This window comes from Lactobacillus sp. RTP31084st1_F9_RTP31084_210423 (genome assembly GCF_040919545.1).
GTDB lineage: Bacteria > Bacillota > Bacilli > Lactobacillales > Lactobacillaceae > Lactobacillus > Lactobacillus paragasseri.
This window is the reverse complement of the sequence record NZ_JBCOVH010000003.1, coordinates 130,674-188,344: the sequence shown is the minus strand read 5'-3', so window position 1 is coordinate 188,344 and position 57,671 is coordinate 130,674. Positions and strand designations below refer to the sequence as shown.

The window sequence follows — 57,671 nt, the reverse complement described above, 5'->3', positions numbered from 1 at the left end:
GCCAGCATTGCAAAGGATCGTCTTGTAGCCATGATTAAATAATTGATCTTCAATTTTAGAAACTAATTCACCAAAAAATGGATTAGATACATCTGGAAAAATTAAACCAATAAGTTTGGTTTTCTTTCCCTGAAGAGAGCGGGCAACAGAATTTGGTTGATAGTTCAGCTCTCTCATTGCCTCGTGAACTTTTTTTCTTGTTTTTTGACTAATATAGCCATAATTGTTAATTACTCGTGAAACGGTAGTTACAGAACAGCCTGCTTTAGCAGCTACGTCGGTTAATTTAACCATTGTCATCTTCCTATAATATAGAATTCATGCTCCATAATCGTCCTGTGTACTTGGTATCTTTGTCAAAGGTAATTTTTTGATTTGAGCTTGGTGCAAAGAATCGTAAAGTTGCAACATGGCGACCATCATTGATGAAAATTTCGCATAATGAGCCATCTACGAAAATATCTAGATCTAAGTCTTGGTTGGCATTAAGTTCAATTGTTCTAGTTGCACCGTAATCTGGGTTAACAGCAGGACCACTTGAAGCACGATCAATCGTTAATTTAGCATCTTGAGCTGTATTGAAGTCAACTACTAAACTTGCAGATAAATCCTCATTAGAAGCTAGATGTAATTTTCCAGCTTGACCAGCAGCTAAGTGAAGTTTTAATTCATATTGTTTACCGGCCTTTTGACTAATTATTTTTTCATCATTGAGCTGTTTTTCATTATGACGTAAATTTTTGATTGCGTCTACAGGATGTTGATATAACACGCCATCTTTAATTTCTAAACGTTTAACTTGGCTGTAGCAATTAGCCCAATTTTCTTTATCAGTTGGATAAGTACAGTCGGGTAAACCTACCCAAGAAATGGCATAAGCATTTCCATCTGGAGCATTAAAGGCTTGTGTGGCATATACATCAAAGCCATCATCTAAATTAGCTGGATGGTCTTGAAGCGGAGTAAATTGGGCTTTACTTAAGTTAATATCTTTGCCAATCCAGTACATATTTGGATAAATATTTTGATAGTCGGCAATTGATTTATCTAAACCTTGAGGACAAAAAATTAAAACAGGATAGTTGTCAACGAAAACTAAGTTAGGGCATTCAATCATGTAGCCCATTTCGTCTTTACCTAAGTCTAAATAACCATTTTCATGCCAAGTTTCAAGATCATCTGATTCATAAATATCAATATGACCGCTCTTAGTTTTAGCATCTTGAGCACCAAGTAAAACATAATACTTACCATTATGTTTAAATAATTGTGGATCGCGGAAATGTTCGCTAACATGATCTGGTGGTAAGATTGCTGCCTTATCAGGTTTAGTAATGTGATTATTTTCATCCATTTCGGCAATTACTTGATAAGGAATTCTAGTCCAGTCTTCATCGCGGTGATTACCCGTATACATTAATAGAAGTTTCCCGTTATGTTCCATTGCTGAACCGGAATATGCTCCAGCATTGTCTAAGTCGCTATCGGGATCAATTGCGGGTCCTAAATAATGCCAATGAACTAGATCAGGAGAAGCAAAGTGAATCCACGATTTAACTCCGTGAACTGGACCAAAAGGATATGACTGGCAGAATAAATGATATTCGCCATTATAGTAAGAAAAACCATTAGGATCATTTAGTAATCCTGAAAGTGGATGGATATGATAGTGCATCTGATACGGGGAAGTTGCTGCTTGAGCTTGGAGATCTAATAAGGTCTGTGCATCCCAATCTTTGTATTTACGATAACGTTGTTCTCTTGTCCATTCCATAACTATTCACCTCATTGAATATGTAAACGCATTCTTATATAGAGATAGTAACTAAAAATATTATGTATGTCAAACGAATAGCAGCACTTTCATTGATAACATACCTTGAAAATGGCAAGAAAGTATCAAAATGCTGATATTTTTGTGATAAGCGCTTGACATAAAACTAGAATGCGCTATCATAATATATGTAAAATATTTAAAACGCTTACACAATTTTGAGGAGGAGACAGACATGGATCACAAAAAAGTTGCTGAAACAGTCATTGAAGCTGTTGGTCGCGACAACTTAGTAGCCGCTGCTCACTGTGCTACGCGTCTACGTTTAGTCTTAAAAGACGATAGTAAAGTAAATATGAAGATGCTTGATAGCGATCCAGATATCAAGGGAACTTTCAAAACTAATGGTCAATTTCAAATTATTATAGGACCTGGGGATGTTAACAACGTCTACGATGAATTAATTAAAATGACAGGTCTATCAGAACTTTCAACTGACGACTTAAAGAAAGTTGCTCAAAAGGATCAAAAGTTTAATCCAGTAATGGCCTTTATTAAACTTTTGTCTGACATCTTTGTTCCTATTATTCCAGCTTTAGTAGCTGGTGGTTTGTTAATGGCTTTGAACAACTTCTTAACTTCTCCAGGTTTATTCGGAGCAAAATCAGTTGTTCAAATGGCGCCTAACGTTAAGGGACTATCTGAGATCATTCAGGTAATGTCGGCTGCTCCATTTATTTTCATGCCTATCTTAGTTGGTATGTCTGCAGCTAAACGTTTTGGAGCTAACCAATTCTTAGGTGCAACTATTGGTATGATTATGACCACGCCTGCTTTAGGTGGGGCTGGTAAATATTGGGACATCTTTGGTTTACATGTTTCTCAAACTAACTACCAATACCAAGTTATCCCAGTTTTAGTAGCTGTTTGGCTTTTAGCTTTCTTAGAAAAGAGATTCCACAAGTGGTTACCATCAGCAGTTGACTTCACATTCACACCACTTCTTTCAATCATGATTACTGGTTTCTTAACTTTCACAATTATTGGACCAGTCTTTAAAGGTGTGTCAGATGCAATTACTGCTGCAATTGTTTGGTTATATAACACAACTGGTGCCTTTGGTATGGGTATCTTTGGTTTATCTTACTCAGCAATTGTTACTACCGGTCTTCACCAAAGTTTTCCAGCAGTTGAAACTCAACTTTTAGCTGAATATGCACGTGGCCGTGGTTCTGGTGACTTTATCTTTGTTACCGCATGTATGGCCAATGTTGCTCAAGGTGCTGCTACTTTTGCGGTTTACTTCTTGACTAAGAATGAAAAAGTTAAGGGCTTAGCAAGTTCATCTGGTGTTTCTGCATTACTTGGTATTACTGAACCAGCATTGTTTGGTGTTAACTTGAAGTACAAGTTCCCATTCTTCTGTGCTTTAATTGGTGCAGGTGTAGGTGCCGCTTTTGCTGGCTTAATGCATGTTACTGCTGCTGCTCTTGGTTCAGCTGGTTTCCTTGGCTTCTTATCAATGGTGCCAAAGAGCATTCCAATGTGGGCACTTTCAGTAGCAATTAGTTTCATTGTTGCTTTTGCTTTAACTTTTGTATATGGTAAGCGTCACTTGAAAGAAGATGTAGTTGAAGAATCAGGTACTGTTGAATCAGCAGGTGACCAAGTTGCACAACAAGAAAAGGCTGATCAAATTATCAAAGAAGATAAAGAATTACATGATGAAGTAATCGCTGCTCCTGTTTCAGGTAAGGCAGAAAGCTTAAAGGATGTTAAAGATCCAGTCTTCTCAACTGAAGCAATGGGTAAGGGTGCTGCAATGGTGCCAAGTGAAGGAACTATCTATTCTCCAGTCACTGGTGAAATCACCGTTGCTTACGAAACTAAGCATGCTTACGGAATTAAGTCTGATGAAGGTGCAGAAGTCTTGATTCACATTGGTATTGACACTGTCAACATGAAGGGTGAAGGCTTTACTAGTGATGTAAAACAAGGCCAACATGTTGAAAAAGGTGAAAAGTTAGGAACTGTTGATTTAGATGCTGTGAAGAAAGCAGGATACGACACAACTGTTATGACTGTTATTACTAACACAGCTAGTTATGCAAATGTTCAACGTATTGATGGCGTAGACAAGAAACATGGCGACGATTTAATCGCAGTTACTAAGAGATAATTATTGATGATTAAATCAAAATAAGCTCATTTCCGTGTGGGGATGAGCTTATTTTTTGTTCTAAATTTAGAACTGAAATTATATAATTACATATCATTAACTTAGAAAAGAGATGGAAATAATGCAGATTGGGAAAGAATTGAAAAAAATACGATTAGAATTAGGACTAAGCCAAACAGAGATGGTAGGGGACATTTTAACAAAATCATACTATTCAAAAATTGAACGAGGATTACATGAAATTAACGCAAAAGATCTAATTGAAATACTTGAACGAAATAAAATTAATATTTCCGATTTCTTTAAAGGTATAGAAAGTAAGGAGAAAAGCCAAAAGTATTTAGAGCAGTTAAGAAATGCATATTATGAACAAAATCTTTCAAAAATTGTAGAAATAAGAAAAATTTGTGCTGAAGATTATCAATATAGAAATGCTTATGCTCATGCTCTTCTTTTAGAGAACTTTTTTAAAAAGAATAAATTATCATGCAAAGAAGAAGCAATGATTAAGAAACTAATACTTAATATAGATGAGTGGGGAGAAGATAACTTGCGCTTGTTTGCTATGGCTATATCTCTGTTTAATGAATCAGAGATTAAGTATGAACTAAATATGATTTTAAGAAAGTATAAGGAAATAGATAAAGCCAGCAGGAAAATTCAAGAAATACTTGGAGGAATAATGGTTAATTATTTAAACATAATGTTCTTAAAACATGATAGAAATTTTGAGATGATAAGCAAATTGAGAAATTTCTTGTATAAGTTACCGGTTGAGCCAAGAACTATATTTTTTAAAGTGATGGCAGATTATTATGGCTATCTTTTTAATGAAGAAAAATTAGAAGCAAAAAAGATTTTAGACTTTTTTGAAAGACATGGGATGGAGTCGATTACAGCCTATATAGCATTTTAATTGTGTCATGATAGACACTTCACTGATGGAATTTTAACAGTTTTGTATTATATACATGTATTCAAAGCCTAGAAATTAATAATATTTTATCTATTAGTGGAACGAATAAAAATGAATGTTAATAAACTCATATTAGAAATAAGCTATTTATTTTGTTGTATAGGTCCGATTGTTATACTTATTATTAAAAATATAAATGATCTAATGGCTGTAACATTTGGAATAGTATCAATTATTTTTTTTATGTATATGTTTTGGTATATTTTTATATTTCACAAGAATAAGTTTTGATTAGTAAATTTCTAATAATTATTCTTTTCTCAATCTTACATGCATTTTCCCATAATATATACTCATGAATATAAATCAAAATAAGCTCATTTCCGTGTGGGGATGAGCTTATTTTTGTATATGAGATAAAATATAAATATGAAATATTAGAAAGGGTGAGAGTTAGTGAATGATCTTCAAGTAATTCAAGCAGATATCACCAAATTAAAAGTTGATGCAATCGTCAATGCAGCTAATCGAACGCTTTTAGGTGGCGGTGGAGTAGACGGTGCGATTCACCGTGCGGCTGGTCCAGAATTACTGGCAGAATGTAGAACACTTCATGGTTGTGAAACTGGAGAAGCCAAAATTACTAAGGGTTATAACTTACCTGCTAAATATGTTATCCACACAGTTGGTCCTGTGTATAATCCTAATTTTGCTCAAAAAGATGCTGAATTATTAGCAGCTTGCTATCGAAATAGTTTGAACTTAGCTAAGCAATATAATCTTCATTCAATCGCTTTTTCTTGTATTTCAACCGGTGTTTATGGTTATCCAAAAGTAGAGGCTGCAAAAATTGCGGTCGAAACTACCAAGAATTGGCTTAAACAACAAAATTTTAATATTAAGATCTATTTTTGTGTATTTGATTCAGAAAATAAAGCCATATATAATAAACTAACGTCTTAACTAAAGTGAGGAGTTTTAGATGAGCTTAAAATATGCAAGACGAAGTCAGGTGATCTGTTTTACCATCTTAGCTGCGATCAAAGCTTGTAACATTTTATTTGTAGCTTATATGATTAAAATTATGCTAAATGTGGCATCATCACATTCAAAAGATGTAATGCATTTAGTGCGTTTAGCAGCTTTGACTGCCTTAGGACAGCTCTGCTTTATGCTGAGTAATTTTATCTATGAGCGGGTAAAAATGGGCATAATTCGTGATGTTAACATGGTTTTTAAACGGGCTAATTTGCAATATTTAGTTGATCAAGGTGATCCTGATATTAAAAATGGTTTGTCGCTTATGACTAACGACTTAAAGCAAATTGAAACTAATCGAATTACAGCGCAACTTGATATGATTTATCAAGGCTTAACTTTCATTGGCTCATTAGCTTTTGCCTTGTATAATTCATGGCAAATGACGATTATTTTTGTGGTAGCAATGGCAGCTCCAGCAGTTGTGCAAATTTTTACTAGTAAAATTATTACTAAAAAGTCAAAAATTTGGGCCAAAACCAATGCAAGCTATACGCAAAATGTTTCTGATTCTTTAAATGGTGCCCAGTCAGCTAAGCTATATAATGTTAGAAATAACATTGTAGTGAGAGCAACGCATTCAGCTCAAAATATGGAAAATGCCTTGCGTAATATGAACTTAACGCAAGCTTGGGCACTAGAATTAATTTATTCTGCTGCAGAATTATTCTGCTTTATTATTCCATGTACAATTGGTGGCATCATGATGATGCAGGGAAGCCTAAGCGTGGGTACGCTATTTATGATGGTTGACTTAGCAATGAACTTCATTACGCCTGTTGTAACTTTATTTAATGAATTTAATCAAGTTAAATCTACTGTGCCAATGTGGAAGAAGACGCAAAAGGCTCTTAACTATGAAGCAATTGAAAACTCAGAAAAACCAGAGAAGTTTGAAGGACTAGATGTTGAACATCTTGCCTATCAAACTAAATCTGATAAGCATACGATTTTTACTGATGTTAATTTACAAGTAAAGCCTGGTGAAAAAATCTTACTTATGGCTCCAAGTGGTTGGGGAAAGACTACTTTATTACGATTAATGTTAGGGTTAAAGCGCCCAGTAGAAGGTAAAATTTTAATCAATGGAGAAAATGTAACTGGGGATTGGGCTAAGGCTCATAATTACTTTTCTTACGTTAACCAGAAACCATTCATGTTCGATGATACCTTACGCTTTAATATTACTTTAGGTAGAAAAGTTAGTGATGAGAAGCTAAAGAAGGTTATTCATTTAGCAGGATTAGATGAATTAGTAAAAAAAGAAGGTCTAGATCATAAAGTTGGCGAAGCCGGAAACGGCTTGTCTGGTGGTCAAATTCAACGAATTGAAATTGCGCGGGCACTCTTATCAGGCCGGCCAATTTTACTAGCAGATGAAGCAACAAGTGCACTAGATCCTAATTTATCTTTTGCAATCCATAAAACGTTATTAAAAAATCCTCATGTAGCAGTAATTGAAGTTGCTCATAAGATTTCACCTGAAGAAAAGGCAATGTTTAATAAGATAGTTCGGTTGAATTTATGTGAGGGTAAAAAAGATTAGTAAATAAAATAAGAGCTAGAGAATCATGTTTTTCTCTAGCTCTTATTTTATTATTGCAATTTATCAAAAAAGTTAGTAAAGATCTTTTCTTGCTTTGGATCATCTAATAATTTATCAGGCCGCCATTGAATTCCTAGCATTGTTTGGTCAGTTGATTCAATGGCTTCAATAATGCCATCAGGCGCAGTTGCTACAATATTAAAGTTATTAGCAATTGTCTTAATTGCTTGATGGTGATTACTGTTCACGTAAGGATGTGTACCAACAGCCTTAGCAAGTTCGCTTTCTTCAGTTACATTGACATGATGACTTTCTAAAGATAAATCATTCTTTTGGATATGCTGAATACCTGCTCCAGAATTTTGAACATAAATATCTTGGAAAAGCGTTCCGTTAAAGGCTACGTTTAACATTTGCATCCCGCGCCCAATTCCTAGAATTGGGAGGTTTGAATCATGGGTATTTTTAATCAAATTTAATTCAAACTGATCTCGGTGTGGATCCGTTTCTCTGAGTTCGGGAAGTGGCTCTTCATTATAAAAAATTGGTGTAATATCAGGACCATCGCTAAGAATTAAAGCATCAAAATTAACGTTAGGTAATGGCATTGTTTTTAAACTCACTGGAGCAAAAACAAGCGGAAGATAGCCTAGCTTTACAACAGTATCAATAATGCTACGATCAACGACTAATTGATTGTTTTTGATGCTTGCAGTAATACCAATAGTTTTCATTACAATTACTCCTTTAACAAGTTAGGCATTTTGATGGTGAGCGGAAAGTTGCATGATTAAATAATTAATCAATAGCGTAATTCCAGTTGCTGCAAATACCCATTCATAAGTAAACATACCAGAAATTGTTGAACCGAGTAAAGACCCTAAGACAGCCCCGACGGCTTGGAAAGATTGATTATAAGAGAATACTCTACCAAATGCTTCTGGTGGAACATTTAAAGTTAGAACTGTTTGAGCAGCAGGAAGTAATCCAGCACTAACAATACCTAAAAGAAATCGCCAGAAAGCTAGTGACCAGGCATTAGGAATGAAAGTCATCGGGATAAACAAGATTGTTGCAATCAGTAATCCCCAACGCAGAACTTTCTCAGCTCCAATATGATCCATTAAATGACCAATATGAGAAGCCGAAAGCATTGTACCAAGCCCTGGTGTAGCTGCAACAATACCGGCAATCAAGGCAATATTGTTACTGTGGGGCATTAAAGATTTTACGTACAAAGAAACGATGGGATCAATTGACATAGTTGATGACTGAACAATCATCGTGGTTACAAACATAATGATGATTAACTTAACATTAGGTAAACCATGCATTATTTCTCCCATTGGCTTCATCTTTTCACGAGAAACTGGAGTAAAGTCCTCTTTTACTAATAACCACGTTCCTAAAAATGTTAAAAACATTAGTCCGCCAGTAATAAAGAAAGGAATCCTGTAACCTAAGGCACTAGACAAAGCTCCACCAATTAGTGGGCCAACTAAATTACCAGCCGTTCCCGCAGTCATCATTTGGCTCATTACCCAACCACTACGGTGATGCGGCGTTTCACTTGCCATTAAAGCAGTGGCATTGTTGATATAGCCAGAAAATAGTCCCTGTAAGAATCGCATACAAATAATAAAGAAAGCACTTTGAGCAAGACCAGTAATAAATATGGTTAAGCTCATAACGCCAGCAGCACGCATGCACATTAATTTTCTACCTTTGCGGTCAGCTAAGTTTCCCCAATAAGGTGAAATAATGGCTTGGGCAATAAAAGTCATGGCAAAAGCTAGACCAGAATATAAATTCAATTGTAGTTTATTATAGTGACCCAGTTCAGCCATAAATAAGGAAATAAAGGGCATCGTCATTGAGTACCCTAAACCAGTAATAAAACAGCCTAGCCAAAGTGTATAGAATGTTTTATGCCATCCATTTGGCAAATTATAAGCGTGTGATTTGCTCACATAGTCATCCCAATCCTGAACTTACTTCTTACTTTTCAATAGTAATATTATAGCATAGTGCCTTAAAGACAAATGTCACGATCTGCTTAAGTTGGTTAATTTTCTTAAAAAGTTAATGCGGAACATGGTGTAACATGCTAATATTGATTAGCACAATAAGGTAAAGGTTGAGAGTAATGAGCAAAATACAAGATTCTAAAGATAAAAAAAATCAAAATGTCTTAACAAGAGAAGAATATCGTCAACGTTTAGCAAGTCACGGTAAGGTAAATGTTTGGGATTTATTCTTAAATCGTCCGTATGTTTCAGTAACCTTAATCGTCTTGGCAATTATCTTTATTATGACTAAGTGGTGGCTTGGTCTTGCAATTTTAATCGTTGTGGCAATTGCAGGTGTATTTATTATTGTCAAAAGTAAAAATCCTGACCGTACTCTTAGTTTAGAGTTTAAATTAGGTGGAAATAAGACGCTTCATTTACTCAAGGCACTGCAGCTGGGAGCATCGATGATTATGTTTTTATCTACTTATATGCGGCAAGTTGTAACTATTAATTTTCAAACTACCGGCTCGCAAGATATGCTAAAAATGTTGCAAGGCGCAGCTGCTAGTACCAATAATGTTTATGCTGCTCAAGGAGCAAATGCAGTTGGGTTACTTGATAACTTATTGGGTGGCAGTTTATGGGGAACATATCGTTATGCTGCAAATAGTGGTCAATTTATGAATGACTCTGCAGGTAGATGGATTATGATTTGGACCTTTCTTTTAATGGTCGCACCTGCAATTTGTGTTTTAGCTCAATTCTTTAGAGAACCCTATTCACGTCGTGCCATGCTGGTTGGATCTGGTATTTCAACAGTTTTGTTCATTTTGACTCCAACTTTAATTCATCAATGGGCTAATCAATTTGCGATTAATCACCAAATTAATACGGCTCAAATTGGACAAATGTTTAGTGTTGGTTATATGGCCTACTTTGGAATGGGATGTAGTATTTTGGTATTTGTAATTGCAATTATCCGTAGTATTAAACGAGATAATTTTTAATGAATGAAAATAAAATTGCTACTATAATTTAGGTAGCAATTTTTTATTTGGAGAAAAAAGATGAGTTTTGAGAAGAAAAAAGTAGCAGTGAATGATCAAACCTTTTTGACATTAGTTAATAAAGGATTAAGTGAAGAGGATGTAATAAAACAGGCGCAAGAAATAAAAAAACTCCAGCCCGAAATGATGGAATGGAGAATTGATTATTTTAAGGATGTAGTCTTAATGAACAGACTGCTGGAAGTAGCCGATAAGATTAAGACGATTATGGATAAAACGCCGATTTTAATTACTTTCCGCAGTAAAAAATTCGGCGGAAAAACTGAACTGGATAGTGAAGATGCATATCTAAATTTAGTAAAAATTGCTATTGATTTTAAACTAGGAAATGCAATTGATATCGAGCATGATCATGTTTCTGATCGAATAGCAGGTTTGATTCAAGATGCTAAGGCTAAGGAGCTAGGAGTTGTACTTTCTTAAGCAAACAAAAAACTCTTTCGGAAAAGTGACCGAAAGAGTAAAGTTAAGGAAAGCTACAAAATGTTATATGAAAGCGCTTTAATCGCCTTCATAGATTATTATAGTAGAGTAGAGACTGAAGTGCAAATGTTTTTTAGGGAGAGGAGCAAAAACTTGAATAATGATCCACTTATATTTGAATTTGCAATAGCTAAAGATAAGCCGTCCAGTTTTAATGCTGAAAGAGATAATACTTGCCCTTTTTGCGATGTTGATAACTTAACCGATATCTATCAAATAAATGGACCAATGATTTGGCTAGCTAACCGATTCCCAACATTGAAAGATACAAAACAGACAGTACTGATTGAATCTGATGACCATGATGGGGATGTAAGCAACTATTCAAAAGAATATAACCGAGAATTGATGAAATTTGCCTTGAAGTGTTTCAATAAAATGCGGCAAAGTGGCAAATTTGAGTCAGTCCTTTGGTATAAAAATTTTGGTCCCAAGTCTAATGGATCCTTATCGCATCCACATATGCAAATTGTAGGATTAGATAAAGAAGACGGCTATAAGTATATTCATGCCAATAATTTTACTGGAATTAAGGTCTTTGAAACAAATAATATGGATGTTAATTTTGCAACTCACCCTATACAAGGATTTCAGGAAATAAATATCAATTTATTAAAAAACAGTGGCTTAAACTTTTGGGCAGATTGGATTCAAAACGGCGTGCAATATATTTTAGAAGAAATGTATGGCGGTCGATGCGATTCTTATAATCTATTCTTCTATCCCAATGAAGACGGAATCTGTTGCAAGATCATTCCACGATTTTATGCCCCACCATATTTTGTAGGTTATAAATTATCTGAATGTAATGATAATCAGACATTAAGAAGAGAAGCCAATAGGCTATTAAACTTTGTGCAAAAGTCTTGAAATAATATTTCAGTACCTTAAAATGTTGTATTAGAAAAAGAGGTACACTATGGATTTATCAACAAAAGTTTTAAATAATTATCCTAACTTTAAAGGGGCATCTAAGAGGATTGCTGATTATTTACTGGCCCATCCTAAAACATTTTTACAAGAAGATGCCCAAGGACTAGGAAGGATGACTAAAACCAGCGCTGCTTCAATGATTAGGTTTTGTCAGCAACTTGGTTTTAAAGGGCTTAAGGATTTTCAAATTCAATTAGCTCAAGATACGCCGCAGGACAACGAAGAAACTATTGATCCAATTGTGGATCATCATGATAATCCACATATTGTATTACAGAAACTTTTATCAAGTATTGAGAAAAATACAGAGCAGACAGCTCATTTAATTGATGGGCTTGCCTTGAATCAAGCGATCAATTTTTTAAAGAATGCTGATCGAATTTATTTAGCTGGAGTAGGGGCTTCAAGTTTACCAGCCCAAGATCTTTATTATAAATTTATTCGTAGTGATAAGAATGTGGTCTTTAATCAGGATATTCATATTGCCTTAGAGCGAATTTGCTATTCGCATTCTACGGATGCTTTAGTAATCTTTTCTTATAGTGGATTAACGCAGGAAATATTGTTAATGGCGGATCAAGCTCGTAAAAATCATACTCCAATTATTGTCGTTACACGTTCACGTCAGTCTCCTTTAGTCGAGCTCGCAGATGTTGTATTAGGTGTATCAACTGATGAAAAGCTACTCAGAGTAGGGGCTATTAATTCACTTTTTTCTGAGATGTTTGTTTCAAGTGTTTTATTTTTAGCAACAATTAACCAGGAACTACCAAGATTAGAAGAAAGATTTAGAGAAACGGAATTAATAACTAACCAATTAAAACAATTAAATGAATAATATGGTATTCCATTATTATATTAAATAATTATTGTAAATAGTTAATAAAGAGCTGCTTTAAGCAGCTTTTTTCTTTGAATATTTGCAGCTATCTTGCGGCATGATAATAAAAAGTTTTAAAATGATTTTATAAATAAAACTACTGACATAATATATAAGATAACGTAAGTTAAGTTTTGTCTAATTCTATAGGGAAGGCGATAGCTTTATGTTAAAGGATGGAATTACTGAAATTATCCAACAGTATGATATCGATGCAAGTGTAATTGTTAAATATGGCGACCAAGTAATGTATCAACATCAAGCTGAGAAGGTTTTCCCAGCAGGAAGTTTGATTGACCTCGCGATTGCTGCATATATTGAGGACCAGTGGAAAAACAATCCTGAAATTGTGAATGAAGAAATGGAAGTCACTGATCTATCACGGGTACGAGGTGCCGGAATTATTGGGGATCTGCGTCGCACTAATTGGAGTGTTCGAGATTTAGTTTACTTAACTAGTGCGATAACAGATAATGTGGCTACTAATTTATTAATTGAAAAATTTGATATTTATGAAATTGATGAGTGGCTAAAGAAAAACTATCCTGGTTTAAGATTAGGAAGAGAATTAATGCGTTATTCAGCTAGTGGGCAAGATAATGAATGTACAGCCACTAGTGTTGATAAACTAATTACTCATTTGATGACCACTCAAAATCCATTCTGTGCATTGATTCGTAACGCCTTAAGCAATCATACTATTCCAACTGATTTAACTTTTTATGGTGATAATATTCTTACCTACAATAAATTGGGTCGAGATAGGCGGGCGCGTCATGAAGTTTGTGCGTTTATGACTAAGAAAGCACCAGTATTTTGTACTGTATTAAGTAGTTATAAGGGAAGAGATATAGAAGATCGTTTATTCTTCCAAGAATTAAGTAAGTTGATCTTTTCACATGTAAAAACTGCTAAGATTGAAAAATAGGAATACGGGGAGAATTAGGATTCCTATTTTTATGCTCTAAAGAATACAATAGCAACAAGAACATAACGATGGAGGATAGATTTTTGAAGAATATTTTTCAAGAAATAAATAAGTATACTAATAATTTCAGAAAATATTGGCTTCAATATATAGCTTTATTTATTGGAATTGATCTTTTTACGCAGGTGCTTATTATTCCGCTTTTTAGGTATCTTACTACAGCTATTTTAAAAGCTAGCGCAATTCCGTTTATTTCATATCAAAATATTATTACGATTATCAGTACACACACTTTGATGTTTCTCTGTTTAATTCTTGAATTGATTGTTTTACTTCTAGTAATTTATGGTGAATTTTCACTGATATTATTAGGAATTAGAGAAATTTCTCAGGGAAGATTTTCATTGAGGGTCTTATTTAAAGAACTATGGCAATCATATCGATCAGTTCGAATTAGTTCAGTTTTGCTACTAGCAGTGTATTTCTTGTTAATTGTTCCGTTTGCTGATCTAGTTTATCGAACACCATTACTAGCTAAGGTTCAAATTCCAGAATTTATTTTAGATTTTATGATACGGAATATTTGGCTTGCTAGTGGATTAATAATCTTTTACTTGTTGGCTTTCATTTTGGGTATTCGTCTTATTTTGACGCTTCCAATTATGATCTATCAAAGAAAAAAGACTTTTCTTGCTATGAAGGAAAGTTGGAAATTAACGAGTCATAAGTATTGGTGGAAGATCCTGAGTCGCCTGTTAGTATTAGGGCTTAGTGTAAGTATAATTTTATTGATTTTTAATCTGTTAATTTATCTTTGCCAATTAGGCTTAGATCATTTGCCGAGAAATATCAGTTTTAACTTTGCTGTATTTAATCTTTTACTGGTTCAATTAGTCAGTGAGTTAGTTGCAATTTGGATTAGCGTTGTTTCGCTTTTAATTGTGGTGGCGCCATTAAAAAGTTTTAAGCTTCAAAGTAAAGTTAAAAAAACAATAAAACTAAAAATGCTAGCTTTATGTTTAATGCTAGTTTTTGCACTTGCTGCTGGTGCAAACAATGTTTTATATTTAAAAGAAATCGATATGCAGCGTCCGCTTACCGTTTCACACCGCGGAGTAAGTAATAAAAATGGCGTACAAAATACTATTCCAGCTTTGAAAAAGACGGCCAAGCTTCATCCAGATTATGTAGAAATTGACTTACATGAAACAAAAGATAAGCAATTCGTAGTTATGCATGACGAAAATTTAAAACAATTAGCTGGAATTAATAAAACGCCAAAAGATCTAACTTTAAAGCAACTAACTAGAATTACGCTTCATGAAGATGGACATCAGGCCAAAATTGCTAGTTTTGATCAGTATTTAAAAGCCGCTGCTAAAATAAAACAAAAATTGTTGATTGAAGTTAAGACAACGCCAAATGATTCGCCTAAGATGCTTCAGAATTTTAATAAGAAATATGGAAAATTAATTATTAAACGAAAATATCAAGTTCAATCGTTAGACTATAGAGTGATTGAAGGTTTGCATCAGATTAATCCTAAGTTATTTGTTTTATATATTCAGCCATATAATTTCACCTATCCTCAAAGCGTGGCCAATGGATACTCTATGGAATACTCAACTTTAAATAATGACTTTATTTGGCAAGCGCAATTGCAGAATAAGCCTGTTTATGCTTGGACGGTTAATACCCCAAATATGATGATGAAGATGATGTATGACAATGTGAATGGAATTATTACCGATCAACTTGCTGAATTAAATGAAACTATTAAAGATTTTGAAGATAATCGGAGTTATGCGAATAAGCTGTTAAACTTTATTTTGATATTGCCTGACGAAAGCGCTTCATGATAGTATGGGTATATACCAGTTGTTGCTACGCCAATATTTTGATTTACTTCCAATTTATGGAAGCATTCAATAAACGTCAATTGGTTGAAAAAAGTAAGAGGCTAGAGAAATGGTTACTAGAATTATAAGTGCAAATGCCAGTGAAATTTTAAAGATGAATGGTGCAGAATTAAAACAAAGCATCAAAGCTAGTGAAGGTAGAACTGTACTAAGTGAAAATGTAGTTATTGAGCCGGCAATTGATGGCTTGACGACTTCAGAAATTGCGGCTGGTTTTGGGGCTGATTTAATCTTATTGAATTTATTCGATACCTTGAACCCTAAAGTAAGTGGATTAACAGTGGACAAGCCAGAAGATACAGTTAAGAAACTTCAAAAACTAACAGGTCGACCAATTGGAGTAAATCTAGAGCCTGTCGATAATAGTGCAAAGATGGAATCGACAAAATTACAAATTTCGTTAGGTAGGACTGCAACAGCTGACTCAATAAAAGCTGCCGAAAAGCTTGGATTTAACTTTGTTTGCTTTACTGGAAATCCTGGTACAGGCGTAACTAATAAAATGATTGCTAAAGCTGTAAAAACAGCTAAGGAAAACTTTTCAGGATTGATTATTGCCGGAAAAATGCATGGAGCTGGAGTAGATGAACCAGTTGCTAATGAAGAATCAGTTAAAGCTTTTCTAGATGCAGGAGCAGACGTGATTTTAGTTCCAGCTGTTGGCACAGTTCCAGGTTTTACTAGCGAAGAATTAATCAAAATAGTAAAAATGGTTCATGAACATGGAGGATTAGTGATGAGTACAATCGGAACTAGTCAGGAAAGTTCTGGTGCTCAAACTGTTCATGATATTGCCTTACAAAATAAAATCTGCGGCGTTGACGTGCAACATATTGGTGATGCAGCCTGGGGAGTAGTTCCGCCTACTGAGACTATTTTTGAATTAAGTAAGACGATTAGAGGGATGAACCATACGATTTCTCGAATGGCACGTTCAATTAATAGATAAAGAAAATAAAGAAGATATCTTGGCAAAATTGGCTCGTGATATCTTCTTTATTTTTTAATATTCAGTTTTACCTAAATCATCTTCTGGACGGTGGAGCTGGAGACGTAAGCCATAGACAGAAAATTTTTCACTATCAGCTTTACGATTCAGTTTTAAATGCAAATGGTCACCATCTTGATCAAATTCTACTTCGTTTCGAGTATCAATCCAAGCTGCTTCTTCAACATGAGGAACGTGCTTTAATTCAATGCTATCTTCAAGTGGAATATGAATAAAAATATAGCGTTGATATTTGGCAATAGCATTGTAGAAGACGTGCACATTATCTTCATCTGCTTTAATTTCGTGGTCAGCACGGCTTTCATAATATGCATGACCGAAGCGATCAATCCACTTACGCAAAGTTTCAATTGCTGGCTCTGATTCGTTATTAATTGATCCATCTTGGTTTAATTTAACTTCAAAATAGATATTCATGTCATCTAGACGAGCAGCAATTAATTTAGCTAATACGTCAGGAGAGATTAATTTTTCTGCTGGACGTTTTTGACAAAACTTTATTGCATATTTTTGACAAGCATCTTGTAAAGCAGCCACTTGTGAGTCGTCGCCATCTTTAATACTTACTCCTCTAAAACCGAAGTCGCGTGCATGGCGTACCAGAGCATCGGCATTAATTGTACCTTTAGGAGCAACTTGATATTGCAAAACAAGCCCAATATTTAAATCTTCTTTTTCACACATTTTATTATTCGCTTTCTATGTCGTATTCAAGATTGATTATAAGTGGAAAAGAAATTTTAAGCAAAGCAAAATAGTTTCACGTATAATTAAGATGACTATAGAAGGGATAAAAAATGGTTATTTTCAATATTATTTTATATATTATAATTGGTTTTATCGTATATTTTGGCTATCAAACAGTACTTCATTATCATAAGCATGAAAATGTTAATTTTTTGCGTGGCTTAATTATTAGTACGTTAGTGTTGGCAGTTTTAGTTTCTTTACAAATTTATTGGGCATTGCCAAATATTATTGGGTTGTTTTTATGGCTGTTCATTATGTTCTTGTTTATTAGCGTGGCAGCTAGTGCTAGGTACATTGCAGCTAATCCGCAAGATAAGAAAAAGAGAAAAGTGGAATTAATTATTTCTGCTATTTTAGCAGTTATTAGTTTAATTATTTTATTTATCGTGGTTGCTAATGTCAGATAATATGAGAATAATTATCGCTCCTGCTAAGAAAATGAAAGTTGATCAAGACACTTTTTTAGTTAGATCTAAGCCTGCTTTTTTAAACAAGACGCAAGAATTGTTAGATTTTTTGAAGACTAGAGATTTCGAGCAGTTACAAAATTTGTGGAGAGCAAATAATAATATTGTCCGAGCAAATCAAAGGAATCTTTTGACCAGTAAGCTTGATAAAAATCTGACTCCAGCGATTTTGGCATTTTCAGGGATTCAATATCAATATTTGGCTGGAGATGTTTTACCGCAAGAAGGATTAGATTATCTTCAAGATCATTTACGTATTTTATCGGGATTCTACGGTATTTTGAGACCATTTGATGGTGTAATTTCCTATCGCTTAGAATTAAAAACGCAAATGACAGGATTTAAAGACTATAGTTTGTATCATTTTTGGGGAGACTTATCTTATCAAGAACTATTTAATAATGCAGAAACTGTTATTAATTTAGCATCTTTAGAGTATTCACGTTTGATTTCTCCGTATTTAAAAGATGGTCAAAAAATGATCACAATTAAGTTTTTAGAGAATAAAAATGGAAAATGGCGTCAAAGTGCTACTCATGCGAAGATGGCGCGTGGAGAAATGGTGCGTTTTATGGCTAAAGAACAAATTAATGATCCAGAAGATTTGAAAAAATTTTCTGATTTTGGTTATCTATTTTCTGCAGCAGATTCTTCCAGAGAAACCTACGTCTTTAAAAAACGTTTGTAATTAATATGGATAAATGCTAAATCTTCTTATATTTAATTTTGGGGAGAATAAAAATGAAAAGATCTGAGTTAAAATCAAATGCGAAAGAACAATTACGTGGTAATTGGTTCTGGGCAGTTGGTTTATGTTTGGTTGGCGCAATTATGGCTAGTTTGACTAGTTCCTTTAGCGTTGGAATTCTAGGCGGAATGGTTTTATATGGTGTTACCTATACGTTTTTAACCTTAGCAGATGGTAAAAAGATTGAAAATATTTTTAGCGCTATGTTTTCTGGATTTACTAGTCGTAAGTTTTTGCCAACGTTATTAACATCTTTGCTCGTTAATATTTTTATTTCTTTGTGGACAATTCTTTTAATTATCCCAGGAATTGTTAAAGGATATTCTTATTCAATGGCACCATACATTGTTAAGGATCTGGCTGAAGCCGGCGAAGATATTGCACCAACTGAAGCAATTAGTGAAAGCCGCAAATTAATGGATGGTCATAAGGGTGAGTTATTCTTATTAGATTTAAGTTTTATTGGTTGGGCAATTTTAGCCACTATTCCGTTAGGCTTAGGTTGGCTCTGGCTTACTCCTTATTATCAAGCAACTAAAGCAAATTACTACCGCCAATTAGCTGGTGACCAGTTCAAAAAGACTATTGAAGCATAAAAAAGAGAAATCGGTGTCGATTTCTCTTTTTGCTTATAATTAAAAAGTATTACTATTTTGTAAAAATTCTGCAGTTAGATCAGCTGCAGTTTTTTGATAGGTATCAGTAAAGCTATGGTCTGCACCTTCAACTAAGTGAAGAGTACTATTTTCATAGACTTGATCGTATTTTTTTGAGGCATCGGGGGAGACCACTGTGTCATTTGTACCGTGTATTAAGCAGACTGGTCTGGTAAAGTGAGCTGATACTTCGTAAATAGGTAATTGTTGCGCAACGCGTAAGTAAAAACCGCCTAATGTTAGATCTTTAAATGGTAAGCGATCTGGAATATGGTCCGGATTATACTTTACGCCTTGCGTACTCCCTTTGAGAGCATCAGTTTTTAAAGTAGCAGCTGGAGCTAAAAGGACTACTTTTTTAATAATATCTGGATAGAGTCCGGCAAGCATTGAAGCAACAACACCACCTTGAGAATGCCCTACCAAATAAATATTACGTACATGTGGATCAGTTTTAACGTAATTTAAAATTGCATTAGCATCTTCAATTTCATTTAGAACAGTCATGTTTTCAAATTCTCCATCAGAATCACCATGACCGTTAAAATCAAAACGCACACTAGCAATATTTTCGTCACGTAGTTCATCAGCAATTTCTTTTAGAAGGAGTGTATTGCGGTTAGCAGTGAAACCGTGAAAAATAATTGCCATGTCATAGATTTCTCCAAAAGGTTCTTCACGAGTTCCAACTAAGTTCAAGCCATCGCGCTCAATTGTAATTGTTGCCATATAAATGCCTACTTTCTTTTTCTTTAACTTCATTATAGTCTGACATGTGAGCTAATTTAGTAGCTTAATGAATTTTTAGTATAATATTTTCTTGAATAGTAAATAAAGGATTGTGATGATATGGATTTGTTATTAGTGAGACATGGAGTTAGTGAGCACAATACTTCAGATGTAATCTCCGGCGGTACTAGTAACCCTAATTTAAGCCAAGCTGGCGTGAAACAAGTAGAAGAAGTAAGTAAAATAATTGATAATAATAAAATTGACCAAGTATATGCTAGTCCCTTAATTCGTGCTAAAAGAACGGCGCAGATTTTAACTGATTTTCAAAAAGATATTATTACTGATGGTCGGCTTAAAGAAATGGATTTTGGTTCATGGGAAGGTCAACATGCGGAAGAATTGAAGGTAAAATATCCAGATGCATTTGATGATTTAGGAACCATCAATAGCAAATATACAAAATATGCTAAAAATGGCGAAACTTTTAAGCAGGTAGCTGATCGAGTTGAAGAATTTTTAGCTGAAATTCAACCATATTCTAATGACAAAACGATTATGGTTGTCTGTCATGGTTTTGTAATTAGGAGTTTAATAGCTAGATGGTTTAAACTAAAAATTGAAGATGTAATGACAGTCAGAAATGTCAGTTTTACTGAACTTCATTTTGAAAAAGATGATATTGAGCGACCACGGTTAATGACATTTAATCGGACAGAGCCTTTATATTACGGAACTAAGAGGTAATAAGATTTTATGAGAGTAGTAATTTTACGTCATGGAACTACTGAATTGAACAAGCAAGGGATGATTCAAGGATCAAGCGTTGATCCCGATCTAAGCAAAGAAGGGCGTGCTTATGCAGAAAAAGCAGCTAAAAATTTTGATCCTAGTCAATTTGATGCAGTTTATGCTAGTCCTTTAAAAAGAGCGCAAGAAACTGCCAGAATTTTTGTAGGTAATAAAACTCCAATCAAAACCGATAAGCGAATTGAAGAATTAAATTATGGTTCTTGGGATGGAAAATCTTCGTTTGAATATCGGAAGAAGTATCCAGATGCTTTTAATAAAAAAGGTCTAATTACCGATAATATTTATAAGTATGCTTCAGACGTTGAAAAACGAGAAGATTTCAGACGAAGAATTGCTTCATTCTTTGATGATTTGTACCAAAAGCATGAAAATGACACAGTTTTAGTAGTCTGCCATGGTGTGGTAAGTAGAATGATTTGTGCTCACTTTTTAACTAATGGTGATATTAAGTGCTTTGATCAAATGCAAAATTGTGGACTAGCAGAATTGGATATTAACCAAGAATTTGGTACTTTAGTTTACTATAATCGAGTTTTAGCATAATTAAGATCTCATGCAGAAAGAGGGCATGAGATTTTTTATTCATAAATATTGACACAGTGTCACTTTAAGAATAAACTTAAGTGTATTAAAAATGACACGGTGTCACAAGAGGAAATGATATGGTTAGTGAAACATTTATAAATCTATCGGATGAAAAAAAGCAAAAAATTGCACAGGCACTCTTGAAAGAATTTAGTACTTATCCTTTAGCTAAGGCTCAAGTAGCGCGGATTGTAAAGGATGCAGGTATTGCTAGGGGAGCATTTTATAAATATTTTGGAGATTTAAAAGATGCATATGGTTATCTCTATAGTTTAGCAATGAAAGAGGTCCATATGGGACCACCAACAAGGCTAAAAGAATTTGACCCAGAATTTTTTTATAAGATGACTGTTAATTTTATTGATCAGACAGAAAATAGTATTTATTTTGATTTAATTAAATTGCACCTTAGTCAAAATCAAGCCTTTATAGGAGAAGATGAGAAGCAAAAAGATGCTTTTCTAAATTTGAACTCTCAAGTTTGGGCTGCGATGGTTTTAACTCATGAAGCAATCGATTTAGCCTTGTTTGATAAAAAGAATAAAGCAAAAATCCTTAAACGTTATCATGAAAGTTTATGTTTATTGCAAAGAAAGTAGGCAAAAATGTTTTTAGCTTTAAAAGAAATAAAATACGAAAAATTGCGTTATGGCTTAATTACTTTGATGATTTTTTTAATTTCATATTTAATTTTTATGCTTTCATCGCTAGCAGTTGGTTTAGCTTCGCAAAATACGCAGGCAGTTAACAGTTGGCAAACAAAATCAGTTGTATTGAATGACAATGCTAATGTAAGTTTGAGTCAGTCACTTCTTACTAAGGCAGATTTGAAAGACTTTAAAAAGACCAGTAATGATAGCTTCGTTGGCTTAGTACCTATTGTGGTTAAGGAGAAGAAACATCAGACGATTTCTGCTCAATTTGTCGGTTTAAAGAAAGACGAATACATATATAAAGATTTAGAACTTGTTTCTGGTCGAAAAGCTAGACATAACAATGAAATAGCTGTTGATCAAATTATGTGGGATCGCGGTTATCGTCTGGGTGATAAAGTTACCTTAAATGGAAGTGATCAAAAGTATAAAATTGTTGGTTTCTTAAAAAATGCCAAAATTAATATCGCTCCAATTGCTTATGGTACGATGGCAACTTGGAGAAAATTACGTCCAATGGCCCCAAATGTTGAAGCTTCTGGGATTATTTCTAAAAAGAACCTAGATTTCAAAGCTAAGAATGTTAAATCTTATGACAAGCAAACTTTTATTAATAAGTTGCCCGGCTATACTGCTCAAAATTCAACTTTTGAATTAATGATTGGTTTCTTGTTCGTAATTTCATTAATTATTATTGCGGTATTTTTATATATTTTAACGATGCAAAAGATGCCAAATTATGCGGTTTTAAGAGCACAAGGAATTCCAAGCAAGACTTTAATTGGCGCAACGTTAAGTCAATCGCTTATTTTGGTGATTTTAGGTACGGTTTTAGCATATATTCTGATGCTCATTACAGTTAGCGTGATGCCGGCTACTGTGCCAATTAATTTTGCACCATGGATTATGATTTCGACTTTTGCTGGGATGATTTTAATGGGAATAATCGGTGGTTTGATTCCAATTAAATCAATTCTTAAAGTTGACCCTTCAAAGGCTGTTTAAGGAAGGAAAAGTTCTATATGTCAGTAATTGAATTAAAAAATATCAGTAAATCATACGGCCAAGGAAATGCTAAGGTCGACGCTCTTAAAGATGTGAACTTTGAAGCTAAAGAGGGAGAAGTTGTTCTAATTGAAGGTCCTTCCGGAGCTGGTAAGAGTACTTTTTTAACGATTGCGGGAGCCCTTCAGAAACCTACTTCTGGTGAAGTTTTTATTGGTGGAAAAGATGTAACGAATTATTCGCCTAAACAAGCTGATGCCTTAAGATTAGATAAAATAGGCTTTGTACTTCAAGCTTATAATTTGGTGCCATATTTGACTGTTAAAGAGCAATTTATTTTAGTAGATAAAGTTAAAAAAAGTGGCAATATGGGTAAAGACAGATTGGATAATTTATTAAATGAATTAGGAATTATGCAATTAATAAATAAATATCCTAAAGAATTATCTGGTGGTCAGCAGCAGAGAGTTGCAATCGCAAGAGCTCTATATGCAGATCCAGCAATTATTTTAGCTGATGAGCCTACAGCTTCATTAGATAGTGAAAAAGTTGAAGAAGTAGGAAAATTATTTAAAAGCCTAGCTAAACAAAAAGAAAAGGCAATTATTTTAGTTACCCATGATTTAAGGCTTAATAAGTATTCTGATAAAATCTATGAAATGTTAGATGGACGTTTAAGTTTAAAAAAAGGGTAAAGAAATACGCAGGTATCAATTTGAACCTGCGTATTTTGCTATCTCTTTTATTATAAATTAGGGTCAATCTTAAATCGTAGAGGTGAGTCAGCAGTTTGTGCAGTAATAAGTTTAGCAATTAATTTTTGATAATTTTTAACCGCCACATCAGCTAGCTTTTTGTTTGCTTCGTTTACTAGATCAAGTTGTTTAACGTCATCTTTTTCTTGAGCTAATTTCTTATCATATTCAACACGTAATTTGTTTAAGGATAAATTAGTTGCTTTTTGTGTATTAACTAAATCAGTCGCATATTTACTCCAATTTCGATCAACTAAGACGCTAGCCATTTTAAATACCCAGTAGGCAGAATTAGTTGTAAATTCTTCTTTGCCATATTTAAACATCGTAGGTACTTTAGTTCCTTGAGGATAGAAAGGAATATAAACGCTTTGAGCAGCTATTCCCATTGCTAGCCAGTGCACCATATCATTATCTCTAAGTTGTAATAAATGTGATTCTTGAGTAGTAGCTACAGCGATTGGGCGATAAGCAGGCTGCCCCTCATTTTTTGAATTAGTTAAATCATATTTTGTACCATTGAAGTGGTCGCTTAAGATACGTTGTGCTTCTTGAATTGACACAGGATGATCGGGTTTTCTAATAAATGGCAAGTCAAAACTTTCGGGATTTTGCTCTACAGATGGAGTTAGAAGTTTTTGCCCACTCCAAACACGAGGCGTATTGTAAGTTAAGTCTGAATCATCATGTGTACCAAAAATAAGTCTAAAATTAAATGGTTTGTTTTTTGGCCAAAGATTGTTTTGATAAACAAAATCTTGGATTCCAGGAGAAGCAATAAAATTCTTTTTATCATTAAAATCAATTACTTGAATTGCTAATTGATTAGCAACAACTGCGTAAGAATCATCTGGGATACGTTGGGCAACATAGTGATGCCCAGAGCCAATCTCCATGTACCAAGCTTCATTTTTATCTGCGAATAAAATCCCGTCTGCTTCGGCAGCTCCATGTTTTTGGATGATTTTACCTAAGCGTTCTACTCCTTCTCAAGCAGACCTAATGAAAGGTAGAACAACCGTTATCATTGCTTCTTCTAGGATGCCTTTTTCTTCATCGAAGGGATCAACAGCCATGACACGGTCATTAGCATAAGCACTTTCTGTAGCACTCATTGCAACGTGATATTCATTGATTCCGTCCTCTTCGAATACACCATATTTATCTGTCCATTCAGGAGTAGAGGAATAAGAAAAACATTCATTAGGTAGTGTTATTTGAAATTTATTATCTTTTGATTTAAAAATGTTATTTTTCTTTATTTGATGTTGGTTAAACGCAAGATGCTTTGGCCAGGCGGTTTTTGCATCTTCATTACGGCCAATAATTACACTGCCATCAACAGTGGCTTTTTTGCCAATTAAAATCGATGTACAAGAAGAACGTCCAACAGGAGATGTCATAGGTTTCACACTTTCTATTGATATAATATAATCTATATTGTATAACGTATAAAACTTAAAAATAAGTGAGGACATTAAAATGGCAGAATTACCAGAAGATAAAAAAATTATTCTTACAACTGATTACAAAGATAATACCATTAATATGGAATTTTCTGACAATTTAGTTGATAATCGTGAAAAAGGATATATTCTTTCAGCCGCATTTTTTGCATTTGCTGCAAATGAAGGCCTAGATAAACAACAAGTTATTGAAATGGTCAATTCCCATTATGATCAATTTACTGGGGATGATGATTCGAGTTTATTTAAAAGATTATAGAAATTGAGATAAAATTCTCCACATTTTCATTTTTTTGTTATAATATAGTCACGGAGAAAATAACAGATGTTAGACAATTTCTGTTATTTTTAGATGATCTCTATGTGTTGATGTTGATAATATAATTAAGTGAGGTAATTAAAGTGGCTAGAAAAAAGGAAATAGACAAGCAAAGAATTCTCGATGCTGCTTATAAATTAGCAGTTCGTGGTGGAATTGAAAGTTTAACTGCAAGAAATATTGCAAAGGCAGTTAACTGCTCAACCCAACCAATTTATCTTGAATTTGAAAATATGCAGGATTTACGTAATCAAGTTCTAGCAAGAATTTCTGATGAATTGAAGTCTAACACTCTTCAACAGAACTTTACAGGTGAACCATTGATTGATTTAGATCTTTCATACTTGTACTTTGCAAAAGAACATGTTGATTTATTTAGAGCAATGTTTGTAGATGGTAAGTTTGGCAATCAAATGATTGTTGATACTTTGATGGGACTTGGAATCGAAAAATTCAAGCAACAATTTGATGCAGAACAATATTCTGATGAAAGACTCAAGCATATTGTCATTGCCAACTGGATTGCTGCTACTGGATTAGCAACTTTACTCATTAACAAGATGGCAAACTTTACGCAAGCGCAAATGGTTAGCGTTTTGAAGGCGCAAATCCATGATGCGATGCTAAATGACCGTCTTACTAATGTGGAAGAAAATCCATTATTTGCTGCAGACACCGATGCTTCTCTTGAAGAACGTCTAGGCTAATTTTATGAATTAATTAAACACCGCTTTCAAGTGAAAGTGGTGTTTTTTTGTTAAAATTAAAATATAGCTTTCAAAATTATAAAGTTAAAACGTATAATTTAAGGGAAAGATAGTTAAGAGAAAGGTGACGTAGAAATGAAGCTCTTTGCAATTGTGGGTAGCAATGCAGATCATTCTTATAATCGTGATTTGCTAAAATTTATTAAAAAGCATTTTACTGGTAGATATGACATTGAATTAGGAGAGGTTAGAGATCTTCCAATGTTTAAAGAGGGAGTCGAAGAACCTGCTGAAGTGGCTAGTTTTGCTAAGAAAGTAACTGAAGCTGATGCAGTCTTAATCTCTACGCCAGAGCAACAACACTCAGTTCCTTCATCTTTAAAGAGTGCTTTAGAATGGCTTTCATCAGCTGAGCATCCGTTTAAGGATAAACCAGTGGTTATTGTAGGGACCTCAGTTTTGCCACAAGGTTCTGCTCGTGGACAAAGTCATTTAAAGATGGTACTTTCTTCTCCAGGTTTTAGCGCTAAAGTGTTTAATGGAGATGAATTTATGATGGGAACTGCTCCAGAACAATTTGATGAAAATGGTGATTTACCAGATGGAACTGTTAAGTTTTTAGACCATTTCTTTGATGAATTCGACGTTTTCTATTCTGAAGTAGGTAACTGCAAGTAGGGAGGTAGAACATGAAATTATTAGCAATTGTTGGTACGAATGCAGATTTTTCATATAACAGATTTTTGGAACAATTTATGGCTAAACGTTATCAAGATCAAGCTGAAATTGAAGTATATGAAATTGCTGACCTACCTCGTTTCAAGAAAGAAGCACAACCAGATAGCAAGGTTGAAGAATTTAAAAATAAAATTCGTGAAGCCGATGGTGTGATTTTTGCTACACCAGAATATGACCACGGAATCCCGTCTTCATTGAAGAGCGCAATGGAATGGACTGGTAGCCACGCTCAAGGAAATGCAGATGTGATGAAAATGAAGCCAGTTATGGTTTTGGGTGCATCTTATGGTATTCAAGGAGCTTCAAGGGCACAAGAAGAAATGCGTGAAATTTTACTTTCACCTGATCAAAGTGCTAATGTTTTGCCAGGAAATGAAGTTTTAATTGGGCATGCTGCAGATAAATTTGATAAAAATACTGGGGATTTATTAGACCAAGAAACAATCCATGCGATTGACTTGGCATTCAACAATTTTGTCAAATTTGTTGAACAAGCTAAAAAATAAGTAAAGTCTTATTTTTGCATTGTGAAAAAGAACTAGATAGATATTTTCTATCTAGCTTTTTTTGTCATTAAAGTTTATCATTTTAATGAAAGAAAGCATTTTCACAAAGCTTAGAAAAGAGAGATTGAGATGCTCGGTTTTTCAGTTTACTTGGATAAAGATTTAACAGCGGATGACCATAATTATTTGCTGGGAATGAGAAACGCTGGTTTTAACGAGGTATTTACTTCGTTGACCGGATTAAATGACAAAGCAGAGACAATTTTAAAGCGATTAAATCAGTTAACTAGTTGGTGCAAGGATCTAGAATTAAAGGTCATGGCTGATGTGTCGCAAGATGATTTACATTATTTAGGCTATGATTTAGCTGATGTAGAAAAATTAAAGACACTCAATGTTACAGGCTTAAGAATTAATGATCAAGTATTGATGCGGTTTGTATCTAAATTATCTAAATCTATGTGGGTATCTTTAAATGCAATTTATTTGCAGCCAGAAGATATTACCCATTTAAAAGAAGAAGCAGCTAACTTTGATCATATTAGGGCTTTATTTGATTTTTATTCTCAATCAGAAACTGGAATGGATGAAAATTGGTTTAAGAAGAAAAATCAATGGCTACGTAAATGTAATTTAGAAACGGCAGCTTTTATTTCAGGAGATGGCGTTAAGAGAGGTCCATTTTTTGCTGGAGAGACTACGCTTGAATCTCAACGAGGTGTTTACCCCTTAGCTGCTGCTCTTAACTTGAAAGGCTTAGCTTGCAGCAATGTTATTGTAGGTGATCGTCTAACTAGCGAAACGATCAAGTCTTTCGCGCGTTATACTAAAGAACATGCAATTACACTTCATGTAATAGATGAAGAAAGTTCACTTCTTGAAGAAAATCAGTGGCATAATTATTTGTATCTCGCTCAAGATATCGTTAGACTACATTGTGAAGGAAAATTGCCCCAACTTGAAGCTCAAGAGTTGCCTTTAGACCGTCCAGCTGGAACTATTAGTATTAATAGTAATGGCTTAAACAGCGATGAAGTCCATATTGCTAAGCGTAACTTACCAGCTGATAAAGAAGTAAGAATAGTTGGTAAGGTTTGTGCTAATGAGTGTAGTTTGCTTTCACATATTGAGCCAGGACAAAAAGTTGTTTTTAAAAAATTAGAAAAGTAGGGATTACAAAATGATTAGGCCCAACGTTTTACCACTAGAGCATGTGCCTAATGCACGTGATTTGGGAGGCTATGTAGGTTTTGATGGCCGTAAAATTAAAATGCACCGTCTTCTTAGAACTGGTAAATTATGTCAAATGACCAAGGAAGATGAAACTTTTTTACTTAATTATGGCTTAACTAAAATTATTGATTTACGTTCACCTAAAGAAATCAAAATTACTCCTGATGTTATACCAGCGGGAGTAGAACATATTGATAATCCAATTCATGGCAATCAAAGTGCAGAAACGGATCAAAAGATAGCGCAATTAAAGAAGACCTATACTAAAGATCAATATGCTGGTTTTAAAACGATGTGTCATCAATATTATTCTTCCGTTAGCCAAGAATACTCACAAAAGGCATTTAGAAGTTTGCTGAATATTTTTGCTAACACTAAAGATGGTGCAATTATTTTTCATTGTTCTGAAGGAAAAGATCGTACTGGTCTAGCTACAGTTTTAATTTTGTATCTTTTAGGCGTTGATATGGAAACTATCAGACAAGATTATCTATTTTCAAACTTAATGCTCGGAAGATATCAGGCTATGATGAATCAAAAGATAATCGATGAAGGCGGCGGTGTGATTTTACGTGCCAACGTTAGAAGTTTAGCAAGTGTTGCAAATGAATACTTAGATACAGCTCTTTTATTAATTGATGAAAAATATGATGGTCTTGATAACTATATTAAGAATGTTTTGAAGATTGATGATGAATTGATTCAAAGCCTAAGAGAATTATATTTAGAGCCAAAGAAGGCATCAAAATGATAGAGAACTATGCTTCAACCCCAATTTCAAAAGTTGGTCGTGGTTTAGGTACTGTTATTACTTTACAGATCTATGGCGATCAAAACGAAAAAATCCTAGATCAGAGCTTTGATTTAATTGCGGGATATGAGGATCGCTTAACTGTAAATCGTGATCATTCTGAAGTGATGGATATTAATCATGCCGCAGGTCTTCATCCTGTTCAAGTTTCGGCAAGTACATATAACTTAATTAAATTAGCAGTTTATGAAAGTAAGCAAAATTTTGGCTTTAATGCGCTTATTGGACCAGTTGTAAAACTCTGGCATATTGGCTTTAAAGGAGCACATGTTCCTACTGATGCACAGATTAAAGCAAAGATGGGCTTAACTAATCCTGATGATGTTGTTTTAGATGATGCTAACCAGACTGTCTTCCTAACTAAAAAAGGGATGGAACTTGATTTAGGAGGTATTGCTAAAGGCTATATTGCAGATAGAATTAGAGACCTTTGGCGTGCATACGATGTACGAGCTGGGATTATCAATTTAGGCGGCAATGTTTTATTCGTAAATAGTTCTCCAAAAAGGGCAAGTGGCGAATGGATTTTAGGTGTTCAAGATCCGAAAAAGAAGCGTGGAGATAACCTTACAACTGCGACAGTTCACGAATGCTCAGCTGTAACTAGTGGGACATATGAACGCTTTTTAGAAATTAATGGAAAAAAATACCACCACATTATTGACCCTAAGACTGGATATCCAGTTCAGACTCATGTGGCAGGGGTTACATTATTTACTAGGGATTCAGTTCAAGCAGAGATTGAATGTAAACGACTATTTTTTGCTGGTGGATCTATTCCTGGATGGAAAAATGATAAAGCCGGTCGCTATGGTGCAATATTTGTGTACGATGATGATTCAATTGAAAGAATCGGCGTATAAAAAAAGATTCGGAAATTTCCGAATCTTTTTTTGTGAAATATTAACCTACAGTTCGACTAATACCAAAGATTGTCTTAAAGACCCCGTTAGATAAACCTGGAGTGTTGTAAATAATCACTCGTAAAATTGGTGAATCGACTGTTTGCTGGATGAACCAAGGATTTTGAAAAGCTTGGCACATAGATAAGGCAACGTAAACTAAGAAGTAAGCTGCAATAAATGAAACAATTGCCCCGAGGACATTGTCTAACAGATTACTTAGCCCTTTATTAGTACGATCTCGTTTAGGGAGCCAGCCTTTGAATATTTTTAGAATCATCTTTCCGATAAACCAAATTACGAAGAAAGCTAAGAAACGGTAACCGATTAATTCCAGACTAACATTACCAGTTGTTGGAACTAGATTACCTGAGAATTGTTGGTAGAACCAATTTCCTAGGCTATTTTGACCTAAAATTGCAGCAGCAAAGACAATTGCCCCAAAAATCATATTAATAACACGTTGAGCAAATCCCAGCTGGTATCCTTTGTAGGTTTGGTAGCCAAGATAAAGAATCACAATAAGCGTAACAATCATGAATTTAACCCCTTTTGCTAATCATTATAGCCTATAGATATTGATTTAAATACATATTTTTTCAGACTTAGTTGTTTTTTGACGATTCTTAAAAAATACTACATAATTAAATACGTTAGTTTATGATGATGATAGTATTGTTAACCGACTTTAATTGCGGTAAATTAGGAGTGTGAAACTAGGTTTCACGGGTGAAAAATGAATCCAGAAATTTTTGCAGAAGAACTCGCAAATTACGGCTTTAAGCTTAGTAGTAAGCAAAAAGAACAGTTTGCGACATACTATAACAAATTAATTGAATTTAATAAAAAGGTCAATCTTACTAGAATTACTGATAAAAACGAAGTTTACTTAAAACATTTCTTTGATAGCATTACACCTCTTTTAGAATTTTCAGACTTATTTAAAGGTGAGAAGAGTTTATGTGATGTAGGTGCTGGAGCAGGATTTCCATCTTTACCAATTAAAATTTTGTGCCCAGACTTAAGCATTACCATCGTTGATTCTTTAGGTAAACGATTAAAGTTTTTAGATGAACTTGTAAGTGATTTAAGTTTAGATAAAGTTACTCTAGTTCATAGTCGTGCAGAGGATGCTGGACAAAATAAAAATTTACGAGAAAAATTTGATTTGGTTACTGGACGTGCAGTGGCAAGAATGAGTGTTTTGAGCGAGTATTGTCTACCTTTAGCTAAGGTTGATGGATATTTAGTTGCCCTTAAAGGACCTAAAGCACAGGATGAGTTAGCAGAAGCTAAAAATGCAATTGAAGTATTAGGTGGAAGCGTTAAAGAAGTGAAAGAATTGACGCTTCCTGATACGGATGATGAACGCACCTTGATTGTTGTTAAAAAAGTAAAAGCTACGCCAAAGAAGTATCCACGTCAGGCTGGCACACCGAATAGAAAACCACTTTAAATTTAATTGGAGGATTTAGATTATGGCATTTTCATTATTTGGCAATCGTCAAAAAAAGATTCCTGAAAGTAAGCAAGTTCAAGAAATTGAACTAGATAAAATTATGCCTAACCGCTATCAGCCACGCCATACTTTTAGTGATGAATCAATTGAAGAATTAGCGGCTACTTTGAAAGAACAAGGACTACTTCAACCTATTATTTTACGTAAGCCAGCTGATGGTCCTGAAGGTGAATACGAAATTATTGCAGGTGAGCGACGCTTTCGTGCAGCTCAATCACTGAAGTGGGCTAAAATTCCAGCTATTGTTGAGAATATGGACGATGAGAAAGCCGCTTCTTTGGCATTAGTTGAAAACTTGCAGCGTGAGAACCTTAATCCAATTGATGAAGCGCAAGCTTATGTGCAATTGATGAAAGTTAATAACTTAACTCAGACTGAATTAGCAGAGCAAATGGGAAAGACCCAATCATATATTGCTAATAAGATTAGATTGCTAAAATTAACTCCTAAGGTACAAGGTTTTTTAATTGATAAGAAGATTTCGCAACGTCATGGTCGTGCACTTTTAGCTTTAAATGAAGAAGACCAAGATACGGCTGTCAGTGAAATTATTAAAAATGGTCTAACTGTAAAAGAAACTGAAGAGATGGTAAAAGATCTTGACGGCTACCTTGAAGCACAGAAGCAGGCCAAAGAAGAAGAGCTTGAAGAGAATAAGCCTGAAAAAGAGAAGAAACCTAAGAAAAAAGTTCAAGTTCGAACAGCTAATGACTTTAAAGTACAAATTAATACCATTAAAAAAGCAATTAAAATGGCAAAAGATTCGGGAATGACTGTGAAGTATAAAGAAGATAAAAAGGGAGATTCCTACAAGATTACTATTGAATTGCTTAAAAAGTAAGCAAAGGGGTAAATATGGTTCAAATTATTTCGGTTGCTAATCAAAAAGGTGGCGTCGGCAAAACAACGACGACAATTAATTTAGGTGCCAGCATTGCAAATCATGGTTATAAGGTTTTAATTGTTGATATTGATCCTCAAGGAAATGCAACGTCTGGTTTAGGTATTGAAAAATCAACTGTAGATAAGGATATCTATAATGTTTTAATTGATGAAATTCCCCTGTCTGAGACAATTCATCATACTGAAACTAAAAACCTAGATGCAGTTCCTGCTACAATTCAATTAGCTGGTGCTGAGATGGAATTAACATCAATGATGGCACGTGAAACTAGATTGAAACAAGGAATTGATGAGGTTAGTCATGAGTATGACTTTATCTTGATTGACTGTCCACCATCTTTGGGGCAACTTTCAATTAATGCCTTCACTGCTTCAGATTCTATCTTAATTCCAGTACAGAGCGAATACTATGCAATGGAAGGGCTAAGCCAATTATTAAATACGATTCGTTTAGTTCAAAAGCACTTTAATAAAAACTTGGGCGTAGAAGGCGTTCTACTAACTATGTTAGATGCAAGAACGAATTTGGGCGCTGAAGTTGTTAAGGAAGTTCAATCTTACTTTAATAAAAAAGTGTATAAGACAATTATTCCGAGAATTACCAAATTGGCTGAAGCACCAAGTTATGGTAAGCCAATTACAGAATATGCTCCAAAATCTCGGGGTTCACAAGTGTATGATTCCTTAGCAAAAGAGGTGTTGAAAGCTCATGGTAAGAAACTCTAAAGAACCAAAAAAGCGTGGGTTAGGACGTGGGTTAGAAGCCTTATTTGATGAAAGCCCACAAGTGCAAGAAACTGAAGAAATTACAGAAATTCCTTTAGATGAAATTAGGCCTAATCCCTACCAACCAAGAAAGACCTTTGATAACAAGAGTCTAAAAGAGCTGTCTGAATCAATTAAAGAAAATGGTGTTTTTCAGCCAATCATAATCCGTAAATCAGTTAATGGTTATGAAATCATTGCCGGAGAACGTCGTTTTCGTGCTTCTAAGTTAGCCAAAAAAGAAACAATTCCAGCTATCATTCGTAAGTTTGATGAAGCACAGATGATGGAAGTTGCAGTTCTAGAAAATTTGCAGCGTGAGGATTTAACACCACTAGAAGAAGCGCAAGCTTATGAAATGTTGCAAAAGAATTTGGGCTTAACGCAGGCTGAAGTTTCTAAAAGATTAGGAAAATCTCGTCCGTATATTGCAAACTATCTTCGTTTACTTACCTTGCCGCAAAAGACTAAACGTCTTCTTCAAAGAGGAGAATTATCAATGGGGCAAGCAAGAACATTGCTTGGCTTAAAAGATAAGGATGGAATCGATGACTTAGCTAAAAAAGTGGTTAAGAACGGAATTACTGTTCGTCAATTAGAGTCATTAGTGGCTAAGTTAAATGAAAAAGAAAAGAAGCCTAAGAAGAAGGCTATTAAAAAGTCTGCTTTTATCAGAGCTAGCGAATCTCAATTAACTGATAAATTTGGAACTAGCGTAAACATTACAGAAAGCAAAAAGGGAAATGGTCATTTAGCGATTGATTTTGCTTCAACTGATGAATTAAATCGAATTTTAGATTTACTAGGGATAAATTTAGATAAATAATTAATTAGGAGTGATTTTTCATGTATCATTTGGGCGATGTAGTGCAGATGAAGAAACCACATGCATGTGGTGAAAACAAGTGGGAAATCTTGCGGATGGGTGCAGACATTCGCATTAAATGCTTAGGGTGCGGTCATTTAATTATGATGCCTCAAGCAGAATTCAATAAAAAATTAAAAAAGGTGCTGCATTCAGCAAATGATCCAGTTAACTTAAAAGAAGAATATTATGTTCCAAAGGAAAACATTGCTGTACCACACTTTGAATAAAACCAATTAAGAGGAGAAATATAATGTCATTAACTGCAGGTATTGTTGGATTGCCAAATGTTGGTAAATCTACTTTGTTTAACGCGATTACTAAGGCTGGTGCTGAAATGGCAAACTATCCATTTGCTACTATTGAACCAAATGTGGGGATGGTTGAAGTTCCAGATAGTCGTCTAGCTCGCATTCAAGAATTAATTCCAGCTAAAAAGATTGTTCATACCACTTTTGAATTTACTGATATTGCTGGTTTAGTAAAGGGCGCATCTAAAGGTGAAGGACTTGGAAATAAATTCCTTGAAAACATTCGCCAAACGGATGCAATTGTTCATGTAGTAAGAGCTTTTGATGATGACAATATCACTTCAGTTACTGGTAAAGTTGATCCTGAAGAAGATATCAACACCATTAATCTTGAATTGGCAATTGCCGACTTAGATGCAGTTAACCGTAGAATTGGAAAAGTTCAAAAAGTTGCACAACAAGGTGATAAAGAAGCTAAGGCTGAAATGGCTGTTTTGAACAAGTTAAAACCTGTTCTTGAAGAAGGAAAGGCTGCCCGTTCAATTGATTTTAATGAAGATGAACAAAAGATTGTAAAGGGGCTATTTTTACTTACTTCTAAACCAGTTATTTATGTTGCTAATATTGCTGAAAGCTCAATGGCTGATCCTGAAAGTGATAAGTATTACCAAATTGTTAAAAAGCATGCTGAAAGTGAAAATGCTGAAGCTTTAGGCATCAGTGCTGCTACTGAAGAAGAAATTGCTTCAATGGATGAAGATGAAAGAAAAGAATTTCTTGAAATGGAAGGCGTTGAAGAATCTGGTCTTGATCGTTTAATCAAGGCTGCTTATCATATTTTAGGACTTCGTACTTTCTTTACTGCTGGTGGTCCTGAAACTCGTGCTTGGACTTTCCATGAAGGGATGAAAGCACCACAAGTTGCTGGTGTTATTCACTCAGACTTTGAACGTGGATTTATTCGAGCAGAAGTTGTTTCATTTGATGACTTAGACAAACTTGAAACCATGCAAAAAGTTAAGGAAGCAGGAAAGCTTCGTCTTGAAGGAAAAGATTACGTAGTTCAAGACGGTGATATTATTGAATTTAGATTTAATGTTTAGGAGTTTTTTGAATGGATCCAAAAGATCAAAACAAGAGTGAAAATACTGAAGCAGCTAAAAACTCAACAGTAGGTAACGTAAAACAAGAGAAATTAAAAAAGGCACATGAACAAAATTCTCGTGAAGAAGAGATTAAGAAGATGCCGCCAAAAGAATTACGAAAGAAGTTAAGTAATAAAAATCAAGATTATGTCTTTCGTTTGGAAAAATTTCTGGCAGAAGATCAAAACTACACTATGGATCAAGTAGAACCTGCAATTGATCAAATCTTGCCAGAAATTATTGTTGCACAACGTAAAGGTATTCCAGCATCCAGCTTGTACCAAAAAGCTCCAAGAGAAAAAGCAATTGAAATTGCTAATCCAAAAAAAGAAGCACCAAAAAGCAAGTTTTGGATGCATGCAGTAGATAATGGTTTACTTTACTTTGCAATTTTTGCTGGGTTCTTTGGCTTAGTACAATTATTTAGCCAAAATCCAAAACAATCAGGCGTACAACAACAATTAGGTATTTTTACAATGATTGTTGTTACTGTTTTGTTTGGTATTCTGATGGCTTACTACAGCGATTTAATGACTAGAGATAAAGAACATCGCCCATCTGTCTGGAAAATGATTTTAATTGGGGCTATTCTAGTGGTTATAATGATGGTAGTAATTAATCTTACTGCACTTCCTGCCTTTAGAGTGATTAACCCAGTTCTTAACCCTTGGGTTTACATTGTGTTAGCTGTCATTGCGTTCTTTGGCCGGAGATGGTTCCGTCAAAAGTACCATGTTGTCGATCCACTACAAATTAAACGTGAAAATGAGATTGCAGCACGTAGAAGAAATCGCAGAAGTTAAAGCGTGACTATTTAATTAAAGTAGTCTACAGTATAAATAAAGATAGCAAATAATGTGTTTGTTAGAGGAATGAATAGACGGCGCGAGGCGTCTATTTATTTTTATCTTTTTTAAGTTAAAAGAACGGGGGTTTTATATGGTTAATGTGTTACGTAAGTCAATTCGGCAATATAAAAAATTGTCATTGACTTCCCCAGTCCTAGTTGCAGGTGAAGCTTTAATTGAAATGCTGATCCCGTACTTGGTTGGTATTTTAATTGATAAGGGAATTATGAAAGGAAATATGGGATACATCAATAAATGGGGCCTAATCCTTTTCGTATTAACTTTAATTTCCTTATCTTTAGGTGCAGCTGCCAGTTACGTTTCTGCACATGCAGCAGCCGGCTTTGCAGCTAATTTAAGAAAAGATATGTTTTATCATATTCAAGATTTTTCTTTCAGTAATATTGATAAATTTTCTAGCGCTAGTTTGGTAACGCGACTTACTACAGACGTAACTAATGTACAAAACGCTTATCAAATGCTAATCAGAATTGCCGTTCGTGCACCGCTGATGCTAATTTTTTCAATTATTATGTCAGTCATAATTAGTCCAAGACTATCTTTAATCTTTGTGGTAATTGCTCCAATCTTTGTTTTAATTTTGGCATTAATTATTAAAAGTGCATATCCTTACTTCCCACGTATTTTTAAAGGATACGATGTAATGAATCAGGATGTTCGTGAAAATATTCGTGGAATTCGTGAGGTAAAGACTTACGTTCAAGAAGAAGCTCAAATTGAGAAATTTGAAAAATCTTCAGGTTTTATCTATAAGCTTTTCTCAACTGCGCAGAAAATCATGTCACTTAATGCGTTAGTTGTAATGGCAGTTCTTAATATTTCAACTTTAGCAATCTGCTGGTTTGGTGCTAAAGAAATTGTTGGTGGAAGCTTGCAAACTGGACAATTAGTTTCAATGTTTTCATATTCAAACTCTGTTTTATTTAGTTTAAACATCCTAGCTATGATTACTACGCAATTGGTTATTTCAGAAGCTAGTGGTAAACGTATTGCAGCTGTTTTAACTGAAAAATCAGCGATTGAAAACCCACGTAAACCACTTAAAGATGTGACAAACGGTGATATTGTTTTTGATCATGTTAACTTTAAATACTCGCCAGATGAAAAGCATTATGCTTTAGAAGATATTAATTTACATATTACGCCAGGTGAAACAATTGGTATTATTGGTGAAACTGGTTCATCAAAATCGACTTTAGTTTCCATGATTCCGCGTCTTTATGATGTAACATCTGGTGCAGTTAGAGTGGCTGGACATAATGTTAAGTCATATGAACTAAAGGCTCTTCGTGATAAAGTTGCAATGGTTTTACAAAAGAATGTTTTGTTCAGTGGAACTGTTGAAGAAAACTTAAAATGGGGAAATAAAAATGCAACGCACGAAGAAGTCGTAGCTGCTGCTAAAATTGCACATGCTGATGGCTTTATTCGTGAAATGCCAGATGGCTATAATACTATGATTGAACAAGGCGGAAATAATGTTTCTGGTGGTCAAAAACAAAGAATTACGATTGCACGTGCATTGTTAAAGAATCCGGAAATTCTAATTCTAGATGATTCAACTTCCGCAGTTGATACAACAACTGAACGTGAAATTCGTGAATCTTTGGCTAAAGATATGCCAACAACGACTAAGATTATTATTTCGCAAAGAGTTGTTTCAATTAAAGACGCTGATCGGATTATTGTTATGAATCATGGTACCATTCAAGCAATTGGAACTCATGAGGAGCTAATGAAGACTAATGAGCTTTATCGCTAAGTTCCAAGAAGAAAATAATGCAGGAAAGTAGGTGAGAGAACTTTATGGATCAAGCAAAACAACAAACTAAAGGAAATCGTCTTAAAGTTTTAGGTCGTCTGCTAAAAGTAGTCTTAACTACTAGTCCTTGGATGTTAATCGTTTCAGTAATTACCATCATTTTGGCAGCTGGATCAGCGGTAATTGGATCCTTATTCATTGAGCGATTAATTGATACATATGTTACTCCCTTACTGCATGAAAAGGTTCCTAACTATGGTCCATTACTGAATGCAATTTTAGTAATGTTTGGAATTTATGCAATTGGCTTTATTTCTAACTATCTTTTTAGCATGCTAATGGGAGTGTTAGCTCAAAAAGTTCAATTCCGGGTTCGTAATGAGACATTTACCCACATGGAATCTCTGCCGATTGCTTACTTTGATCAAAATAATTATGGTGATATCATGAGTCGCTATACTAATGATATCGACACCTTAATGCAGATGATCTCACAATCGCTACCACAATTTTTGAATTCAGCTCTAAGTTTGATTTTTGTTATTGTGGCAATGTTCAGTTTAAGCTGGCAATTGACTTTATTCTCTTTTATTATTTTTGGTCTATCATTTGGAATTGTTAGATTTTTAACTGTGAAGTCTAGCTACTACTTCAAGGTTCAACAAAATAAATTAGGTCAAATTAACGGTTATGACGAAGAAATGCTTAATGGTTTAAAAGTCATTAAGGTCTTTTCACATGAACCTGAAGCTGAAGAGGGCTTTGATAAATTTAATGAAGAACTGCGTGGAGCATCTGGGAAGGCTAATACTTATGCGACCGTTTTGTTCCCAATTATGGGTAATATGGGAAATTTATTGTACGTATTAATTGCCTTTATCGGAGGAGCTGCCGCAATTAACGGCTGGGCACCATTGACTTTAGGTGCAATTGCTTCTTTCTTACAATTATCGCGGCAATTTAGTATGCCGATTGCTCAGATTTCACAGCAATTGAATTCAATAGTTTTGGCTTTAGCTGGTGCGCAGAGAATTTTTGAGTTAGAAGATGAACCTTCGGAAGTTGATAATGGCGACGTTATTATGTCGGCCAATCCCGACGTTAAAAATAGTTGGTATTGGGATGTTCCTGAGAAGAATGGTGATATTAAAAAAGTTCCAATTAAAGGACATATTGTTTTTGATCATGTGAACTTTTCATATGTTCCTGAAAAGCAAATTTTGCACGATATTAATATTGATGCTAAACCGGGTATGAAAGTTGCCTTAGTCGGTGAAACTGGTGCTGGTAAGACGACTATTTCTAATATGCTTAATCGTTTCTATGAGATTCAGTCTGGAAAGATTACGTATGATGGCGTTCCAATTTCTCAAATTAGAAAAAATGATTTACGCCATTCTTTATCGATTGTTTTACAAGAAACGCACCTCTTTACTGGTACGATCATGGACAATATTCGATTTGGAAAACCAAATGCGAGTGATGACGAGGTTTATCAAGCTGCTCGTTTAGCACATGCTGATGAATTTATTCATGAGCTAGATGATGGATATGAGACTGTAATTGATGGAGATGGTGGCGATTTGTCACAAGGTCAAATGCAGTTATTAAGTATTGCTAGAGCCATGATTGCTGATGAACCGGTGATGATCTTAGATGAAGCAACATCAAGTATTGATACTAGGACTGAACGAATGGTTCAAGCAGGGATGGATAACTTGCTTGCTGGTAGAACTAGTTTTGTGATCGCCCACCGTTTATCAACCATTGTTAACTCAGACCTCATTTTAGTTCTGGATCATGGTCATATTATTGAACGTGGTAATCACGAAGAACTTTTGAAGCAAAAAGGCTATTATTACGAGTTGTATACTGGTAAAAAAGAATTAGATTAGTTAGAAAATGAACTCTAGATATTTTTTCTAGGGTTCATTTTTTATGATTCTTTAAAAACGTGGTTTAATTTAGGTAAATAGATGTAAAACAGGTAAAATATTAATAATAGTTTTTTTACGTGATAAATATAGAATAAGGAGACATTCCTCATGAAGATCTTAGTTGTTGATGATGATAAAGAAATCGTTGAATTATTAAGTATATATTTAAAAAATGAAGGTTATGAACCAATTGCCGCTTATAGTGGTAAAGAAGCCTTAACTAAACTTTCTACTAATCCAGAGATTGCATTGATGATTCTTGATATTATGATGCCACAAATGTCGGGAATTGAAGTTATTAAAGAGGTTAGAAAAGATTCAGAAATTCCAATTTTAGTTGTTTCAGCTAAGACTAGCGATATGGATAAAATTCAAGGATTGATTACTGGAGCAGATGATTATGTTGTTAAGCCATTTAACCCATTAGAAGTAATGGCGCGAGTAAGATCATTGCTCCGTCGCAGTCAAAAAGAAGTCAAAGACGACAAGCCAGATGTATTAGAAGTAGGACCCTTAGTAATTAATAAGGACTCACATGAAGTTAAGACTTTAACAGGGAAAGTTATTCAATTAACTGCTTTAGAGTTTGGAATTTTATACATGCTTGCTAGTCATCCTAATCGCGTATTTAGTGCAGATGAAATTTTTGAAAGAGTATGGCAACAAGAATCGGTTGTTTCAGCTAAAACAGTTATGGTTCACGTTTCTCACTTGCGTGATAAGATTCAAAAAGCAACTGATGGAGAAGAAGTTATCCAAACAGTTTGGGGAGTAGGCTATAAAGTAGAGGCTTAGTAAGGATGAAAAAACAAAAAGTAATCCTAACCACGAAAGAAAAAAGTGAATTATTTGGCGAAGGCGTTATAACTGTTATTCTGCTTTTGCTATTGAATCTTTCGATTATTATTTTGCTTAATTTGGCAGTATTGAATGATCCACGTTTAGAAAATGGTATATTCTTTCTCAAAAAGACAATTACTTTTGCTAACGGGATGCATTTATGGTCTTGGCAACGACTTTTTGTTGGTGTTATGTTAGTGGGCGATGCCATTGTTGTTTACTGGCGATTGATTAGGAGATATCGTCAAATGCAACTGCGGCATGTTATTGAAGAATTACATTATATAGCTGATGGTCACTTTGATCATCGAATTCCTTTTGTAGTAAAGACAGATTTACAAAAGGTAATCGATTCAATTAACGCTTTAGTTGATAGTACCGTAGCTTCAATGGAAGAAGAGCGCCAGATTGAGCAATCAAAGGATGATTTGATTACTAACGTATCTCATGATATCAGAACACCGCTAACTTCAATTATTGGCTACTTGGGTTTATTAAAGAGTAGCGAACTAAATGAGGATCAAGCTAAATATATTAAAATCGCCTATGATAAAGCTCTACAAATGAAAGCTTTAGCTGAAGACTTATTTGAATACACTACGCTTCGTTCGTCAACGAATAATAAACTAGTCTTAGCACCGCTCCATGTTAATTCAATGCTTGAACAGGTAGCAGCTGGTTTTGAATTAGAAGCAGAAAAGAAAAACATTACCTTTAATGTAGTAACACGACCAAGAGATTTAGTAATTGATGCTGATGCTAAAATGATTGTGCGAATGCTAAATAATTTGATTTCAAACGCCTTGAAATATGGTCATGGTGCAACTGAAATTAATTTAATTGCCAATAAGGTGAATAATAAATTTGTAGAACTTAGAGTTGAAAATAATGGGGAGCAGATACCTAAGAAGTCTTTGCAAAAAATCTTTGATCGCTTCTATCGAGTAGAAAGTTCAAGAAATTTAAAAACCGGCGGTACTGGATTAGGTTTAGCGATTACGAAAAGTATTGTTGACTTACATGGCGGGACAATTAAGTGTCAGTCAACATCAGAATTAACTAGTTTTATTATTCAACTACCACTCAATAGCCCCAAAGCAAAATGATGGTGTGCTATAATTTAGGCTGAATTGATTAAAAAATTGGGGAGAAAAAATGAGCGATTCTAGCATTTCTTTAAACACTTGCATCTTAATTTTGAAGGAACACCACTTGCTTAAGTCAAGTGCAGTACAAGATGCGGTTCCAACTAAAATGAATTATATTTCATATGATTCACGTGATATAAAAACAAATACCTTGTTTTTCTGTAAGGGTAAAGGCTTTAGACCTACTTATTTATCAATGGCTAAAGATAGTGGAGCTACTTGTTATGTAGCAGAACAACCATATCCAGAAGGTAAAGGAATGCATGCTTTAGTTGTTAGAGACGTAACTAAAGCCATGGCTCTTTTATCGGCTGCTTTTTACAGATTCCCGCAAGATGATTTATATGTTGTAGCCTTCACTGGTACAAAAGGTAAAACTACATCTGCTTATTTCTTGAAAGGGATGCTTGACCAAATTAACGGGGGTCGAACAGCTTTATTTTCATCAGTAGATGATATTGTCGGACCAAGGCCTGAAGATAAGTTCAAGTCTAGTTTGACTACGCCTGAAAGTTTAGACTTGTTCCGTGATATGAGAACAGCTGTTGATAATGGTATGACTCATTTGGTAATGGAAGTTTCTAGTCAAGCTTATAAGAAAAATCGTGTCTTTGGTTTAACCTATGATCTAGGATTTTTCTTAAATATTACTCCAGACCATATCGGTCCAAATGAACACCCTAACTTCGCAGATTATCTGCATTGTAAATTACAATTAATGGTTAACTCGCGTAAGTGTATTATTAACGCAATGTCAGACCACTTTGATGAAATTTATGCAGCAGCAACTACGACTACTAATCCAGATAGTATCTATTTGTTTGCTAGAAATGATTTCGAAAATCCTAACTTAAAACAACCAATTGATTTCCGTTTCCAATCAGTTGAAACAGACATGAAGGAAACTGAATTTAAGTTATTCTGTGCTTCTGAAAAAGCTAAGAAATTACCAATCGCTGGAGATTACACTCTTCAAATGATTGGTGACTTCAACGAGATGAATGGTACTGCTGCAATTATTGGTGCTGGTCTTGCTGGTGAAAGCTATGCAGAATGTGCTAAAGGAATTCGTCACGTAACAATTCCAGGTCGAATGGAAACTTTACCATCAAAGAACCATGGGACAGTTATCGTTGACTATGCACATAATAAGGCCTCAATGATAGCCTTAATGAGCTTTATGCAACGTGAATTCAATAATCCAAAGATCATTGTAGTTGTTGGAGCTCCTGGGGATAAGGGAGTATCACGTCGCCCTGGATTTAGTGAAAGTTTGACTGCATATGCAAATAAGGCATTTTTGACTACTGATGATCCTGGTTTTGAAGATCCAATGGATATTGCTCAAGAAATTGATGCTGGCATTGATCATGAAAAAGTTGATGTCACAATTGAATTAGACCGTGAAAAGGCAATTCATGATGCAATTGCAATGTCTAATAAAGATGATATTGTTTTAATTTGCGGGAAGGGTGCAGATCCATTCCAAAAGATTCGCGGAGTAGATACACCATATCCAACTGATATTAAAGTGGCTGAAAGTGTAATTAATGAATTAGAAAAAGACGATGAGGAATAGTTATGAAGCACTTTTTCTCAATTATTGGCGGAATGGGGACAATCGCAACTGAAAGTTATGTCCGCTTAATTAATCACCGAGTTAAAATCGCTAAAGACCAAGATTATTTGAATTATATTTTAGTAAATGATGCTCAAATTCCCGATCGAACTGCTTATATCATGGATCATAGTAAGCCTAACTTTTTCTATGATTTAAAAGATGATGTTTTAAGTCAAGCAAAGCTTAATCCTGATTTCTTTGTGATGCCATGTAATACCGCACATTATTTTTATGACGATTTGGCTGCATTAACTGATGTACCATTTTTACACATGATGCGGATTGCTGTGCATAAATTTGTAGATGATTTTCCTAAGGAAGAAAAAATTGGCTTAATTGCAACTGAAGGTTCTATCTATGATCATTTGTATGTGGACGAATTAGAACGCGTTGGCAAGAAGGTAGAATTAGGTGGTCCCGAAATTCAGCCTATGGTCAATGAATTAATTTACAGTGATATTAAGGAAAAGGGTATTGTTGATCATGATTTGTATCATAAGATCTTGAAGACAATGCATGATAAATATGGTTGCAATGTAATTTTATTGGGATGTACGGAATTATCGCTTGCTCAAGAAAAGGCACCAGATCATCCTTATAATGTGATTGATCCTCAGTCAATTATTGCTGATGTTTCAATTGAACTTGCTTTGAAGATTCGTAATGGAATAGATCCTAAAGAGGCAACTGCAAAATATATGTATAAATAAGATAAAGCCTCTCAGTTTTAGACAGCTGAGGGGCTTTTTTGGTATAAAAAAAGATTTCTAGGAGGAATATTGATATAATTGGGCATAACTTTAATAGAATTTATTTAGAAAGAAAAAGCTATGTTACAAGTAAAAAATTTGAATAAAAGCTTTGGAAGTAAACAAGTTTTATTTGATATTAACTTCAAAGCAGATAATGGAAAAATATTAGGCTTAATTGGTAAAAATGGCTCAGGAAAAACTACTCTTTTTCATAGCATTCTGAAGTTTGTTAAGTATCAGGGCGAAATTACTATTGATAATCGTTCTTTTTCAAGCCGTGACTACAATTCTGTGGGGTATTTGCCAGAAGAGCGTAGTTTAATGCCTAAGCTCACAGTTTTAGACCAAGTCAGCTTTTTAGCTATTTTAAAAGGCATGAAAAAAGATACTGTAAAGCATGATTTGCAGGACTGGATGCAGAAATTAGAAGTTAAGGGCAAGACTACTGATAAAATCAAGAGTCTATCTAAAGGAAACCAACAAAAGATTCAACTAATTGCAACACTTATTCACCAGCCAAATTTAATTATTTTAGATGAGCCATTCAGTGGTTTAGATCCCGTAAATGTTGAAATAATTAAAAATGTAATTCTTCAAGAAAAAAGGCGTGGTGCAACAATTATATTTTCTGATCATGACATGTCTAATGTTGAAGAATTATGTGATGATGTAGTGATGATTAACAATGGTCATCTTGTTTTAAATGGTACGGTAAATGAAGTGCGAAATAATTTTGGCCTAACACGTCTATTTATTAGGGCAGATTTAGGACTTGATGAGGTCAAGAAATTACCTGGGGTAGAAAATGCTATTTTACAAAATAATGGTATTTATAAGCTTTGGCTAGCAGCAGCTAATTATGGCCAAGAAATTTTTAAAATTTTGTCTCATGGAGAATATTTGCAAACTTTTGATCAAGAACCACCAACTTTAGATGAAATCTTTAAATTGAAAGCCGGTGAAAATAATGAATAAGACTTGGTTAGTAGCTAAAGAAACCTACCGCAGGGAAGTTAAAAATTGGTCATTTTTATTGATGATTTTTGCACCATTTATTGTGTTAATTATTTCATTTTTCTTTGGAATGAGTTCGTCTTCGGCTTTTGACGATAATACAAAAGTGGGTATTGTGAGCCAAAACGAGGGTTTAGTTCAGCCTTTAAAGAAAACCAAAGATTTTGATATGTATAAGAATAAGACAAAAGCTGAAAAAGCATATCAGGCTGGAGACGTTAGTGGCTATATTGTCGTTGAAAATACTTCTGCTCAGTTAGAAGCGACTTACTATGGTACGGAAAGACTTGATAGTGATCTTAAAGAAGAATTGATGCGAGGTTTAAACGCCCAGCAACAAGTACTTAATCTAAAGAATGCAAAACTTAGTGAGCAGCAGCTAAAATCACTTTCTCAAAAAGTTAAATTTACTGAAAAAACTAATAGTAAAAAGCTGGATGCAAATGATGAGAAAAATTTGAAAACGGCTACTTTTTGGATTTTGATTTTTGTTTTGTACTTTTTGGTTCAGACTTATAGCACTATTATGGCGCAAGATATTGCCAGTGAAAAAGGGACTAAGATCATGGAAATGATCTTTTCAAGTATGCCAGGTGGAAATTATTTTGATGGTAAAGTTTTAGGGATTTTTATGGAAATTCTTACACAATTAATAATTTATGCACTAATGTTTTCTGGATTTTATTATTTAGCTCCACAAATTGATAGAGTTAAAGAAACCTTTACTCAAGTAAAACCGGCAATTGATCAAGTTTTAGGACAAATAATTTCATGGGGATTAGTATTCGTGATTTTAGGATTGATCCTATATATTGTCTATGCTGCGGTTTGTGGTGCAATTGTAACTAAGGCAGAAGATGCTAATAAGGCGGTTCAACCTCTAGTTTATTTGACTTTACTTGGTTTATTCAGCAGCATGAGTTTGTCTAATAACCCCGACAGTATTTTTGCAATAATTATGTCTTATGTACCATTTTTATCTTCTTTCTTAATGCCACTTCGGCTAATTAAAGGAAATGCGACAAATCTAGAAGCTGGGGTTTCAATGGTAATCTTAGTGATATTTTTAATGGGATCGATTTTGTGGATTAGAAAAATTTACCCAAGTTTAATTTTACAAACTGATGATAATGGCATGTGGAAAAATATGAAACGTGCATTGCAAGGAATAAAAGAATAAAAATTTATATTAGATGACTGCTCTTCGTTCAAAAGGAGAGCGGTCTTTTTTATGATAAAATTGGAGGCGAATACAAGATGATGAGGCTGAATATGAATAGAAATAATTTGGAAAAATATATAATTGATCGCAATCAAGTTAAAATAAAGTTTACTAATTCCATTCTTACTTTATCTGTTTTAACTTCTGAAATAGTTCGTGTATTTCAAGATCGCGGGTGTAGCAATAATTCTTATGCAATTGAAGGAAGTAAGACTAAAGAAACAAGTTTTAAAGTTAAAAAAATAGCTAATTATTTTGAACTGAAGACTTCAAAACTAATTATTAAAATTTATGATGATGAAAAAATTGATGTTTACGATGAACAAGAAAATCCATTAATTATTGATTATCGTGGTAACCGAATTCCGCTTGATCGTCAAGTAGATGCTAGCCATCAAAAATTAGCAGAATCTGAAGGACATGAAGTAGCAGTTGGTACAGAAAAGAATAGTCATTATTATGAACTAGTTAAGGAATTATCAGCAGACGAACAGTTTTACGGCTTGGGAGATAAGACGGGATTTTTAAATAAACGCCACTATGCTTATGAAAATTGGAATACTGATAATCCAGAGCCCCAAGTAGAGAGCTTTATGCGACTTTATAAATCTGTTCCATTTTTAATTGGTTTAAAAAACAATCATCCCTATGGGATTTTTTTCGATAATACGTATCATAGTTATTTTGATTTAGGAAAAGAAAGCAATAAGTATTACTACTATGCAGCTGATGATGGAAATATTGACTATTACATTATTGGCGGCAGTAGTTTAAAAAAGGTTGTTGAAAACTATACCTATTTAACTGGTAGAACGCCGCTGCCGCAGAAATGGACTTTAGGTTATCAACAGTCTCGTTGGGGATACAGCATTAGTGCTGAGAAAGTGGGAGAAATTGTTGATAAAATGCGTAAATATCATCTTCCATGTGATGCGATTCATTTAGATATTGATTATATGGATGGCTATCGTGTTTTTACTTGGCGGACGGATACCTATGACGATCCCAAGAAATTTATCAATAAATTGCATAAATTAGGTTTGCACATTATTACAATTATTGACCCGGGTGTGAAAAAAGATGAATCTTATCAGATTTATCAAGAAGGACTTAAAAAAGGTTATTTTGTCAAGGCGCCAAATGGTCAAGTTTATGTTAATAAGGTTTGGCCTGGGGATGCGGTTTATCCTGATTTTGGTCATAAAGCAGTTAGAAAATGGTGGGCAGAAAATTGTAAGTTCTTAGTTGATTTAGGCGTTGACGGAATTTGGGATGATATGAATGAACCAGCTTCATTTAATGGAGAAATTCCTGAAGATATCATTTTTAGTGATGAAGATAAAAAATCAACACATGGTAAAATACACAATGTTTATGGTCATAATATGGCTAAAGCAACTTATAATGGCTTAAAGAAAGCAAGTGGCAAGCGACCATTCGTGATTACTCGTGCTGCTTATGCTGGAACGCAAAAATATTCTACTGTTTGGACTGGTGATAATCAAAGCTTATGGGTTCATCTACAAATGATGATTCCGCAGTTATGCAATCTCGGAATGAGCGGGTTTGCATTTGCAGGAACTGATATTGGCGGATTTGGTGCTGATACTACACCTGAATTATTAACAAGATGGATTGAAGCTGCAATTTTTAGTCCACTTCTTCGAAATCATGCAGCTTTAGGAACACGCTCGCAGGAACCATGGGTATTTGGCGAGCCAACTTTATCAACGTACCGTAAATATTTGCAGCTTCGTTATCACTTTATTCCTTACCTTTATGACCTGTTTGTCAAAGAAAGTAAAAACGGCTTACCACTTATGCGACCTTTAGTTTTAAACTATCCAACTGATTCAATGGTTAAAAATATGAATGATGAATATATGGTTGGTACGAGAATTTTAGTTGCACCGGTAGTTGAAGAAGGGAAAAACTTTAGAGCTGTTTATTTACCGCAAGGTGAATGGATTGATTTTTGGAATAATGTTACGTATAGTGGTAACAATACAATTTTAGTTAATGCGCCGCTTGATAAATTGCCTTTATTTATTAAGAAAGATACGATTTTGCCTTGGGGAAAATTGAAGAATCATATTTCATCTAAACCAGATGAAAAGATGATCTTTAGAGTGTTTGGCGAACATGGTAACTATACGCATTATCAAGATAATGGTGCTGATTTTGCTTATAAAAATGGTGAATATAATTTGTATGAGATAAATATTGATAAAAATAGAACAAGTATTAATTTGAAAAAACATGGCTATCAACCGATCTATCAAAGAATTGAGCTTAGAGCTATGGACAAGAAAATAGACTTTATTTTTAAGGATCAAAAGTATATACAAATTTGATAATAAATTAAAAGTTAGCGATTAAGTCGTTAGCTTTTTTATTTAGGCTTAGCTTTTCATGAAGTTAGTTATGACTAATAATGAATGAATATGACCGATTTTGAAGAAAAATGATTGATTTTATAATTGAAAGCGTTTATCATATTAAACGAGGTGATGATGAACGATGCTGACTGAAGAACGTCAACAAGCGATAGCAAGTTATATTAATAATCATAGTATCTGTCGTGTTAATGAGTTATGTAAGTTGACTAAGTCGTCAGAGTCAACAATTCGCCGTGACCTCATTGAATTAGAAAAACGTGGTGTAATTGTACGTGTACATGGTGGTGCACGTTCATTGCAAGATTATTCACGCGATGTTGAACAGCAGGTTAGATTTAATCTTAATGTTGATAAGAAGCGTGAAATTGCTCGTTTTGCCGTAATAAACCATATTACTAGTGGAGACCATATTTTCCTTGACGCTGGAACGACAACGTATGAAATGGTGTCATTTTTGCGAGAAATTAAGGATTTACATGTGTTGACCAATGGTGTTGATATTGCATTAGCATGTTTAGAGAATGGTATTCAGACTCGCTTGTTAGGGGGCGAGGCGAAGATTGAAACACATGCTGTGGTAGGTAATACTGCAATGAAACAACTGCAGGAAATGAATTTATCTGTTTCATTTATTGGTGCCAACGGTTTAACAACAGAAGGGCAATTTACTACTCCAGATCCTACAGAAGCTGGAATAAAAAAGACTGCTATTGAACAAGCAAAAGAAGCTTTCGTTTTAATGGATAGTAGTAAGATTGGAGCAGCAAATTTTGCAAGCTTTGCACATATCAATGAGGCAATACTCATCACTAACCATTTAAATATAGGCAAGAAGAATCTTCTACCTAAACAAATCAGAGTTGAGGAGGCTCGGTCATGATTTATACTGTTACAGTTAATCCAGCATTAGATTATGTTATGCAATTAAAAAAGGTTGATGCTGGTAGCGTTAATCGTTCAAATGATTGTCAATTTTTAGCTGGTGGCAAGGGAATTAATGTTTCGCAAATCTTAAACCAACTTGATGTTGATAATACTGCTTGGGGCTTTGTCGGTGGTTTTACTGGCAAGGAATTGGTTCGCCAATTAAACGTTAAAAAAATCGAAAGTGATTTTGTAACTATTTCTGATGATACCCGTGTTAATGTAAAAGTTCATGCTCAAAAAGAAACTGAAATTAATGCGGCTGGTCCAAAGATTGATGAACAAGAAATTACTGCATTTAAGGCGCGTTTGGATGATCTTAATGAAGGCGATATTGTTGTATTAAGCGGTAGTTTAGCACCAAGTTTACCAACAGATTTCTATGAGCAATTGTTACCAACTATTAGAGAAGCCGGTGCCGAATTTGCAATTGATACAACTGGTGAAGCTTTACTTGCAACTTTGAAGTATCACCCATTAGTTATCAAGCCTAACCATCATGAATTAGCTGCTTTGTTTAATACAAGCTTTGCTAATGATAAAGAAATGCTTGAAGCAGCTAAGAAGCTTTTAGATATGGGAGCACAAAATGTCATGATTTCTATGGCGGGTGATGGTGCTTATCTAGTAACTAAGGACCACATTTATCATGCAAGTGCCGCTGTTGGTACTGCAGTTAACTCTGTTGGGGCTGGAGATTCAATGATTGCTGGTTTCGTAGGTACTTACTACAAGACTCATGATGTTGTTGAAGCATTGAAAGTAGGATCTGCTTGCGGCGGAGCTACTGCATTTACTGAAGACATTGCAGTTAAGAGTCAAATCGATACTGTTTTGCCACAAATTACAGTTGAAGAAGTAAAGTAGTTAAAAATAAAAAATAAAATTAGGATAAGGAGTTACTTTCATGAAAATTGAAGATCTTTTAAGTCCTGATTTAATGATTATGGATCTTAAGGCTACTACTCAAGAAGAAGCAATTAAAGAAATGGCTGATCTTGAAGTAAAGCAAGACGTTGTGAATAACGAAGACGAATTCATTAAATCAATTTGGGCTCGTGAAAAAGAATCAACAACTGGTATTGGCGATGGAATTGCGATGCCACATGCAAGAAACAAATATATTAACCGTGCTGCTGTTTTATTTGCAAAGAGTCCTAAGGGAATTGATTATAATTCTCTTGATGGTCAACCAGTTCACTTATTCTTTATGATTACAGCACCAGCTGGTGCTGATAATACGCACTTACAAGCATTAGCCAAATTATCTAGTTTATTAATTAATCCAGATGTTGTGAGTGCTTTGAAGGCAGCAACTAAGCCAGAAGAAGTAATTGATATTTTTAAAAAGGCTGAAGCTGAAAAAGATGCTCAAGATAAGGCTGATGCTGAAAAAAGAAAAGCAGAAGCTGCAAAAGAAGCAGCTAAGCCTGCTAATGAGCAAAAACCTCTAATTGTTGGGGTTACTGCATGTATTAATGGTATTGCTCACACTTATATGGCTCAAGAAGCTTTAATTAAGGCTGGTAAGAAATTAGGCGTTGATGTTCGAATTGAAACTAATGGTTCTGAAGGTGTGAAAGACAGACTTACTCCTGAAGAGATCAAACGCGCTAAAGGTGTTGTTATTGCTTCTGATAAGAAAGTTGAAATGCCACGTTTTGATGGCAAAGAACTTGTGATGAAGCCTGTTGTTGATGGTATTAATCATCCACAAGAGTTAATTGAAGATATCTTAGAAAATAAAGCTCCGATTTATCATGCTGATAGTAATGCTAGTGCTAACGATGATAGTGCCAAAGAAAAACAAGGCTTATGGGCTTCGATCTACAAGAACTTAATGAGTGGTATTAGCCACATGCTTCCATTCGTTATTGGTGGTGGTATCTTAATGGCCATCTCCTTTATCGTTGAAAACTATATGGCTGGTGGTGCTAAGAATCCTGCATTTATTTTCTTAAACAGTGCAGGTAACTTGGCCTTTGCCTTCATGGTTCCAGTTTTAGCTGCTTATATTGCTGAGTCAATCGGTGACTTGCCTGCTTTGATGCCAGGATTTGTTGGTGGTTACATGGCAGCCATTGTTAATGGGACTAACGGCTTACAAGTTAATGTTCAAGCTCATGCTGTATCTCCAGCAGGTTTCTTAGGTGGTATTGCCGCAGGTTTTATCGCTGGATATATGATGATTGGCTTGAAGAAGTTGTTTGCTAAACTTCCAAAATCTGTAGAAGGTATGAAGCCAATGTTGATCTACCCAATCTTGGGCTTACTCTTCATTGCGTTGATTATGTTCTACATCATCAACCCAATCTTTAGTTCAATTAACTTTGCTATTACCCACTTCTTGAATAGTATGGGGACTGGAAACCTCGTAATTTTAACTTTAATCCTAGCAGGGATGATGGCTATCGATATGGGTGGTCCTTTCAACAAGGCTGCTTACGTCTTTGCTTCAGGTGCTTTTGCTAATGATCCGCATTCTGCAACTGCAGCTGTTATGGTAGGTGGAATGGTTCCTCCATTTGCTACTGCAATTGGTACTACTTTCTTTAAGAATCGTTACACTAAAGAAGAACGTCGTGCTGGTGTTTCAAACTGGATTCTAGGATTCTCATTCATTACTGAAGGTGCTATTCCATTTGCTGCAGCTGACCCAGGTCGTGTTATTCCTTCCTGTGTAATTGGTTCTGCAGTGGGCGGCTTACTTGTAGGATTATGGCATATTCAAGTACCAGCTCCTCATGGTGGATTATGGGTATCTCCATTATCTAACCACATTCTACTTTACTTTGTTGCTACAATTATTGGTTCTATTGTAGCTGGATTAATCATGAGTTTCTGGAAGAAACCTATTTCTAAAGATCCAGATGAGTAAAAATAATTAATTTAAAAGCAAGATTCCAATTTTATCGGATCTTGCTTTTTTGTATATTAAATAACATATAGAAATTTGTGATTTGTATAGGATTAAAATTATGGTATTTATGGTACCGCATTATGTATTGATATATAGCAAATAATTTATAACATTGGCAAGCCGCAAATTCACACAAAAATCACAAATTGTACACAATTGGATCATAGATCCTCAGTATACTTACTTATTGTAAAAAATAAATATTATAAAAGGTGAAGTAAGCGATTACTATATAAATTAATCGCTAGCATGAAAGCTATAACTTAATACTCACCTAATACTAGAAGTATGAGGGTAAAATTATGGTTTCCAAGAACAATTATAGTGAAAAAATGCGGAAAATTAGACCGCAAAAGCAACGCTTCTCTATACGTAAGTTTACTGTAGGGGCTGCCTCTGTATTGATTGGGTTAACCTTTATGGGAGTTAATGGTCGAACAGTTAAAGCTGATACTACAGTTGCTCAAGAAGAGAGTGTAAATGTAACAAGTAATCTAGCTGATAGCTTAAAAGAAAATGTTGAAAATACAGTAAGTACTGAAGAGCAAAGTGAAGCTCTGAATGCAGAACAAGCAAAAGTGGCTTCAATAGAAACAAACAATGAAGTTGAAAATACAACAATTGATAATAATCTGACTGCTCAAAATACAAATGGGGGAGGTACAGAAGCAACTGAACACTTAAGTAATAGTCAAGCAGTTGAGCCTAATTTAACTCCCTCATATGAACAAAATAATGAGTCCAAAAACGATAGTATTCCTTCTGTTGAAGAAGGAACTACTAATGTAGAAAATCTTCAAACAGCTAACGAAGAACATAAGGCAGTTAGCGTAGAAACGAATAATTCAAGTGAAAGCACAGAAATAGTTGCAACAGAAGAAGTACCTAAAACTGAGATTACAGATAAGGTAGCAGAAACTGCTCCTGTTGAAGCTGAAACGAAGATTGAAAATGCAGTTTCTCCAATTGAAGAAACTGTAGTAGAAGAAAACAATCAAACTACCGGTCAAACAGATGTTAAAGAAGTTCAAAGTAAGGCTTCTGTGACTATTCCTGCAACTGATACAGATAAATATCCCAAAGAAGCTGGTGCTTTAATTGGCAATGACAAGTATATATATCAGATTTTGAATTTAAATAATACTGGAACTTGGAATAGTAGTAATAAGAAACTTATTCTATCTGTAAACCGTAATGATTTAACTGATGAAAATCTCTATGCTTACGTGACTGATGCTGATTATAAAAATCTGATAGCTGAGCATATCATTAAAGCTGGATATTTCAAAAAAATTGAAGTTAGCGATAGAGACTTTTTAATTGTAAACAGTGGTAAATCTAATATCACAGTTGGTGGTAGTTCAATGCCTGTTGGTAATGCTACGACAGTTGTGGGTAGCACAAAAATTGTCTATGGCCTAGGAAATATTACTAACTTGGATGCAAGTTCAGTTGGTGAAATTATTCCAGTTCATACTGAAGAATCTGTAATTAAGTACTACTACCACAATAAAGATGGTAATTTAGTTGAAATTCCAGGTACTGATAAATATCCTAATGTTAGTGTTTCTGGTTGGACAGGACAAGAATTTGTTATCGATAATGTTGATCAATACAAACAACTAATTGATGGCTTTTATTTAGATGGCTCAAATATTCCTAGTGGATCATTTACTGGAACTATTTCTCAATTTGGTGATGGTAGTTACTACAAGAAGGTTTACTACAGTTCTGGCAATAGAACAGAAGGTACTGTTAACCAATTAACAGTTGACTTTACTGTGGTTTACCGTCAAATTGATGCTACAGGTAAGATGGAAGTTCTTATGTATGACGGCAGTAACATGGATCGTGTGATTGAAAGTCATACTGTAGAAGCTGGTAAATCAGTTAAATTTACTCATAAAAACTTTACTGCAAGAAATCCATTCGTAACTGACTCAGCTCATGAAGTACAGTTTATTTACAAGGACTTGGGGTCAATTATTCCAGTTGATGAAAATGGTAATCAAATTGGAGATGCTGTGAAGTTTAATAATAATTTAACTGATCCAACAGAGGCTGGTAGAACCGATACGCCAATTATTGCAGGATACATTGCTGATATTGAATATGTAATTCCTGAAAATCCAGGTGAAGATATCAAAGTAATTTACCGTTTACGTGAAGATGCAAAAGCTACAATTACAATTATTGATATGGACAATGATCGTAATAGTCTTGCTCAATTAAACGCTACTGGAAAAGTACATGCTCAAATTAACTTTGTGGATTTAGACGCTACTCTCTCTAGTTTGCTTGATAGTGGCTATGTAGTTATTAGTAATAACTATAGGCCTGGAACACAGTTTGGTGTACATGATTTAAGCTTTGAAATTCAATTAAAGCATGTGCTTGAAGCAGTTAATGAATCGCAAACAGTTCAAAAAGATATTCACTATGTAGATACAGTGGGTAATGAGCTACGTCCTTCAACTACTCAGACAGCAACTTTCACTGCTACTGGTTATCGCGATAAAGTAACTGGAAATATTGTCCTAGTTGCTGGTACCCAACAAGTAGGTAATGACTTAATTGCTACTGAGATTACTAATAAAAATGCTAGTCTAAAATGGACTGCTGATAAGACAACTTTTGAATCTCTTAAATCTCCAGATATCATTGGTTACACTACTAATCAAAAGTGGAGTACAGCAGATAAAGTAGAGCAGAATGAAAAGTTAAAGATAGAAAATATCATTTACGATAAAAAAGCTCAGGTAGGAACAATTGTTTTCTGGGATGAAACATCTCAAAAACAACTTGGTACTACTATCAATATTGCTGGAAATTATGGTGAAGTAATTAATTACCAGGTTATTGATAACGTCTTAGGCAGCATTAAGAATTACGAAAATAATGGCTACATTTTAGTGAATAATCCTTTAGGGTATACTACGGTCTTTGGAGATGCAGACTATAACCCAGGCTGCAATGACTATGTAATTACGCTGAAACATAAAATAGCTGAAAACTCACAAACTAAAGAAGTAAATCGTGTCATTACATATGTCTATGCTGATGGTCCTAATAAAGGGCAAGTAGCTGCTAGTTCTGTTACTCAAAAGGTTAGCTTTATTGGAAAAGGTCAATATGACTTTGTAGATAAAGTTTGGATTAGCGATATTGTTTGGACTGCAGAAGACGGCAATGCTAACTATACTTTTGCTCAAGTAAATTCACCAAAGATTTCAGGATACGGTGCAAATAGGTTGCAAGTAGAATCAGTTTTAGTAAGTGGTAACTCGGATAACATCACTGAGGAAGTTCTTTACTATGCAAATCAGCAAACTGCTCAGATTCAATATATTGATGATGTAACTGGAAAAGTTATCGGTAGTGATACTGTTAATGGTAAGGTTGATCACATCATTAGTTGGAATTTAAATCCTGAAGCTACGCTTAAAATGTTTGAAAATAATGGCTACAAACTTGTAAGTAGTGATTACGAATTCGGTAAAGATTACTACTATTCTGCAGAAGAAGCCAAGAACAGTTTTAAGGTTCATTTAACTAGAGATTTGATCATTATTGATCCTAAAGATCCTGACAGTCCAGTCTATGGATCAGAAGATTACAATAAAGAAGTAACTCAAGAGATCCAATATGTTTATGCAAATGGAAATGCAGCAGCTGAAAGTAACAAGCAAACTGTTAAGTTTACTGCTTATGGAGTTGTAGATAAGACAACTGGAAAATACGTAGTTCTTGATGAAAACGGTAAAGTTATTCTTGGCGATGATGGGAAACCAATTGAAGGCAAACTTGTATGGAATGCAAATGTTTCAGATCCTAAGTTTACTGAAGTGAGCTCCCCGACTATAACTGGTTATACACCAGACAAAGCTAATGTTGCTGGAACTAAAGTGACCCATGATATGCCAAGCAATGTAATTGTGGTTACTTACACTGCAAATGATGCCGATGCAAAGGTTATTTTTGTAGATAAGACTACTGGTAAAGAACTAGAAGCTGTAATGCTAAATGGAAAATACGGCGATGTCATCAATTACAGTACAGCTGATAAGATTAAATACTACGAAAACTTGGGCTACGAATTAGTTTCAGATGGCTATAATGGCGGTGAATTTGGTGAGACAACTAAGACTTTCTATGTGACATTTAAACATGGTGTAGTTCACGTTCATCCAGAAAATCCTGGAAAACCTGGTGAAAACATTAATCCAGGCGGGGATGTTAAATATCCAACTGATTCCGGTGCTTTAAATAAGGATGTGACACATACTGT

52 protein-coding genes and 2 pseudogenes (2 of these 54 cut by a window edge) are annotated in these 57,671 nt (G+C 34.6%); 46 read left to right on the top strand and 8 right to left on the bottom strand.

The features are described 5' to 3' along the window. Window positions 1–294: the beginning of a LacI family DNA-binding transcriptional regulator gene (locus tag AB5359_RS08230; RefSeq protein WP_048685985.1), read on the bottom strand. Its footprint begins 693 nt before the window's first position; the window shows 294 of its 987 coding nt (coding positions 1–294); it begins with the start codon at window positions 292–294; the stop codon falls past the left edge of the window. A gap of 10 nt (window positions 295–304) precedes the next feature. Next, window positions 305–1,774, bottom strand: a complete 1,470-nt coding sequence (locus AB5359_RS08225; RefSeq protein WP_048685983.1) for a sucrose-6-phosphate hydrolase — start codon at window positions 1,772–1,774, stop codon at window positions 305–307. A gap of 235 nt (window positions 1,775–2,009) precedes the next feature. Here AB5359_RS08225 and AB5359_RS08220 point away from each other — a divergent pair, with 235 nt between their 5' ends. The 4 genes from AB5359_RS08220 (at window position 2,010) to AB5359_RS08205 (ending at window position 7,453) form a co-directional block, all read left to right on the top strand. Further along, on the top strand, window positions 2,010–3,953 hold the full coding sequence (locus AB5359_RS08220; RefSeq protein WP_048685980.1) for a sucrose-specific PTS transporter subunit IIBC: 1,944 nt from the start codon (window positions 2,010–2,012) through the stop codon (window positions 3,951–3,953). A 121-nt stretch (window positions 3,954–4,074) separates the two neighbouring features. Then, complete coding sequence (locus tag AB5359_RS08215) at window positions 4,075–4,869, top strand: helix-turn-helix domain-containing protein (RefSeq protein ID WP_048685978.1); 795 nt, start codon at window positions 4,075–4,077, stop codon at window positions 4,867–4,869. 456 nt (window positions 4,870–5,325) lie between these two features. Beyond that, window positions 5,326–5,832, top strand: a complete 507-nt coding sequence (locus AB5359_RS08210; protein WP_003649908.1) for an O-acetyl-ADP-ribose deacetylase — start codon at window positions 5,326–5,328, stop codon at window positions 5,830–5,832. A 19-nt stretch (window positions 5,833–5,851) separates the two neighbouring features. Next, window positions 5,852–7,453, top strand: coding sequence for an ABC transporter ATP-binding protein (locus AB5359_RS08205; protein ID WP_048685976.1), 1,602 nt, complete (start codon window positions 5,852–5,854; stop codon window positions 7,451–7,453). A 50-nt stretch (window positions 7,454–7,503) separates the two neighbouring features. Here the strand turns inward: AB5359_RS08205 and AB5359_RS08200 are convergent, their stop codons facing one another. Together AB5359_RS08200 and AB5359_RS08195 are read right to left on the bottom strand one after the other, a co-directional pair. Continuing rightward, the gene (locus tag AB5359_RS08200) at window positions 7,504–8,187 is read right to left on the bottom strand and encodes a gamma-glutamyl-gamma-aminobutyrate hydrolase family protein (RefSeq protein ID WP_003649910.1); all 684 of its coding nucleotides are present in this window, start codon (window positions 8,185–8,187) and stop codon (window positions 7,504–7,506) included. A gap of 21 nt (window positions 8,188–8,208) precedes the next feature. Further along, window positions 8,209–9,423, bottom strand: a complete 1,215-nt coding sequence (locus AB5359_RS08195; protein WP_048685974.1) for an MFS transporter — start codon at window positions 9,421–9,423, stop codon at window positions 8,209–8,211. A gap of 176 nt (window positions 9,424–9,599) precedes the next feature. On the opposite strand from AB5359_RS08195, the gene AB5359_RS08190 reads away from it, so the two are divergent. The 7 genes from AB5359_RS08190 (at window position 9,600) to AB5359_RS08160 (ending at window position 16,624) form a co-directional block, all read left to right on the top strand. Further along, window positions 9,600–10,472, top strand: a complete 873-nt coding sequence (locus AB5359_RS08190) for a hypothetical protein (protein ID WP_003649912.1) — start codon at window positions 9,600–9,602, stop codon at window positions 10,470–10,472. Between the two features lie 60 nt (window positions 10,473–10,532). Continuing rightward, on the top strand, window positions 10,533–10,955 hold the full coding sequence (locus tag AB5359_RS08185; protein WP_003649913.1) for a type I 3-dehydroquinate dehydratase: 423 nt from the start codon (window positions 10,533–10,535) through the stop codon (window positions 10,953–10,955). Between the two features lie 153 nt (window positions 10,956–11,108). Beyond that, window positions 11,109–11,885, top strand: coding sequence for a DUF4931 domain-containing protein (locus AB5359_RS08180; protein WP_048685972.1), 777 nt, complete (start codon window positions 11,109–11,111; stop codon window positions 11,883–11,885). 49 nt (window positions 11,886–11,934) lie between these two features. Then, window positions 11,935–12,786 (top strand): MurR/RpiR family transcriptional regulator, encoded by an 852-nt coding sequence (locus AB5359_RS08175; RefSeq protein WP_368280110.1) that lies wholly within the window; start codon window positions 11,935–11,937, stop codon window positions 12,784–12,786. A 208-nt stretch (window positions 12,787–12,994) separates the two neighbouring features. Next, entirely contained in the window at window positions 12,995–13,756 is a 762-nt protein-coding gene (locus AB5359_RS08170) for a serine hydrolase (RefSeq protein ID WP_020807103.1), read from the top strand. Between the two features lie 68 nt (window positions 13,757–13,824). Next, window positions 13,825–15,615 carry a glycerophosphoryl diester phosphodiesterase membrane domain-containing protein gene (locus AB5359_RS08165; protein WP_077410542.1) on the top strand — a complete coding sequence of 597 codons (1,791 nt, stop codon included), beginning with the start codon at window positions 13,825–13,827 and terminating at the stop codon, window positions 15,613–15,615. A 109-nt stretch (window positions 15,616–15,724) separates the two neighbouring features. Then, entirely contained in the window at window positions 15,725–16,624 is a 900-nt protein-coding gene (locus AB5359_RS08160; RefSeq protein WP_048685968.1) for a PEP phosphonomutase, read from the top strand. Window positions 16,625–16,678: 54 nt separating this feature from the next. Here the strand turns inward: AB5359_RS08160 and AB5359_RS08155 are convergent, their stop codons facing one another. Further along, the gene (locus tag AB5359_RS08155) at window positions 16,679–17,368 is read right to left on the bottom strand and encodes a hypothetical protein (protein ID WP_020807101.1); all 690 of its coding nucleotides are present in this window, start codon (window positions 17,366–17,368) and stop codon (window positions 16,679–16,681) included. Window positions 17,369–17,481: 113 nt separating this feature from the next. Here AB5359_RS08155 and AB5359_RS08150 point away from each other — a divergent pair, with 113 nt between their 5' ends. From AB5359_RS08150 to AB5359_RS08140, 3 genes are read left to right on the top strand one after another with little or no spacing between them, the layout of a single operon-like run. Then, window positions 17,482–17,841 (top strand): hypothetical protein, encoded by a 360-nt coding sequence (locus AB5359_RS08150; protein WP_048685967.1) that lies wholly within the window; start codon window positions 17,482–17,484, stop codon window positions 17,839–17,841. Further along, a complete protein-coding gene (yaaA, locus tag AB5359_RS08145) occupies window positions 17,831–18,589 on the top strand; it encodes a peroxide stress protein YaaA (RefSeq protein ID WP_077410538.1) in 759 nt (252 codons plus the stop codon). The genes AB5359_RS08150 and yaaA overlap by 11 nt, the downstream gene beginning before the upstream one ends. A gap of 53 nt (window positions 18,590–18,642) precedes the next feature. Then, a complete protein-coding gene (locus AB5359_RS08140) occupies window positions 18,643–19,245 on the top strand; it encodes a DUF975 family protein (protein WP_020807099.1) in 603 nt (200 codons plus the stop codon). 39 nt (window positions 19,246–19,284) lie between these two features. Here AB5359_RS08140 and AB5359_RS08135 read toward each other — a convergent pair whose 3' ends face one another. Next, complete coding sequence (locus AB5359_RS08135) at window positions 19,285–20,034, bottom strand: alpha/beta hydrolase (protein WP_048685966.1); 750 nt, start codon at window positions 20,032–20,034, stop codon at window positions 19,285–19,287. 120 nt (window positions 20,035–20,154) lie between these two features. Between AB5359_RS08135 and AB5359_RS08130 the strand changes: the two genes are divergently transcribed. The 5 genes from AB5359_RS08130 to AB5359_RS08110 all read left to right on the top strand — a co-directional run bounded on the left by AB5359_RS08130 (window position 20,155) and on the right by AB5359_RS08110 (window position 23,785). Continuing rightward, on the top strand, window positions 20,155–20,781 hold the full coding sequence (locus tag AB5359_RS08130) for a histidine phosphatase family protein (protein WP_048685963.1): 627 nt from the start codon (window positions 20,155–20,157) through the stop codon (window positions 20,779–20,781). Between the two features lie 9 nt (window positions 20,782–20,790). Continuing rightward, entirely contained in the window at window positions 20,791–21,390 is a 600-nt protein-coding gene (locus AB5359_RS08125) for a histidine phosphatase family protein (RefSeq protein WP_003652155.1), read from the top strand. A 119-nt stretch (window positions 21,391–21,509) separates the two neighbouring features. Further along, window positions 21,510–22,031 carry a TetR/AcrR family transcriptional regulator gene (locus AB5359_RS08120; RefSeq protein WP_020807095.1) on the top strand — a complete coding sequence of 174 codons (522 nt, stop codon included), beginning with the start codon at window positions 21,510–21,512 and terminating at the stop codon, window positions 22,029–22,031. Between the two features lie 6 nt (window positions 22,032–22,037). After that, window positions 22,038–23,090 carry an ABC transporter permease gene (locus tag AB5359_RS08115; protein ID WP_048685960.1) on the top strand — a complete coding sequence of 351 codons (1,053 nt, stop codon included), beginning with the start codon at window positions 22,038–22,040 and terminating at the stop codon, window positions 23,088–23,090. A 17-nt stretch (window positions 23,091–23,107) separates the two neighbouring features. Further along, window positions 23,108–23,785 (top strand): ABC transporter ATP-binding protein, encoded by a 678-nt coding sequence (locus AB5359_RS08110; RefSeq protein ID WP_048685957.1) that lies wholly within the window; start codon window positions 23,108–23,110, stop codon window positions 23,783–23,785. Window positions 23,786–23,835: 50 nt separating this feature from the next. Here the strand turns inward: AB5359_RS08110 and AB5359_RS08105 are convergent. Then, window positions 23,836–25,248 (bottom strand): annotated as a pseudogene (locus AB5359_RS08105) (C69 family dipeptidase). A 79-nt stretch (window positions 25,249–25,327) separates the two neighbouring features. Between AB5359_RS08105 and AB5359_RS08100 the strand changes: the two are divergent. The 7 genes from AB5359_RS08100 (at window position 25,328) to AB5359_RS08070 (ending at window position 30,488) form a co-directional block, all read left to right on the top strand. Further along, window positions 25,328–25,570, top strand: coding sequence for a hypothetical protein (locus tag AB5359_RS08100; RefSeq protein WP_011678984.1), 243 nt, complete (start codon window positions 25,328–25,330; stop codon window positions 25,568–25,570). Between the two features lie 143 nt (window positions 25,571–25,713). Then, on the top strand, window positions 25,714–26,337 hold the full coding sequence (locus AB5359_RS08095; RefSeq protein ID WP_003649934.1) for a TetR/AcrR family transcriptional regulator: 624 nt from the start codon (window positions 25,714–25,716) through the stop codon (window positions 26,335–26,337). A 135-nt stretch (window positions 26,338–26,472) separates the two neighbouring features. Continuing rightward, the gene (locus AB5359_RS08090) at window positions 26,473–27,015 is read left to right on the top strand and encodes an NADPH-dependent FMN reductase (RefSeq protein ID WP_003652143.1); all 543 of its coding nucleotides are present in this window, start codon (window positions 26,473–26,475) and stop codon (window positions 27,013–27,015) included. Window positions 27,016–27,026: 11 nt separating this feature from the next. Beyond that, window positions 27,027–27,581, top strand: a complete 555-nt coding sequence (nfr2, locus tag AB5359_RS08085; protein ID WP_003649936.1) for an NADH-dependent flavin reductase subunit 2 — start codon at window positions 27,027–27,029, stop codon at window positions 27,579–27,581. Window positions 27,582–27,710: 129 nt separating this feature from the next. Then, entirely contained in the window at window positions 27,711–28,751 is a 1,041-nt protein-coding gene (locus tag AB5359_RS08080; RefSeq protein ID WP_048685955.1) for a MupG family TIM beta-alpha barrel fold protein, read from the top strand. A gap of 10 nt (window positions 28,752–28,761) precedes the next feature. After that, on the top strand, window positions 28,762–29,565 hold the full coding sequence (locus AB5359_RS08075) for a tyrosine-protein phosphatase (protein ID WP_048685954.1): 804 nt from the start codon (window positions 28,762–28,764) through the stop codon (window positions 29,563–29,565). After that, the gene (locus tag AB5359_RS08070) at window positions 29,562–30,488 is read left to right on the top strand and encodes an FAD:protein FMN transferase (RefSeq protein ID WP_003649939.1); all 927 of its coding nucleotides are present in this window, start codon (window positions 29,562–29,564) and stop codon (window positions 30,486–30,488) included. Before AB5359_RS08075 ends, AB5359_RS08070 begins: the two co-directional genes overlap by 4 nt. A gap of 40 nt (window positions 30,489–30,528) precedes the next feature. On the opposite strand, the gene AB5359_RS08065 is transcribed toward AB5359_RS08070, so the two are convergent. Further along, complete coding sequence (locus tag AB5359_RS08065; protein WP_003649940.1) at window positions 30,529–31,065, bottom strand: CvpA family protein; 537 nt, start codon at window positions 31,063–31,065, stop codon at window positions 30,529–30,531. Window positions 31,066–31,263: 198 nt separating this feature from the next. On the opposite strand from AB5359_RS08065, the gene rsmG reads away from it, so the two are divergent. The 20 genes and pseudogenes from rsmG to AB5359_RS07965 form a co-directional block, all read left to right on the top strand. Continuing rightward, complete coding sequence (gene rsmG / locus AB5359_RS08060) at window positions 31,264–31,983, top strand: 16S rRNA (guanine(527)-N(7))-methyltransferase RsmG (protein WP_020807087.1); 720 nt, start codon at window positions 31,264–31,266, stop codon at window positions 31,981–31,983. A 22-nt stretch (window positions 31,984–32,005) separates the two neighbouring features. After that, entirely contained in the window at window positions 32,006–32,887 is an 882-nt protein-coding gene (gene noc / locus AB5359_RS08055; protein ID WP_003652133.1) for a nucleoid occlusion protein, read from the top strand. A 14-nt stretch (window positions 32,888–32,901) separates the two neighbouring features. Beyond that, window positions 32,902–33,675: a ParA family protein gene (locus AB5359_RS08050; RefSeq protein WP_003649943.1), complete on the top strand. Its 774-nt coding sequence runs from the start codon at window positions 32,902–32,904 to the stop codon at window positions 33,673–33,675. Further along, complete coding sequence (locus AB5359_RS08045) at window positions 33,659–34,540, top strand: ParB/RepB/Spo0J family partition protein (RefSeq protein ID WP_003649944.1); 882 nt, start codon at window positions 33,659–33,661, stop codon at window positions 34,538–34,540. Before AB5359_RS08050 ends, AB5359_RS08045 begins: the two co-directional genes overlap by 17 nt. A 20-nt stretch (window positions 34,541–34,560) precedes the next feature. Beyond that, window positions 34,561–34,809: a DUF951 domain-containing protein gene (locus tag AB5359_RS08040; RefSeq protein ID WP_048685951.1), complete on the top strand. Its 249-nt coding sequence runs from the start codon at window positions 34,561–34,563 to the stop codon at window positions 34,807–34,809. A gap of 23 nt (window positions 34,810–34,832) precedes the next feature. After that, complete coding sequence (ychF, locus tag AB5359_RS08035) at window positions 34,833–35,933, top strand: redox-regulated ATPase YchF (protein ID WP_003649946.1); 1,101 nt, start codon at window positions 34,833–34,835, stop codon at window positions 35,931–35,933. A gap of 11 nt (window positions 35,934–35,944) precedes the next feature. After that, window positions 35,945–36,778 carry a DUF1129 domain-containing protein gene (locus AB5359_RS08030; RefSeq protein WP_003652130.1) on the top strand — a complete coding sequence of 278 codons (834 nt, stop codon included), beginning with the start codon at window positions 35,945–35,947 and terminating at the stop codon, window positions 36,776–36,778. Between the two features lie 136 nt (window positions 36,779–36,914). Then, window positions 36,915–38,637: pseudogene (locus tag AB5359_RS08025) on the top strand (ABC transporter ATP-binding protein). A gap of 13 nt (window positions 38,638–38,650) precedes the next feature. Further along, window positions 38,651–40,501, top strand: coding sequence for an ABC transporter ATP-binding protein (locus AB5359_RS08020; RefSeq protein WP_020807081.1), 1,851 nt, complete (start codon window positions 38,651–38,653; stop codon window positions 40,499–40,501). Between the two features lie 150 nt (window positions 40,502–40,651). Beyond that, window positions 40,652–41,338 carry a response regulator transcription factor gene (locus AB5359_RS08015; RefSeq protein ID WP_003649950.1) on the top strand — a complete coding sequence of 229 codons (687 nt, stop codon included), beginning with the start codon at window positions 40,652–40,654 and terminating at the stop codon, window positions 41,336–41,338. Between the two features lie 5 nt (window positions 41,339–41,343). Continuing rightward, window positions 41,344–42,489, top strand: coding sequence for a cell wall metabolism sensor histidine kinase WalK (locus AB5359_RS08010; protein WP_003652122.1), 1,146 nt, complete (start codon window positions 41,344–41,346; stop codon window positions 42,487–42,489). Between the two features lie 49 nt (window positions 42,490–42,538). Beyond that, entirely contained in the window at window positions 42,539–44,110 is a 1,572-nt protein-coding gene (locus tag AB5359_RS08005; RefSeq protein WP_077410534.1) for a UDP-N-acetylmuramoyl-L-alanyl-D-glutamate--2,6-diaminopimelate ligase, read from the top strand. A gap of 2 nt (window positions 44,111–44,112) precedes the next feature. Next, complete coding sequence (locus AB5359_RS08000) at window positions 44,113–44,862, top strand: aspartate/glutamate racemase family protein (RefSeq protein ID WP_048685944.1); 750 nt, start codon at window positions 44,113–44,115, stop codon at window positions 44,860–44,862. Window positions 44,863–44,982: 120 nt separating this feature from the next. Continuing rightward, the gene (locus AB5359_RS07995) at window positions 44,983–45,879 is read left to right on the top strand and encodes an ABC transporter ATP-binding protein (RefSeq protein ID WP_048685942.1); all 897 of its coding nucleotides are present in this window, start codon (window positions 44,983–44,985) and stop codon (window positions 45,877–45,879) included. Further along, window positions 45,872–47,098, top strand: coding sequence for an ABC transporter permease (locus AB5359_RS07990; RefSeq protein ID WP_048685940.1), 1,227 nt, complete (start codon window positions 45,872–45,874; stop codon window positions 47,096–47,098). The genes AB5359_RS07995 and AB5359_RS07990 overlap by 8 nt, the downstream gene beginning before the upstream one ends. A gap of 92 nt (window positions 47,099–47,190) precedes the next feature. After that, window positions 47,191–49,494, top strand: coding sequence for a glycoside hydrolase family 31 protein (locus tag AB5359_RS07985; protein WP_048685937.1), 2,304 nt, complete (start codon window positions 47,191–47,193; stop codon window positions 49,492–49,494). A 166-nt stretch (window positions 49,495–49,660) separates the two neighbouring features. After that, a complete protein-coding gene (locus tag AB5359_RS07980; protein WP_048685935.1) occupies window positions 49,661–50,419 on the top strand; it encodes a DeoR/GlpR family DNA-binding transcription regulator in 759 nt (252 codons plus the stop codon). After that, window positions 50,416–51,330, top strand: a complete 915-nt coding sequence (gene pfkB, locus AB5359_RS07975; protein WP_003649958.1) for a 1-phosphofructokinase — start codon at window positions 50,416–50,418, stop codon at window positions 51,328–51,330. Before AB5359_RS07980 ends, pfkB begins: the two co-directional genes overlap by 4 nt. Window positions 51,331–51,370: 40 nt before the next feature. After that, the gene (locus AB5359_RS07970) at window positions 51,371–53,341 is read left to right on the top strand and encodes a fructose-specific PTS transporter subunit EIIC (protein WP_077410532.1); all 1,971 of its coding nucleotides are present in this window, start codon (window positions 51,371–51,373) and stop codon (window positions 53,339–53,341) included. A gap of 344 nt (window positions 53,342–53,685) precedes the next feature. After that, window positions 53,686–57,671, top strand: partial view of a YSIRK-type signal peptide-containing protein gene (locus AB5359_RS07965; RefSeq protein ID WP_368280104.1) — the 5' portion only. The gene runs 2,665 nt beyond the window's last position; only the first 3,986 of its 6,651 coding nucleotides appear in the window; its start codon is at window positions 53,686–53,688; its stop codon lies off the right edge, out of view.

Bases quoted from the DNA above. Each gene is read 5' to 3' on its own strand.
- AB5359_RS07995 (WP_048685942.1), top strand. From the start codon at position 44,983: ATGTTACAAGTAAAAAATTTGAATAAAAGCTTTGGAAGTAAACAAGTT.
- AB5359_RS08120 (WP_020807095.1), top strand. From the start codon at position 21,510: ATGGTTAGTGAAACATTTATAAATCTATCGGATGAAAAAAAGCAAAAA.
- AB5359_RS08090 (WP_003652143.1), top strand. From the start codon at position 26,473: ATGAAGCTCTTTGCAATTGTGGGTAGCAATGCAGATCATTCTTATAAT.
- AB5359_RS08010 (WP_003652122.1), top strand. From the start codon at position 41,344: ATGAAAAAACAAAAAGTAATCCTAACCACGAAAGAAAAAAGTGAATTA.
- pfkB (WP_003649958.1), top strand. From the start codon at position 50,416: ATGATTTATACTGTTACAGTTAATCCAGCATTAGATTATGTTATGCAA.
- AB5359_RS08015 (WP_003649950.1), top strand. From the start codon at position 40,652: ATGAAGATCTTAGTTGTTGATGATGATAAAGAAATCGTTGAATTATTA.
- AB5359_RS07970 (WP_077410532.1), top strand. From the start codon at position 51,371: ATGAAAATTGAAGATCTTTTAAGTCCTGATTTAATGATTATGGATCTT.
- AB5359_RS08100 (WP_011678984.1), top strand. From the start codon at position 25,328: ATGGCAGAATTACCAGAAGATAAAAAAATTATTCTTACAACTGATTAC.
- AB5359_RS08170 (WP_020807103.1), top strand. From the start codon at position 12,995: ATGTTAAAGGATGGAATTACTGAAATTATCCAACAGTATGATATCGAT.
- AB5359_RS08225 (WP_048685983.1), bottom strand. From the start codon at position 1,774: ATGGAATGGACAAGAGAACAACGTTATCGTAAATACAAAGATTGGGAT.
- AB5359_RS08130 (WP_048685963.1), top strand. From the start codon at position 20,155: ATGGATTTGTTATTAGTGAGACATGGAGTTAGTGAGCACAATACTTCA.
- yaaA (WP_077410538.1), top strand. From the start codon at position 17,831: ATGTCAGATAATATGAGAATAATTATCGCTCCTGCTAAGAAAATGAAA.
- AB5359_RS08005 (WP_077410534.1), top strand. From the start codon at position 42,539: ATGAGCGATTCTAGCATTTCTTTAAACACTTGCATCTTAATTTTGAAG.
- AB5359_RS08215 (WP_048685978.1), top strand. From the start codon at position 4,075: ATGCAGATTGGGAAAGAATTGAAAAAAATACGATTAGAATTAGGACTA.
- ychF (WP_003649946.1), top strand. From the start codon at position 34,833: ATGTCATTAACTGCAGGTATTGTTGGATTGCCAAATGTTGGTAAATCT.
- AB5359_RS08175 (WP_368280110.1), top strand. From the start codon at position 11,935: ATGGATTTATCAACAAAAGTTTTAAATAATTATCCTAACTTTAAAGGG.
- AB5359_RS08020 (WP_020807081.1), top strand. From the start codon at position 38,651: ATGGATCAAGCAAAACAACAAACTAAAGGAAATCGTCTTAAAGTTTTA.
- AB5359_RS08155 (WP_020807101.1), bottom strand. From the start codon at position 17,368: ATGTGTGAAAAAGAAGATTTAAATATTGGGCTTGTTTTGCAATATCAA.
- AB5359_RS08110 (WP_048685957.1), top strand. From the start codon at position 23,108: ATGTCAGTAATTGAATTAAAAAATATCAGTAAATCATACGGCCAAGGA.
- AB5359_RS08030 (WP_003652130.1), top strand. From the start codon at position 35,945: ATGGATCCAAAAGATCAAAACAAGAGTGAAAATACTGAAGCAGCTAAA.
- AB5359_RS08000 (WP_048685944.1), top strand. From the start codon at position 44,113: ATGAAGCACTTTTTCTCAATTATTGGCGGAATGGGGACAATCGCAACT.
- AB5359_RS08125 (WP_003652155.1), top strand. From the start codon at position 20,791: ATGAGAGTAGTAATTTTACGTCATGGAACTACTGAATTGAACAAGCAA.
- AB5359_RS08065 (WP_003649940.1), bottom strand. From the start codon at position 31,065: ATGATTGTTACGCTTATTGTGATTCTTTATCTTGGCTACCAAACCTAC.
- AB5359_RS08075 (WP_048685954.1), top strand. From the start codon at position 28,762: ATGATTAGGCCCAACGTTTTACCACTAGAGCATGTGCCTAATGCACGT.
- AB5359_RS08220 (WP_048685980.1), top strand. From the start codon at position 2,010: ATGGATCACAAAAAAGTTGCTGAAACAGTCATTGAAGCTGTTGGTCGC.
- rsmG (WP_020807087.1), top strand. From the start codon at position 31,264: ATGAATCCAGAAATTTTTGCAGAAGAACTCGCAAATTACGGCTTTAAG.
- AB5359_RS08160 (WP_048685968.1), top strand. From the start codon at position 15,725: ATGGTTACTAGAATTATAAGTGCAAATGCCAGTGAAATTTTAAAGATG.
- AB5359_RS08150 (WP_048685967.1), top strand. From the start codon at position 17,482: ATGGTTATTTTCAATATTATTTTATATATTATAATTGGTTTTATCGTA.
- AB5359_RS08190 (WP_003649912.1), top strand. From the start codon at position 9,600: ATGAGCAAAATACAAGATTCTAAAGATAAAAAAAATCAAAATGTCTTA.
- AB5359_RS07985 (WP_048685937.1), top strand. From the start codon at position 47,191: ATGAATAGAAATAATTTGGAAAAATATATAATTGATCGCAATCAAGTT.
- AB5359_RS07990 (WP_048685940.1), top strand. From the start codon at position 45,872: ATGAATAAGACTTGGTTAGTAGCTAAAGAAACCTACCGCAGGGAAGTT.
- noc (WP_003652133.1), top strand. From the start codon at position 32,006: ATGGCATTTTCATTATTTGGCAATCGTCAAAAAAAGATTCCTGAAAGT.
- AB5359_RS08050 (WP_003649943.1), top strand. From the start codon at position 32,902: ATGGTTCAAATTATTTCGGTTGCTAATCAAAAAGGTGGCGTCGGCAAA.
- nfr2 (WP_003649936.1), top strand. From the start codon at position 27,027: ATGAAATTATTAGCAATTGTTGGTACGAATGCAGATTTTTCATATAAC.
- AB5359_RS08040 (WP_048685951.1), top strand. From the start codon at position 34,561: ATGTATCATTTGGGCGATGTAGTGCAGATGAAGAAACCACATGCATGT.
- AB5359_RS08045 (WP_003649944.1), top strand. From the start codon at position 33,659: ATGGTAAGAAACTCTAAAGAACCAAAAAAGCGTGGGTTAGGACGTGGG.
- AB5359_RS08165 (WP_077410542.1), top strand. From the start codon at position 13,825: ATGGAGGATAGATTTTTGAAGAATATTTTTCAAGAAATAAATAAGTAT.
- AB5359_RS08200 (WP_003649910.1), bottom strand. From the start codon at position 8,187: ATGAAAACTATTGGTATTACTGCAAGCATCAAAAACAATCAATTAGTC.
- AB5359_RS07980 (WP_048685935.1), top strand. From the start codon at position 49,661: ATGCTGACTGAAGAACGTCAACAAGCGATAGCAAGTTATATTAATAAT.
- AB5359_RS08080 (WP_048685955.1), top strand. From the start codon at position 27,711: ATGCTCGGTTTTTCAGTTTACTTGGATAAAGATTTAACAGCGGATGAC.
- AB5359_RS08070 (WP_003649939.1), top strand. From the start codon at position 29,562: ATGATAGAGAACTATGCTTCAACCCCAATTTCAAAAGTTGGTCGTGGT.
- AB5359_RS08135 (WP_048685966.1), bottom strand. From the start codon at position 20,034: ATGGCAACAATTACAATTGAGCGCGATGGCTTGAACTTAGTTGGAACT.
- AB5359_RS08115 (WP_048685960.1), top strand. From the start codon at position 22,038: ATGTTTTTAGCTTTAAAAGAAATAAAATACGAAAAATTGCGTTATGGC.
- AB5359_RS08205 (WP_048685976.1), top strand. From the start codon at position 5,852: ATGAGCTTAAAATATGCAAGACGAAGTCAGGTGATCTGTTTTACCATC.
- AB5359_RS08185 (WP_003649913.1), top strand. From the start codon at position 10,533: ATGAGTTTTGAGAAGAAAAAAGTAGCAGTGAATGATCAAACCTTTTTG.
- AB5359_RS08140 (WP_020807099.1), top strand. From the start codon at position 18,643: ATGAAAAGATCTGAGTTAAAATCAAATGCGAAAGAACAATTACGTGGT.